This is a genomic window from Photobacterium sp. SKA34 (assembly GCF_000153325.1).
GTDB lineage: Bacteria > Pseudomonadota > Gammaproteobacteria > Enterobacterales > Vibrionaceae > Photobacterium.
In genome coordinates this window covers 1-57,671 of the sequence record NZ_CH724144.1, presented here as the reverse complement: position 1 = coordinate 57,671, position 57,671 = coordinate 1, and the positions used below count along the sequence as shown (strand labels likewise).

Annotated in this window: 48 protein-coding genes and 19 tRNA genes (1 of these 67 running past the window's edge); 32 read left to right on the top strand and 35 right to left on the bottom strand. The window is 40.8% G+C overall.

The genetic code is table 11. The features are described 5' to 3' along the window. From nusB to glyA, 7 genes are all read right to left on the bottom strand, one after another. Window positions 1–18: the beginning of a transcription antitermination factor NusB gene (gene nusB / locus SKA34_RS16535; RefSeq protein WP_006646665.1), read on the bottom strand. It extends 453 nt beyond the left edge of the window; only the first 18 of its 471 coding nucleotides appear in the window; the start codon lies at window positions 16–18; its stop codon lies beyond the left edge, outside the window. Window positions 19–20: 2 nt separating this feature from the next. Next, a complete protein-coding gene (gene ribE, locus SKA34_RS16530) occupies window positions 21–491 on the bottom strand; it encodes a 6,7-dimethyl-8-ribityllumazine synthase (protein ID WP_006646664.1) in 471 nt (156 codons plus the stop codon). A 234-nt stretch (window positions 492–725) separates the two neighbouring features. Next, the gene (gene ribBA / locus SKA34_RS16525) at window positions 726–1,829 is read right to left on the bottom strand and encodes a bifunctional 3,4-dihydroxy-2-butanone-4-phosphate synthase/GTP cyclohydrolase II (RefSeq protein ID WP_006646663.1); all 1,104 of its coding nucleotides are present in this window, start codon (window positions 1,827–1,829) and stop codon (window positions 726–728) included. Window positions 1,830–1,880: 51 nt separating this feature from the next. After that, window positions 1,881–2,537, bottom strand: a complete 657-nt coding sequence (locus SKA34_RS16520; protein ID WP_006646662.1) for a riboflavin synthase — start codon at window positions 2,535–2,537, stop codon at window positions 1,881–1,883. Between the two features lie 29 nt (window positions 2,538–2,566). Then, window positions 2,567–3,691 carry a bifunctional diaminohydroxyphosphoribosylaminopyrimidine deaminase/5-amino-6-(5-phosphoribosylamino)uracil reductase RibD gene (gene ribD, locus SKA34_RS16515; protein ID WP_006646661.1) on the bottom strand — a complete coding sequence of 375 codons (1,125 nt, stop codon included), beginning with the start codon at window positions 3,689–3,691 and terminating at the stop codon, window positions 2,567–2,569. Between the two features lie 10 nt (window positions 3,692–3,701). Beyond that, window positions 3,702–4,151: a transcriptional regulator NrdR gene (nrdR, locus tag SKA34_RS16510; protein WP_006646660.1), complete on the bottom strand. Its 450-nt coding sequence runs from the start codon at window positions 4,149–4,151 to the stop codon at window positions 3,702–3,704. Window positions 4,152–4,366: 215 nt separating this feature from the next. Beyond that, a complete protein-coding gene (glyA, locus tag SKA34_RS16505) occupies window positions 4,367–5,617 on the bottom strand; it encodes a serine hydroxymethyltransferase (RefSeq protein ID WP_006646658.1) in 1,251 nt (416 codons plus the stop codon). A 393-nt stretch (window positions 5,618–6,010) separates the two neighbouring features. Here glyA and SKA34_RS16500 point away from each other — a divergent pair, with 393 nt between their 5' ends. Continuing rightward, on the top strand, window positions 6,011–6,625 hold the full coding sequence (locus tag SKA34_RS16500; protein WP_006646657.1) for a YitT family protein: 615 nt from the start codon (window positions 6,011–6,013) through the stop codon (window positions 6,623–6,625). 62 nt (window positions 6,626–6,687) lie between these two features. Here SKA34_RS16500 and glnB read toward each other — a convergent pair whose 3' ends face one another. The 3 genes from glnB to purL all read right to left on the bottom strand — a co-directional run bounded on the left by glnB (window position 6,688) and on the right by purL (window position 11,627). Beyond that, window positions 6,688–7,026, bottom strand: a complete 339-nt coding sequence (glnB, locus tag SKA34_RS16495; RefSeq protein WP_006646656.1) for a nitrogen regulatory protein P-II — start codon at window positions 7,024–7,026, stop codon at window positions 6,688–6,690. 100 nt (window positions 7,027–7,126) lie between these two features. Continuing rightward, window positions 7,127–7,531, bottom strand: a complete 405-nt coding sequence (locus SKA34_RS16490; protein ID WP_006646655.1) for a hypothetical protein — start codon at window positions 7,529–7,531, stop codon at window positions 7,127–7,129. A 178-nt stretch (window positions 7,532–7,709) separates the two neighbouring features. Next, entirely contained in the window at window positions 7,710–11,627 is a 3,918-nt protein-coding gene (purL, locus tag SKA34_RS16485; protein WP_006646654.1) for a phosphoribosylformylglycinamidine synthase, read from the bottom strand. A 447-nt stretch (window positions 11,628–12,074) separates the two neighbouring features. On the opposite strand from purL, the gene mltF reads away from it, so the two are divergent. Further along, the gene (mltF, locus tag SKA34_RS16480) at window positions 12,075–13,559 is read left to right on the top strand and encodes a membrane-bound lytic murein transglycosylase MltF (RefSeq protein ID WP_006646653.1); all 1,485 of its coding nucleotides are present in this window, start codon (window positions 12,075–12,077) and stop codon (window positions 13,557–13,559) included. 76 nt (window positions 13,560–13,635) lie between these two features. Here mltF and tadA read toward each other — a convergent pair whose 3' ends face one another. Both tadA and SKA34_RS16470 read right to left on the bottom strand, forming a co-directional pair. Further along, window positions 13,636–14,163, bottom strand: a complete 528-nt coding sequence (tadA, locus tag SKA34_RS16475; protein ID WP_006646652.1) for a tRNA adenosine(34) deaminase TadA — start codon at window positions 14,161–14,163, stop codon at window positions 13,636–13,638. 30 nt (window positions 14,164–14,193) lie between these two features. Further along, entirely contained in the window at window positions 14,194–15,084 is an 891-nt protein-coding gene (locus SKA34_RS16470) for a LysR substrate-binding domain-containing protein (protein ID WP_006646651.1), read from the bottom strand. A gap of 199 nt (window positions 15,085–15,283) precedes the next feature. Here SKA34_RS16470 and SKA34_RS16465 point away from each other — a divergent pair, with 199 nt between their 5' ends. Both SKA34_RS16465 and fghA read left to right on the top strand, forming a co-directional pair. Then, on the top strand, window positions 15,284–16,414 hold the full coding sequence (locus tag SKA34_RS16465) for an S-(hydroxymethyl)glutathione dehydrogenase/class III alcohol dehydrogenase (protein ID WP_006646650.1): 1,131 nt from the start codon (window positions 15,284–15,286) through the stop codon (window positions 16,412–16,414). Window positions 16,415–16,497: 83 nt separating this feature from the next. Further along, window positions 16,498–17,346: an S-formylglutathione hydrolase gene (gene fghA, locus SKA34_RS16460; protein WP_006646649.1), complete on the top strand. Its 849-nt coding sequence runs from the start codon at window positions 16,498–16,500 to the stop codon at window positions 17,344–17,346. 121 nt (window positions 17,347–17,467) lie between these two features. Here the strand turns inward: fghA and SKA34_RS16455 are convergent, their stop codons facing one another. From SKA34_RS16455 to guaB, 3 genes are all read right to left on the bottom strand, one after another. Then, window positions 17,468–19,024 (bottom strand): AbgT family transporter, encoded by a 1,557-nt coding sequence (locus tag SKA34_RS16455; protein WP_006646648.1) that lies wholly within the window; start codon window positions 19,022–19,024, stop codon window positions 17,468–17,470. Window positions 19,025–19,459: 435 nt separating this feature from the next. Beyond that, window positions 19,460–21,037 (bottom strand): glutamine-hydrolyzing GMP synthase, encoded by a 1,578-nt coding sequence (guaA, locus tag SKA34_RS16450; protein ID WP_006646647.1) that lies wholly within the window; start codon window positions 21,035–21,037, stop codon window positions 19,460–19,462. A gap of 110 nt (window positions 21,038–21,147) precedes the next feature. Continuing rightward, entirely contained in the window at window positions 21,148–22,611 is a 1,464-nt protein-coding gene (guaB, locus tag SKA34_RS16445; RefSeq protein WP_006646646.1) for an IMP dehydrogenase, read from the bottom strand. 272 nt (window positions 22,612–22,883) lie between these two features. Between guaB and xseA the strand changes: the two genes are divergently transcribed. Further along, window positions 22,884–24,233 carry an exodeoxyribonuclease VII large subunit gene (xseA, locus tag SKA34_RS16440; protein ID WP_006646645.1) on the top strand — a complete coding sequence of 450 codons (1,350 nt, stop codon included), beginning with the start codon at window positions 22,884–22,886 and terminating at the stop codon, window positions 24,231–24,233. Window positions 24,234–24,289: 56 nt separating this feature from the next. On the opposite strand, the gene SKA34_RS16435 is transcribed toward xseA, so the two are convergent. The 4 genes from SKA34_RS16435 to SKA34_RS16420 all read right to left on the bottom strand — a co-directional run bounded on the left by SKA34_RS16435 (window position 24,290) and on the right by SKA34_RS16420 (window position 27,511). Beyond that, window positions 24,290–24,535, bottom strand: a complete 246-nt coding sequence (locus SKA34_RS16435; RefSeq protein WP_006646644.1) for a zinc ribbon domain-containing protein — start codon at window positions 24,533–24,535, stop codon at window positions 24,290–24,292. 408 nt (window positions 24,536–24,943) lie between these two features. Beyond that, a complete protein-coding gene (locus SKA34_RS16430; RefSeq protein WP_006646643.1) occupies window positions 24,944–25,819 on the bottom strand; it encodes a hypothetical protein in 876 nt (291 codons plus the stop codon). Window positions 25,820–25,897: 78 nt separating this feature from the next. Next, complete coding sequence (locus tag SKA34_RS16425; RefSeq protein WP_006646642.1) at window positions 25,898–26,305, bottom strand: META domain-containing protein; 408 nt, start codon at window positions 26,303–26,305, stop codon at window positions 25,898–25,900. Window positions 26,306–26,500: 195 nt separating this feature from the next. Continuing rightward, a complete protein-coding gene (locus SKA34_RS16420) occupies window positions 26,501–27,511 on the bottom strand; it encodes an OmpA family protein (protein WP_006646641.1) in 1,011 nt (336 codons plus the stop codon). A gap of 687 nt (window positions 27,512–28,198) precedes the next feature. Between SKA34_RS16420 and SKA34_RS16415 the strand changes: the two genes are divergently transcribed. Then, entirely contained in the window at window positions 28,199–28,873 is a 675-nt protein-coding gene (locus tag SKA34_RS16415; protein ID WP_006646639.1) for a winged helix-turn-helix domain-containing protein, read from the top strand. Next, window positions 28,860–29,297, top strand: a complete 438-nt coding sequence (locus SKA34_RS16410; RefSeq protein WP_006646638.1) for a hypothetical protein — start codon at window positions 28,860–28,862, stop codon at window positions 29,295–29,297. Before SKA34_RS16415 ends, SKA34_RS16410 begins: the two co-directional genes overlap by 14 nt. A 36-nt stretch (window positions 29,298–29,333) precedes the next feature. Here SKA34_RS16410 and cueR read toward each other — a convergent pair whose 3' ends face one another. Beyond that, the gene (cueR, locus tag SKA34_RS16405; RefSeq protein ID WP_006646637.1) at window positions 29,334–29,729 is read right to left on the bottom strand and encodes a Cu(I)-responsive transcriptional regulator; all 396 of its coding nucleotides are present in this window, start codon (window positions 29,727–29,729) and stop codon (window positions 29,334–29,336) included. 120 nt (window positions 29,730–29,849) lie between these two features. On the opposite strand from cueR, the gene SKA34_RS16400 reads away from it, so the two are divergent. Together SKA34_RS16400 and SKA34_RS16395 are read left to right on the top strand one after the other, a co-directional pair. Then, on the top strand, window positions 29,850–32,780 hold the full coding sequence (locus SKA34_RS16400) for a copper-translocating P-type ATPase (protein ID WP_039860742.1): 2,931 nt from the start codon (window positions 29,850–29,852) through the stop codon (window positions 32,778–32,780). Between the two features lie 179 nt (window positions 32,781–32,959). Beyond that, window positions 32,960–33,847, top strand: coding sequence for a TraB/GumN family protein (locus SKA34_RS16395; RefSeq protein ID WP_006646635.1), 888 nt, complete (start codon window positions 32,960–32,962; stop codon window positions 33,845–33,847). A gap of 120 nt (window positions 33,848–33,967) precedes the next feature. On the opposite strand, the gene SKA34_RS16390 is transcribed toward SKA34_RS16395, so the two are convergent. The 3 genes from SKA34_RS16390 to SKA34_RS16380 form a co-directional block, all read right to left on the bottom strand. After that, window positions 33,968–34,044: transfer RNA gene (locus tag SKA34_RS16390), tRNA-Pro, on the bottom strand. 180 nt (window positions 34,045–34,224) lie between these two features. Then, window positions 34,225–34,301 (bottom strand) — tRNA-Pro (locus tag SKA34_RS16385). 41 nt (window positions 34,302–34,342) lie between these two features. After that, a tRNA-Pro gene (locus SKA34_RS16380) sits at window positions 34,343–34,419 on the bottom strand. A 550-nt stretch (window positions 34,420–34,969) separates the two neighbouring features. Here SKA34_RS16380 and smrA point away from each other — a divergent pair. Continuing rightward, on the top strand, window positions 34,970–35,554 hold the full coding sequence (gene smrA, locus SKA34_RS16375) for a DNA endonuclease SmrA (RefSeq protein ID WP_006646634.1): 585 nt from the start codon (window positions 34,970–34,972) through the stop codon (window positions 35,552–35,554). Window positions 35,555–35,606: 52 nt separating this feature from the next. On the opposite strand, the gene SKA34_RS16370 is transcribed toward smrA, so the two are convergent. The 5 genes from SKA34_RS16370 to SKA34_RS16350 form a co-directional block, all read right to left on the bottom strand. Further along, window positions 35,607–36,221 carry a LysE family translocator gene (locus SKA34_RS16370; RefSeq protein WP_005369984.1) on the bottom strand — a complete coding sequence of 205 codons (615 nt, stop codon included), beginning with the start codon at window positions 36,219–36,221 and terminating at the stop codon, window positions 35,607–35,609. 132 nt (window positions 36,222–36,353) lie between these two features. Beyond that, the gene (locus SKA34_RS16365) at window positions 36,354–37,271 is read right to left on the bottom strand and encodes a LysR family transcriptional regulator (RefSeq protein WP_006646633.1); all 918 of its coding nucleotides are present in this window, start codon (window positions 37,269–37,271) and stop codon (window positions 36,354–36,356) included. A 23-nt stretch (window positions 37,272–37,294) separates the two neighbouring features. Beyond that, window positions 37,295–37,774, bottom strand: a complete 480-nt coding sequence (gene ybaK / locus SKA34_RS16360) for a Cys-tRNA(Pro) deacylase (protein WP_006646632.1) — start codon at window positions 37,772–37,774, stop codon at window positions 37,295–37,297. A gap of 208 nt (window positions 37,775–37,982) precedes the next feature. Then, window positions 37,983–39,656 (bottom strand): bifunctional UDP-sugar hydrolase/5'-nucleotidase UshA, encoded by a 1,674-nt coding sequence (gene ushA / locus SKA34_RS16355; RefSeq protein WP_006646631.1) that lies wholly within the window; start codon window positions 39,654–39,656, stop codon window positions 37,983–37,985. Window positions 39,657–39,967: 311 nt separating this feature from the next. After that, entirely contained in the window at window positions 39,968–41,326 is a 1,359-nt protein-coding gene (locus tag SKA34_RS16350) for a Na+/H+ antiporter NhaC family protein (RefSeq protein ID WP_006646630.1), read from the bottom strand. A 298-nt stretch (window positions 41,327–41,624) separates the two neighbouring features. Between SKA34_RS16350 and SKA34_RS16345 the strand changes: the two genes are divergently transcribed. Further along, window positions 41,625–43,508: a methyl-accepting chemotaxis protein gene (locus SKA34_RS16345; protein WP_006646629.1), complete on the top strand. Its 1,884-nt coding sequence runs from the start codon at window positions 41,625–41,627 to the stop codon at window positions 43,506–43,508. A 91-nt stretch (window positions 43,509–43,599) separates the two neighbouring features. Here the strand turns inward: SKA34_RS16345 and SKA34_RS16340 are convergent, their stop codons facing one another. The 7 genes from SKA34_RS16340 to hemA form a co-directional block, all read right to left on the bottom strand. Continuing rightward, window positions 43,600–44,862, bottom strand: a complete 1,263-nt coding sequence (locus SKA34_RS16340) for a septum formation initiator (protein ID WP_006646628.1) — start codon at window positions 44,860–44,862, stop codon at window positions 43,600–43,602. 310 nt (window positions 44,863–45,172) lie between these two features. Then, entirely contained in the window at window positions 45,173–46,027 is an 855-nt protein-coding gene (gene kdsA, locus SKA34_RS16335) for a 3-deoxy-8-phosphooctulonate synthase (RefSeq protein WP_006646627.1), read from the bottom strand. 15 nt (window positions 46,028–46,042) lie between these two features. Beyond that, window positions 46,043–46,852 carry a SirB1 family protein gene (locus SKA34_RS16330; RefSeq protein WP_039860737.1) on the bottom strand — a complete coding sequence of 270 codons (810 nt, stop codon included), beginning with the start codon at window positions 46,850–46,852 and terminating at the stop codon, window positions 46,043–46,045. Between the two features lie 13 nt (window positions 46,853–46,865). Beyond that, on the bottom strand, window positions 46,866–47,246 hold the full coding sequence (locus SKA34_RS16325; protein WP_006646625.1) for a SirB2 family protein: 381 nt from the start codon (window positions 47,244–47,246) through the stop codon (window positions 46,866–46,868). 2 nt (window positions 47,247–47,248) lie between these two features. Next, window positions 47,249–48,103, bottom strand: coding sequence for a peptide chain release factor N(5)-glutamine methyltransferase (prmC, locus tag SKA34_RS16320; protein ID WP_006646624.1), 855 nt, complete (start codon window positions 48,101–48,103; stop codon window positions 47,249–47,251). Then, entirely contained in the window at window positions 48,103–49,191 is a 1,089-nt protein-coding gene (gene prfA, locus SKA34_RS16315; RefSeq protein ID WP_006646623.1) for a peptide chain release factor 1, read from the bottom strand. Before prfA ends, prmC begins: the two co-directional genes overlap by 1 nt. A 43-nt stretch (window positions 49,192–49,234) precedes the next feature. Beyond that, window positions 49,235–50,497 carry a glutamyl-tRNA reductase gene (gene hemA, locus SKA34_RS16310; RefSeq protein WP_006646622.1) on the bottom strand — a complete coding sequence of 421 codons (1,263 nt, stop codon included), beginning with the start codon at window positions 50,495–50,497 and terminating at the stop codon, window positions 49,235–49,237. Window positions 50,498–50,712: 215 nt separating this feature from the next. On the opposite strand from hemA, the gene lolB reads away from it, so the two are divergent. The 21 genes from lolB (at window position 50,713) to SKA34_RS16205 (ending at window position 57,626) form a co-directional block, all read left to right on the top strand. Next, on the top strand, window positions 50,713–51,303 hold the full coding sequence (lolB, locus tag SKA34_RS16305) for a lipoprotein insertase outer membrane protein LolB (RefSeq protein WP_006646621.1): 591 nt from the start codon (window positions 50,713–50,715) through the stop codon (window positions 51,301–51,303). Window positions 51,304–51,345: 42 nt separating this feature from the next. Continuing rightward, window positions 51,346–52,224, top strand: a complete 879-nt coding sequence (gene ispE, locus SKA34_RS16300; protein WP_006646620.1) for a 4-(cytidine 5'-diphospho)-2-C-methyl-D-erythritol kinase — start codon at window positions 51,346–51,348, stop codon at window positions 52,222–52,224. Window positions 52,225–52,256: 32 nt separating this feature from the next. Continuing rightward, the gene (locus SKA34_RS16295) at window positions 52,257–53,204 is read left to right on the top strand and encodes a ribose-phosphate pyrophosphokinase (protein ID WP_005370023.1); all 948 of its coding nucleotides are present in this window, start codon (window positions 52,257–52,259) and stop codon (window positions 53,202–53,204) included. Between the two features lie 236 nt (window positions 53,205–53,440). Continuing rightward, the gene (gene pth / locus SKA34_RS16290; protein ID WP_006646619.1) at window positions 53,441–54,031 is read left to right on the top strand and encodes an aminoacyl-tRNA hydrolase; all 591 of its coding nucleotides are present in this window, start codon (window positions 53,441–53,443) and stop codon (window positions 54,029–54,031) included. Between the two features lie 97 nt (window positions 54,032–54,128). Beyond that, window positions 54,129–55,220, top strand: a complete 1,092-nt coding sequence (gene ychF / locus SKA34_RS16285) for a redox-regulated ATPase YchF (RefSeq protein WP_006646618.1) — start codon at window positions 54,129–54,131, stop codon at window positions 55,218–55,220. Window positions 55,221–55,532: 312 nt separating this feature from the next. Continuing rightward, window positions 55,533–55,609: transfer RNA gene (locus SKA34_RS16280), tRNA-Met, on the top strand. A gap of 49 nt (window positions 55,610–55,658) precedes the next feature. Next, a tRNA-Leu gene (locus SKA34_RS16275) sits at window positions 55,659–55,743 on the top strand. Between the two features lie 42 nt (window positions 55,744–55,785). Continuing rightward, window positions 55,786–55,860: transfer RNA gene (locus SKA34_RS16270), tRNA-Gln, on the top strand. Between the two features lie 38 nt (window positions 55,861–55,898). Further along, window positions 55,899–55,975 (top strand) — tRNA-Met (locus tag SKA34_RS16265). An 82-nt stretch (window positions 55,976–56,057) separates the two neighbouring features. Continuing rightward, a tRNA-Leu gene (locus tag SKA34_RS16260) sits at window positions 56,058–56,142 on the top strand. Between the two features lie 42 nt (window positions 56,143–56,184). Continuing rightward, window positions 56,185–56,259: transfer RNA gene (locus tag SKA34_RS16255), tRNA-Gln, on the top strand. A gap of 38 nt (window positions 56,260–56,297) precedes the next feature. Next, a tRNA-Met gene (locus SKA34_RS16250) sits at window positions 56,298–56,374 on the top strand. An 82-nt stretch (window positions 56,375–56,456) separates the two neighbouring features. After that, window positions 56,457–56,541: transfer RNA gene (locus SKA34_RS16245), tRNA-Leu, on the top strand. Window positions 56,542–56,583: 42 nt separating this feature from the next. Then, window positions 56,584–56,658: transfer RNA gene (locus SKA34_RS16240), tRNA-Gln, on the top strand. Window positions 56,659–56,691: 33 nt separating this feature from the next. Continuing rightward, window positions 56,692–56,776 (top strand) — tRNA-Leu (locus SKA34_RS16235). 82 nt (window positions 56,777–56,858) lie between these two features. Further along, window positions 56,859–56,943, top strand: a tRNA-Leu gene (locus SKA34_RS16230). 82 nt (window positions 56,944–57,025) lie between these two features. Beyond that, window positions 57,026–57,110, top strand: a tRNA-Leu gene (locus SKA34_RS16225). A 42-nt stretch (window positions 57,111–57,152) separates the two neighbouring features. Then, window positions 57,153–57,227 (top strand) — tRNA-Gln (locus tag SKA34_RS16220). Window positions 57,228–57,265: 38 nt separating this feature from the next. Further along, window positions 57,266–57,342, top strand: a tRNA-Met gene (locus tag SKA34_RS16215). 82 nt (window positions 57,343–57,424) lie between these two features. Further along, window positions 57,425–57,509: transfer RNA gene (locus SKA34_RS16210), tRNA-Leu, on the top strand. Window positions 57,510–57,551: 42 nt separating this feature from the next. Beyond that, window positions 57,552–57,626: transfer RNA gene (locus SKA34_RS16205), tRNA-Gln, on the top strand. Window positions 57,627–57,671 lie beyond the last annotated feature (45 nt).

The window sequence follows — 57,671 nt, the reverse complement described above, 5'->3', positions numbered from 1 at the left end:
TTTCACAGTAACCCCCATTATTAGGATTCGATTTGGGACAGGACATTAACCATTTCGAGCGCGCTTAGTGCAGCCTCTGCCCCTTTATTACCAGCCTTGGTACCGGCACGCTCAATGGCTTGTTCGATAGAATCTACAGTCAAGACACCAAAAGCAACGGGAGTATTATACTCAAGTGCAATTTGTGCTAGACCTTTATTACACTCACCGGCAACATAATCGAAGTGCGGTGTACCGCCACGAATAACTGAGCCTAGAGCAACGATTGCATCATAGCGATCGCTTTTAGCAACCTGTTGAGCAACAAGTGGTAGCTCGTAAGCACCTGGACAACGAACAACAGTAATGTTGTCTTCGCTAACCTGTCCTTGACGTTTCAGCGCATCTAATGCACCTGAAAGTAAGCTTTCGTTAATAAAGCTGTTGAAGCGTGCAATTACGATAGCAACTTTTGCGTTTGGTGCCGCGATGGCGCCTTCAATTACCTTCATGGGCCTTCCTGTGACTATGTCTTTCCGGTTTGAGAAACCGCGGGAGTCTACCACACTTTGCAATATCTCTGCTATGGACAACCGTCGGTTTCAACAGATTTGTTAATATTTGTTGCTTATCTGTCCTTGATACGACCAATAAACAGCATTGAAGGCGGTAGTTAAAAATAATCATTATCTTTAGCTACCGCAGATATCGGTTATTTTATCACTAGCGTCTAACATTTGGTGAATTTAATCACAAATATACTCAACGACTTCTAAACCAAAACCTGATAGTGAATGATAACGTTGCGTACTTGATGACAATAAACGCATTTTACTTACGCCTAAATCAGAGAGAATTTGTGAGCCGACACCAACTTGGCGAGACGGATCTTTCTGTGTCACTTTCACTTTAGGTTGACCCGCTTCTTCTGCAGCAATGTTTTTCACTTTATGAATCATGGCATCGGTTGGTTCTTGCTTACTTAGAATAACCAATACACCATTTTCTTCGCTAATACGCTTCATTGCTGCAGGTAGCGTCCATTGAGTCGCACCTGATTGTAGAATATCTTTAAACGTATCTTGCAAGTGAACACGTACAAGTGTTTCTTCACCCGCTTTAATATCGCCTTTACGCAGCGCATAGTGCACTTCGTTATCAATCTTGTCACGGTAAGTGATCATGTCAAACTCACCGAACTCTGTTGGTAACCGACATTCAGCAACACGCTCAATCGTGGTTTCGTTATTATTACGGTATTCAATCAGATCTGCAATTGTACCTAATTTAAGGCCGTGTTTTTCCGCAAACACTTCAAGCTGTGGGCGACGTGCCATCGTGCCATCTTCATTTAAGATCTCAACAATCACACTTGATGGTTCAAGGCCAGCTAAACGCGCAACATCACAACCCGCTTCAGTGTGACCTGCGCGGGTTAATACGCCACCTTCTTGTGCCATTAGCGGGAAGATATGACCGGGCATAACAATATCAGCTGCAGTTGCATTCGCAGCAACGGCTGCTTGTACTGTGCGAGAACGATCTGCGGCTGAAATACCTGTAGTTACCCCCTCTGCCGCTTCAATAGAAACAGTAAAAGGTGTACCAAACTGTTCGGTATTTTCTTGAACCATTAAAGGCAAGTTTAATTTTTGACAACGGGCTTTGCTCAGTGTCAGACAAATCAGACCACGACCATAAGTCGCCATAAAATTAATAGCTTCAGGTGTGATTTTTTCAGATGCAATAATCAGATCGCCTTCATTTTCACGATCTTCATCATCCATCAGAATAACCATTTTTCCCTGACGAATATCATCAATAATTTCTTTTGCGCTGCTTAAAGCCATAACACTACCCTTAATTCTTATGTATCTTAGCTGACTAGCTAATCATCATATTTAGCCAAGAAAACCCGTTCTCGCTAATAAATCCAATGTGACTTGCGGTTTTTTATCTGCGGCTTTATCACCCAGCATTAAACGCTCTAAATAGCGTGCAATCACATCTACTTCAAGATTTATCATTCGTCCAGGCGTGAATGCATCCATGGTTGTTTCTAGTGCTGTATGCGGAACAATGGTTAACTTAAATTCATCACCATTAATTTCATTCACCGTTAAACTAATACCATCAACCGAAACCGAACCTTTTTCTGAAATATACTTTGCTAAATGCGCAGGTACTTTTACCCAAAACTCAATAGCACGTCCGGTATGGTGACGTTCAATGATTTCAGCAACAGCATCAACATGACCTGACACCATATGACCGCCAAAACGCGTCGTCGGTAACATCGCTTTTTCTAAATTGGCTACCTGACCGGCTTGATAATGAACAAAAGCAGTACGTTTTAAGGTTTCTAATGATAGATCAGCAATATAGCCTTTACCTGTTAATTTAACCACAGTTAAGCACACACCATTTGTCGCAATACTGTCACCCAATTTAACATCGGACAGATCAAGATCACCTGAGTCGACAGTGACAGAGATATCAGCGCCTTTAGGTGTTAAAGCGGTTATGGTTCCAATTGCTTCAATAATACCGGTGAACATGGAAAATCCTTGCTTCTTTATTCTATTGATTAACAGCGTTTAACGGTGGCTGTAATTTTCACATCACAATCAACCATACGTATATCTGTAATATTCAGATCGATAGTTTGATTCATCGCGGTTAATGGCGATAAATTCATTAAACTGCGACTATCTGCTCCCATTAATTTTGGAGCCTGATATAAAATCAAACAATCAACTAATTGTGCTTCAAGTAGCCCACCCGCAAGCCCAGCACCGGCTTCAACCCAAATATGGTTTATGCCATTTTCTGCTAACTTGCGCATGAGTAATGTGAGATCGAGTTGTTGGTTATTTTCTCGGGTAGGAATTATCCACTGAGACACGGAGTCAGGCCAGTCTTCATTGCCGCTCATAGTACGTGCCAAAATCGTTTTTCCCGGAAGGTGAAATACCTGATATGCCGGTGTTAATCGGTTTTGACTGTCAATGATAACGCGAATAGGTTGACGAACATCTGCTTGCGCATATTCATCTTGAATCAGTGTACCCAACTCACTCCAACGTACATTCAGTGATGGATCATCAGCGATAACAGTGGCACTGGTTGATAATATTGCACCAGCTTGCGCACGATGACGTTGAACATCAGCGCGAGCATAAGGCCCAGTGATCCATTTACTTTCACCATTCGCTAACGCTGTTTTACCATCAAGACTTGATGCCAGTTTTAATTCAACATACGGCATCTTGGTTGTCATTTGTTTAATGAACGCTTTATTAATGGCTTGAGCCTCTTCTTTAAGAAGCCCTACTTGCACATCTACACCCGCTTTTTGCAACATTTCAACGCCACGTCCAGCCACTAACGGGTTAGGATCAACCATGGCGCAAATAACTCTACTTATGCCTGATTTAATTAATGCTTCAGCACAAGGTGGCGTGCGTCCGTAATGAGAGCAAGGCTCTAACGTAACATAGGCTGTTGCACCTTTCGCGCGCGTACCTGCTTGTTTTAATGCAAACACCTCCGCATGGGGTTCACCCGCACGATAATGAAAGCCTTCACCAAGGATTTCATCGCCAATAGCAATAACACACCCCACATTCGGGTTTGGTGCTGTCGTAAAACAACCACGTTTAGCTAACTGAATAGCGCGTAGCATTAATCGTGTATCAAGGTTAGTAAACATTACACTCAGCTTAACGTTCTAATTTAGCAATTTCTTCACCAAATTCGCGAATATCTTCAAAACTACGATAAACTGATGCAAAGCGAATATAGGCAACTTTATCGAGCTCTTTTAATGCTTCCATCACTAAGTTTCCGATCATATCTGAAGGTACTTCTCGCTCTCCAGTTGCGCGTAAACGAGATTTAATATTATTAATTGCGCGCTCGATGTCATCCGTACTCACTGGACGTTTTTCTAATGCGCGTTGAATACCACCACGAAGTTTTTCTTCATTAAACGGATCACGATTGCCATTGGTTTTTACCACACGAGGCATTACCAATTCGGCCGTTTCAAAGGTCGTATAACGTTCATTACAAGCTAAACATTGGCGGCGCCGGCGCACTTGGTGGCCATCCGCAACCAATCGTGAATCGATTACTTTGGTGTCATTCGCACCGCAAAAAGGACAATGCATTTAGCCTCCTACATTTAATCGCTTCAGTGTAACTCATTTAAAACCGTTAATGAGAATATTCGCCCTTTTTTTCTTTTCATTATGGTTAAAAAGCTACGAATAGTCGGTTTATTGTTCGCTGAGAATAAAGCGCAAAATATTAAAAAAGGCTTACCTAATGGTAAGCCTTTATCATCATAACTCGACAGTTATATTATTTAATGCATATTAATAGATTAAGCGTAAACAGGTAGACGCTTACAAATATCTAAAACTTTTGCTTTTGTTGATGCAATAACTTCTTCGTTATCAACATTGTCTAAAACATCACACATCCAACCTGCAAGTTGACGTGCATCATCAGCAGTAAAGCCACGGCGAGTAATTGACGGTGTACCTACACGGATACCTGATGTTACAAATGGGCTACGTGGATCATTTGGTACACTGTTCTTATTAACAGTGATGTTTGCTGCACCTAGTGCTGCATCTGCTTCTTTACCTGTGATACCTTTGTCGATCAAATCAACAAGGAATAAATGGTTTTCAGTGCTACCGGAAACAATCTTGTAACCGCGCTCTAGGAATTCACCTACCATTACTTTTGCGTTTTCAACAACACGTGCTTGGTAACCTTTAAATTCAGGCTCCATTGCTTCTTTAAATGCTACTGCTTTTGCCGCAATAACATGCATTAGAGGACCACCTTGACCACCAGGGAATACTGCAGAGTTCAGCTTCTTATAAAGATCTTCACCTTCATTAGAAAGGATAAGACCACCACGAGGACCTGCTAGTGTTTTGTGCGTTGTTGTTGTAACAACATGTGCATGTGGCACAGGGTTAGGATAAACGCCTGCAGCAATCAGACCCGCTACGTGCGCCATATCAACAAAGAAGTATGCACCAACTTTGTCTGCGATTTCACGCATGCGTTTCCAATCAACAATTTGAGAGTAAGCAGAAAAACCACCGATGATCATCTTTGGTTTATGCTCAAGCGCTAACGCTTCAACTTCAGCGTAATCAATTTGACCGCTTTCATCGATACCGTATGGTATCACGTTGTAAAGCTTACCCGAGAAGTTTACTGGTGAACCGTGAGTTAAGTGACCGCCGTGAGCAAGACTCATACCTAATACGGTATCGCCAGCATTCAAAAGTGCCATGTAAACAGCATTATTCGCTTGTGAGCCTGAGTGAGGCTGAACGTTCGCGTATTCTGCACCAAATAGCTGACAAGCACGGTTGATAGCCAGTTGCTCAGCTTTATCAACAAACTCACAACCACCGTAATAACGCTTGCCTGGGTAACCTTCAGCATATTTATTAGTTAGCTGAGATCCTTGCGCTTCCATTACACGTGGGCTTGTATAGTTTTCAGAAGCAATCAACTCGATGTGTTCTTCCTGACGAGCTGTTTCTTCCTGAATGGCTGCAAATAGTTCCGCATCATAATCAGCAATATTCATATCGCGCTTTAGCATCTGTATCTCCTAACTCAGCTAAGTTAAATACCATTTTGAGCAAAAACTGAAAAATCGCAATGCTAGGCGCCACGTAGACGCAAACGTTTTCGTCTTGCTTGTTAATTATCGCCTATCTTACATAAATTGATCTAAATCAGGTAGTCCTAATTGTTCTTTTTCTTAATGATTAACACGGTTTATTTTCAACAGCGCATGAATCATTTTCATCTAAATAAACGACTCAGAGATAAAAATTAAAACAAATTTAGATAGCAAGTATTTTTATAATAAAATCATTTACAACAGTGTAAAAAATATATTACAGAAAGAAAGAGTGCTTTTTACTCGTAAACTTTTATAAATTCTTATTCCCTCTTACCATGGCTCTATTATTTACAAGGAGTTGATCCATTGAGTCGAATTAAACATCCTGTTCATGAAAATATGATCGCTATTTTAACGGGGACATTTATTGTTGCTCAGGGCATATTTTTTCTACAGCAAAGCCAGTTATTAACGGGAGGTACTACAGGACTCGCGTTACTACTCACCCATTTTGTCGATATCTCTTTTGGTAAGCTGTATTTTTTAATGAACTGTCCGTTTTATTTAATGGCATGGTTTAGAATGGGCAAATCTTTTGCTATAAGCAGTATCGTATCTGGCGCATTGGTCTCTATTATGGTAGATAACCTGCACCATGTATTAGCAATCAGTTGGCTTAATCCAATTTACTGCGCTGTGATTGGTGGCTTATTGATGGGGCTTGGTATGCTGATATTATTCCGTCATCACACCAGTCTTGGTGGGTTTAATGTTCTGGTTTTATTTCTACAAGAAAAATTTGGTATTTCAGCAGGAAAAATCCAAATGTCGATTGATATCTCTATCTTAGTTGCATCCTTTTTCTTTGTTAGTACAACCACTTTATTACTGTCAATTCTTGGTGCCATTACCCTAAATATTGTTCTGGCAATGAACTACAAACCAGGACGATATAATCCTGTCGTTCCTGATGTGAATTAGCAATAAAAAAGGGGGGCATTACACTCAATGTAATGCCCCCCTTTTTTGTATTCTTATACCAATTAAATCGCGTCTTCGTCTTCTTCTCCGGTGCGAATACGTACTACACGTTCAATATCAAACATGAAGATTTTACCATCGCCAATCTTACCTGTTTGTGCTGTTTCAACAATAGTATCAATGCATTGCTCTGCTACTTCATCGGTCACAACAATTTCAATTTTAACTTTAGGTAAAAAATCGACCATATATTCTGCGCCACGGTATAACTCTGTATGGCCTTTCTGACGTCCAAATCCTTTCACTTCAGACACCGTCATGCCCGTAATACCCACTTCCGCTAATGCCTCACGAACGTCATCAAGCTTAAATGGCTTAATAATAGCTTCAATTTTTTTCACTCTCATCATCCTTTACTGAGCAGAAGTAATATTTTTACTTACAAGCAATTGATTTAATTGCTCTCATTATCGCAGATCCTACAGCAAAATTTAAACTTATTTAAACTTCATGCAGTAAGTTTCGATCCATCCTACGCAATAATAAAAAAACTGAATACACTAAAACCACACTATTTAGCCCTAAGATCATCTGATTGCGATAAATACTAGGAACAAGTTCGGGGAGTATCGGAATAATACTGATCTTAAGGAACATCGTAGCAGCAGGTATATAGAAATAAAGAGGAAGAAATCCCCATTTTTGACCTTTTAACAAACCAATAATTGCTAACACGCCAGAAAATAAGACAAGTAAAACGATAATATTTGGCACTATAACTATTTGAGAGGTAATAAAAAATTGGTCAAATCGATCGAGTTGACGAAAAATGCTCAGCGCAACGAGCACTGCCAATATTTTGGATGCAATACATAAACGCAAAGTTCTGGGAATACCTTCCCCCATATATAATCCTTTATCGCAATAAAAATTCCATTACATCTTATTTTCCAATTATAACCGTCTATTTTAAATTTTTAATGTGATTATTATCAACTAAAGGATTAAAAAGGTGATTTTTACACAAAAAGAATAAAAAACCGCCATCTCTGGCGGCTTTTTTATTCTTCAACGCTAATATTTATTAACTTAAATTAACACGTGCATTTCTAAACATACGCATCCATGGGCTATTTTCACTCCAGTCATCTGGGTGCCATGAGTTTGCAACGGTTCTAAACACACGCTCAGGGTGCGGCATCATGATGGTTACACGACCATCAGTTGTCGTCACACTGGTAATACCGTTTGGTGAACCATTCGGGTTCGCAGGGTACCGTTCTGTTAGCTTACCGAAGTTATCAATGTATCGTAATGCAACTATATCGGCTTGCTCTAGTGCAGCAAGATGCTCAGCATTACGAACTTCAACACGACCTTCACCATGAGAAACGGCAATTGGCATATGAGAGCCAGCCATTTCATTAAAGAATAACGATGGGCTTTGTTGTACTTCAACCAAACTAAAGCGAGCTTCAAAACGCTCAGATTCATTGCGTACAAAACGCGGCCATAAATCGGCGCCTGGAATTAAGTCACGAAGGTTAGACATCATCTGACAACCGTTACAAACACCTAATGCCAACGTATCATTGCGGTTAAAGAAAGCTTCAAATTGATCACGAGCAATATTGTTAAACAACACTGACTTCGCCCAACCTTCCCCCGCACCTAATACATCACCGTAAGAGAAACCACCACAAGCAACCAGACCATTAAAACCATCGAGCTTAGCGTTGCCAGATAAGATATCACTCATGTGGACATCTTTCGCTTCAAAGCCTGCGCGATCAAAGGCAGCAGCCATTTCAACATGAGAGTTAACCCCTTGCTCACGTAAAATCGCCATTTGCGGTTTAGCACCAAGATTAATCGCAGGGGCAATAAATGGGGCTGCGACGTCTTCATTAATATCAAACGTCAGCTTCACATTTAAACCAGGATCTTGCGTATCTTTCTTGGCTTCAAACTCTTGTAATGCGCCCGCTGGGTTATCACGCATGGCTTGCATTTGGTAGGTTGTTTCAGCCCATACTGCACGAATATCTGTTCGATTTTGCTCAAGCACTAAATCATTGCCATTCCAAATACGAACAACATCTTCTTCAACCACAGTACCAATAACATGACTACATGCTTCAAGACCGTTTGCTGCAAGTACCGACTGAACTAAATCAAGATCGTCAGTACGTACTTGAATAACCGCACCTAACTCTTCGTTAAATAGCGAAGCTAATACGTCATCAACTGCATCTTCACTACCAGTATTAATATCAACTTCAATACCAGTGTGACCCGCAAATGCCATTTCAGCCAAAGTAACGTACAAACCACCATCACCACGGTCATGATAAGCTAATAGTTTTTCATCACGTACCAGTGATTGCATCGCGTAGAAGAAGCCTTTTAATAGCTCAGGACTATCGACATCAGCTGGCTTATCACCCAATTGCTTATAAACCTGTGCCAGTGCTGTTGCACCTAAACGGTTTTTACCACAACCTAAATCCACCAATAACAGGCTAGTTTCGCCTTTATCAGTACGCAGCTGAGGCGTCACAGTTTTGCGTACATCTTCAACGCGACCAAACGCAGTAATGACTAACGAAAGTGGCGATGTTACTTCCTTCTCTTCACCGTCTTGTTGCCATTTAGTCTTCATTGACATTGAGTCTTTACCCACTGGAATCGTCAGACCCAACGCAGGACAAAGCTCTTCGCCTACCGCTTTTACCGCTTCATATAAGCCAGCATCTTCGCCAGGGTGACCTGCTGGTGACATCCAGTTAGCCGAAAGATTGATACGTTTCATATCACCAATATCACTACAAGCAATATTAGTAACAGCTTCACCTACAGCTAAGCGTGCTGATGCACCAAAATCAAGTAATGCAACAGGTGTACGCTCACCCATAGACATTGCTTCACCATGGTAGGTATCGTAACTAGCAGCAGTCACCGCACAGTTAGCAACAGGTACCTGCCATGGGCCAACCATCTGATCGCGTGCAACCAAGCCTGTCACTGTGCGATCGCCAATTGTAATGAGGAAAGTTTTTTCAGCCACAGCAGGCAGACGAAGGATTCGTTGAGTCGCTTCAACTAAGTCAATGCCACTACGGTCAATCGCTTGGCCTTCTACTTTTTGTGACTTCACATCACGGTGCATTTTCGGCGCTTTACCCAATAGAATGTCCATTGGCATATCAATTGGCGTATCGTCAAAATGGCTATCTTCGAGTGTTAAATGACGCTCTTCTGTTGCTTCACCCACAACAGCATAAGGCGCACGTTCACGCTTACAAATCGCATCAAAAGCTGCCATATGTTCTGGTGCAACGGCCATAACATAACGCTCTTGAGATTCGTTACACCAAATCTCTAGTGGGCTCATACCCGGCTCATCGTTAGGAACGTCACGCAATTGGAATTTACCGCCACGTTCGCCATCATCAACAAGCTCAGGTAAAGCGTTTGAAATGCCACCCGCGCCCACATCGTGGATAAAGGCGATTGGGTTAGCGTCACCCATCTGCCAACAACGATCAATCACTTCCTGACAGCGACGTTCCATTTCTGGGTTTTCACGCTGTACAGAGGCAAAATCCAGATCTTCTGCCGATTGACCTGATGCCATTGATGAAGCAGCACCACCGCCAAGACCGATATTCATTGCAGGACCGCCAAGAACAATTAACTTCGCGCCTACTGGAATTTCTTTTTTCTGTACGTGATCAGCACGGATATTCCCCATACCACCCGCGATCATAATTGGCTTATGGTAACCACGTACTTCTTCACCAGCATGTGACGTCACTTTTTCTTCGTAAGTACGGAAATAACCCAGTAGGTTTGGACGGCCAAATTCATTGTTAAATGCCGCGCCACCCAATGGGCCTTCAAGCATAATATCAAGCGCTGTAACAATGCGGTCGGGTTTACCAAAATCGGTTTCCCAAGGTTGTTCAAAACCCGGAACTTTAAGGTTAGATACAGTAAAGCCAACTAAACCTGCTTTAGGTTTACCGCCAATACCAGTTGCCCCTTCATCACGAATTTCACCGCCCGACCCTGTTGATGCACCAGGCCACGGTGAAATAGCAGTTGGGTGGTTATGCGTTTCTACCTTCATTAAGATATGGGTATCTTCATGGTGGTAGTTATATTGACGAGATTCAGGATCGGGGAAGAAACGCCCTACTTTCGAACCTTCCATTACTGCAGCATTATCTTTATATGCCGACAATACGTGCTCATGATTTTGCTCATAAGTATTTTTGATCATCTTGAACAATGATTTGTCTTGATCTACACCATCAATGGTCCAATCTGCATTAAAGATTTTATGTCGACAGTGCTCTGAGTTCGCCTGAGCAAACATCATTAGCTCAATGTCATTAGGGTTACGACCTAGCTTAGTGAAATTCTCAACTAGATAGTCAATTTCATCTTCAGCTAAAGCAAGCCCTAACGTAAGGTTGGCTTGCTCTAATGCCTGGCGACCACCAGCAAGAATATCAACACTTTTCACCGGTGCTGGTTCTGCTTGTTTAAATAAAGCAGCCGCAGCTTCAAAATCGCCAACAATCACTTCCATCATGCGATCGTGGATTAACGCTTTAACTTGCGCTAATTGTGATGCTGATAGATCACAAGTTGATTCGATGTAATATGCGGTACCACGCTCAAGGCGTTTAATTGATTTTAAGCCACAGTTACGGGCAATATCGGTCGACTTTGATGACCAAGGAGAAATTGTCCCCGGACGAGGGGTAACAAGTAGCAACGTGCCACAAGGCTCGTGCTCTACAATCGTTGGACCGTAAGTTAAAAGACTCGCTAGTTTGCTATGCTCATCAGCAGTAAGGGCAGCAGATACATCAGCAAAGTGCATAAACTCAGCATAAATACCTGACACAGGCAGATCGAATTCGCGGCAACGCTCAAGTAGCTTATTAACGCGAAACTCAGACAGTGCGGGTGAACCACGCAAAATTTCCATGTGCAAACGTCTCTCGATTAGCGGTTAAAGAAAAGTAATATTGGCCTAACTCCCAAAAAAACTGGGGTAATTACGTCAATGTCACCTCTAATTTATCCCTGATTATTGACTAAATAGATGATTAATCGATTTCGCACCAGCGCAGTATAAGCGATTTTTTTTTGTGACGTAACACTTGACGCAACCGTTTGCGTGTTTTTTTTTCAAACATCCTGAATTTATCAGTAATTTTGACATTAACCCAATTTTTTGAGCAAAAAACAACCAACAAAACAACAGGAGGCTATTTTTTTGTTTCAATCCGTGAATTAACACACCCAACTACAGGGTTCAGCTTTTCCACTACCGTTCACTTTGATATAAATGACAGCTCATTTTTAAGTTAGGTCAGCTTTGTTGATATATCTTCACTCTCTTACCAACATATACCGTGTACTCATATCATTAATGCTTGCTTTATTATTAAGTGGTTGCCAATGGCAAGAAAAGCCACTTGATCCTTTAGAGCGCATTCGTGAAAGCGGTGTATTACGTGTAGGTACGTTAAATAATCAGCTGTCTTATTATATAGGGGCTGATGGGCCAACAGGACTAGATTATGAATTAGCCCAACGTTTTGCTAAAGAGCTTGGCGTAAAACTGGAAATGCAAACCATGTTTACCCTCTCAGGCTTATTTCCTGCGTTAAAAAATGGCGATGTTGATATTGTTGCGGCAGGATTAACAGTAACACCTCGACGTTTACAAGGTTTTCATCCTGCCCCTGCTTATTACTATGCCAGCCAGGTAGTCGTTTATAAAAAAGGTAAACGCCGTCCTCGCGATCTTGAAGAATTAGCAAATACCGAACGTTCGTTAGCTGTTGTAGCTAGCTCTAGTCATGAGCGTCAATTAGAAGAGATCAAGAAAAAATATCCCAATCTAACATGGCAATCGATCAAAGAAACCGATATCGATGATCTATTACGTAAAGTCGCTAATGGCGAGTTAGATTATACCGTTGCTGATTCTGTTGATGTCGCACTACTACAACGTACACACCCTGAGTTAGCAATCGCACTTGAACTTACGGAAGATGAACCTATTAGCTGGTTTGTAAAAGACAATAATAATGACAGCTTATATGCCCTCTTAATTGAATTTTTTGGTCGAATAAAACAAAGCGGTGAATTAGCACAGCTAGAAGAGAAATATTTCGGCCATGTAGAACAGTTTGATTACGTTGATACTCGTGCATTTTTACGCGCACTCGATGATAAATTACCCAAATGGCAAGGACTATTTAAGAAATATGCTAACGAGTTTGATTGGCGTTTAATTGCAGCTCTTGCTTATCAAGAGTCTCACTGGGATCCACAAGCGATTTCTCCAACAGGCGTACGTGGCATGATGATGCTGACCAATCCAACTGCAAAATCTGTCGGTGTTACCGATCGCCTAAATCCAGAGCAAAGTATTCGTGGAGGTACCGAATATTTGCGAAAAATGGTTGCCCGTGTGCCTGACAGTATTAATGGGCACGAGAAGGTTTGGTTTGCGCTTGCCTCTTACAATATTGGTTTTGGTCATATGATGGATGCTCGTCGTCTAACGAAAGCGCAACATGGTAATCCAGATGCATGGGCTGATGTAAAACAGCGTTTACCCTTATTACAACAACGAAAATATTACACCCAAACTCGCTATGGTTATGCTCGTGGTACAGAAGCGGTTAACTATGTTGAAGGGATCCGCCGTTATTACCAAAGTATTATTGGTTTTGAGCAGACGCATAGCTACAATCATGAGAGCGATGATGTCAAGATTATTAATGGATTACAGACCATCACCGTACCTGATGAACTAAGAAAAGCTTCATCAGCAGAAATAAATACCGTAAGTAGTGCTTCTCAGGCAACAGCAACCTCATCGGCGGTTTCGACCTCAAAATAACTCGCCCAAAATATTAAATTAAAAAAAAAGCTCAGGTTCTTCCTGAGCTTTTACTTTTCCGTTGTTAGGCTATGGACTATAGCAACGGATCATTAGCCATCTGTTGTTTAGCTAATAACTTTGCGGCTTTTTTTTCTGCTCGTCGGCGTTTAAAAAAAGCTTGTAGCTGAGCACGACATTCCTCGACTAATACGCCAGATGTTTGCTCTACATGATGATTGACGCCATCATAGCTAAGCAAATTCATCGTACTTCCAGCCGCACCAGTTTTTAGATCATCTGCACCGTAAACGACCTTTCCAACACGACAGTGCACCATTGCTCCTGCACACATAGGGCAAGGCTCTAAAGTGACATATAATGTAGTATCAATTAAACGGTAATTTTCTAGCACTTTACCCGCTTGTCGCAACGCCATGATTTCCGCATGTGCCGTTGCATCATGTTGACCAATTGATCGGTTCCAGCCTTCACCCACCACTCTACCGTTATAAACAACAACGGCGCCAACTGGCACTTCACCTTCTTCCTCTGCTTTAGCTGCGAGCTCTATTGCACGGCGCATAAAGTGTTCGTCGTTTTGTTCTACTTGCATCGTCATCATTTACATATTCTGTCAATAATACAATTTAGCTTATACGTCGTAATGGCTAATTTGTGGTAATTTCTCAGCTAAAAAATCCACCAGCATTCTTATTTTAGGTGATAGGTGACGGTTATGTGGATACAGCGCCCAAATCCCCTCATCTGGCTCTTGGTAGTTAGTCAAAATAGGAACAATGGCACCCGAGTCTAAATCTTTATCAATATAGTAATCAGGTAGCTGCGCTATACCGATCCCTTTTAATACCGCATCACGTAAACCGTAACCGCTGTTACAATTTAAATTACCAGAGACTCTAACACTTTTCTCTTTACCTGATTCTTGAAAACGCCAATGATCATAGTTTCCGATCAAGCAATTATGGTGACGTAGTTCAGAGAGTGAATGTGGTACACCAAATCTTGCAAGATAATCAGGAGACGCACAAACATACATCGTACGTGAGGTTAAACGTTTTGCCATCATTGAAGAACTTGTCAATCGACCAAGACGGATCGCTAAGTCAAAGCTACCTTCAACTAAATCAACCTGTCTATTGGTCATATCAATAACCACTTCAAGTTCTGGGTATTGCAGCATAAAATCATTGACTAACGGCATGATATATTTCTCACCATAGGTGACAGGAGCCGTTAATTTAATTAAACCTTGCGGTGTGCCACGTAAATTACTTAATGCACGCTCAGCTTCTTCCAAACCGTCCATCACTTGACGACAGTGCTGATAATACACACCACCTTCTTCAGTCAACGAAACTTTACGCGTGGTACGGTAGAACAATTTAGTATTAAGTCGATTCTCTAATGCACTGACTTGTCGGCTCACTTGCGCAGTTGAAATACCTAATCGTTTAGATGCCGCTGTAAAGCTTTCTGTTTCAGCTACAGCAACAAATTCTGTTACACCTTCCCATAGGAACATCTTACTTACCTATATATTGATACCAACAATAAACATTATTACTGTAAGGTAAAAGTTATTTGCACTTTAACCCAATTATCATTCAATCAGAAATAAATACAATAGTCTCCATCGAATCGAGACAGAGAAATTTTCGATTCCACCTAATTACTCTCTACGAATATAAATAACGACGTAGAAAAGATAGAAGAGAATTATAATGACTGATAAATTTATCAAATCAAAAGCTGCAATCGCATGGGGTCCAAACCAGCCACTTTCAGTAGAAGAAGTTGATGTAATGTTACCTCGTGCTGGTGAAGTTCTCGTTCGCATTGTTGCAACAGGCGTATGTCACACTGACGCATTCACACTATCAGGTGATGATCCAGAAGGTATCTTCCCTGCAATTCTTGGTCACGAAGGTGGCGGTATTGTTGAAATGATTGGTGAAGGTGTTACCGATCTTCAAGTGGGTGATCATGTTATTCCACTTTACACCGCGGAATGTGGTAAGTGTAAGTACTGCCTATCTGGCAAAACAAACCTTTGTCAGGCAGTACGTGAAACTCAAGGTAAAGGCTTGATGCCAGACGGCACAACCCGTTTCTATAAAGATGGTCAACCTATCTTCCATTACATGGGTTGTTCAACATTCTCTGAGTACACCGTTCTTCCTGAGATTTCTTTAGCTAAAATTAGCAAAGAAGCACCACTAGAAGAAGTCTGCCTTCTAGGCTGTGGTGTAACAACGGGTATGGGTGCGGTACTTAACACAGCGAAAGTTGAAGAAGGTAGCACTGTGGCTGTATTCGGTCTTGGTGGTATCGGTCTAGCAGCTATCATTGGTGCAACTATGGCGAAAGCTAGCCGCATCATCGCTGTTGATATCAACGAAGAAAAATTCGAATTAGCACGTAAGTTAGGTGCAACTGACTGCATCAACCCAATGAAGTTCGACAAGCCAATCCAAGAAGTGATTGTTGAAATGACTGACGGCGGTGTTGACTACTCTTTCGAGTGTATCGGTAACGTAAACGTAATGCGTTCTGCACTTGAGTGTTGTCACAAAGGTTGGGGCGAATCAGTAATTATCGGTGTGGCTGGCGCTGGTCAAGAGATCTCTACTCGTCCATTCCAACTAGTAACAGGTCGTGTATGGCGTGGTTCTGCATTCGGTGGTGTTAAAGGCCGTTCAGAGCTTCCAGGTATCGTTGATCGTTACATGGCTGGCGAATTCCAACTTGATGACTTTATCTCATTCAATATGGGCTTAGACAAAATCAACGAAGCATTCGATCTACTGCACGAAGGTAAAAGTATCCGTACTATTATTCACTTCGATAAATAAGAATATAATTACATAATAATTAATGCGCAGAGCTCATCTTCTGTATCCTACCTCTGCGCCTAATCTGACTGAGAGAGCATCCCATGCCTTTAGAAAACATTAGCTGTAATAAAACTGCTGGCGGTTGGCATAAACAATATACACACCGCTCAGAAGTACTTAATTGCGATATGCGTTTTGCTATTTTCCTGCCACCACAAACGGCTGCGGGACAAAAAGTACCAGTAATTTACTGGTTATCAGGTTTAACGTGTACTGATGAAAACTTCATGCAAAAAGCGGGCGCTCAACGTATCGCAGCAGAATTAGGTGTTGCTATTGTTGCACCCGATACCAGCCCACGCGGCGAAGGTGTAGAAGATGATCCTACAGGTAGCTACGATTTTGGTTTAGGCGCTGGGTTCTACGTGAACGCTACAGAAGCACCTTGGAATCGCCATTACAACATGTACGATTACATTGTTAATGAGCTACCAGCATTAGTTGAAGCGCACTTCCCTGTATCTAATCAACGTGCAATCAGCGGTCACTCAATGGGTGGACACGGTGCATTAATGATTGCGATGCGTAACCCTGAGCGTTTTACATCAGCATCTGCATTTAGTCCAATTTCTAATCCAATGAACTGTGCATGGGGTCAAAAAGCCTTTACCGGCTACCTAGGCAGTAACACTGAAAATTGGAAGCAATACGATTCAAGCGAGCTAATGCGTAAAGCTGAGCAAAAAATGCCAATGCTGGTTGATCAAGGCACGCACGATAACTTCTATAATGAAGGTCAACTGCGCACTGAAACTTTAATGGCTGCGGCAGAAGCGAATGACTATCCTGTAGAAATTCGTATGCAAGATGGTTACGATCACAGCTACTACTTTATGGCGACATTTATTGAAGATCACTTACGTTTTCACGCAGAACACTTCAATAAGTAAAATCCATACAATCAATAGAGATATTCAAACAATACCTTTAGCTGATAGATAGAAAAAAGCCTCACTATTTTAGCGAGGCTTTTCTTTTATCTGCTGAAATTTAAATGTTCAGTCACTTAAATTATAAGCTGTATGTATACGGTGCTTGTACGCCTAAAGGAATACCCAACGCCCAGTAAACGAGTAAGAAAATTGTCCAACCTACTAACATCGCAATTGAGTATGGCATCATTATTGACGCTAGTGTACCGATACCAGAGCTCTTCACGTAGCGTTGCATGTAAACAACAACCAGTGGGAAGAACACCATCATTGGTGAAATTATGTTAGATACAGAGTCACCAACACGGTATGCCGCTTGCGTTAATTCTGGAGAAATTCCTACCGCCATTAGCATTGGAACCATAATTGGACCAATCAGCGCCCATTTTGCCGATGCAGAACCAACTAACAAGTTAACACTCGCTGTTAATAGAATCATACCTACAATCGTTACCTGACCTGGTAAATTCATTTCTTGCAGTAACTGCGCGCCAGATAGTGCCAATAGCGTTCCCAAGTTAGATTGGGTAAAAGCGACTAGGAACTGAGCGATGAAAAATACCATGACCATAAAGCCTGCCATGCCAGCCATTGTGGTAGACATCGCTTTAATTACATCGCTGCTTTGCTTAAAGGTACCAGCAACTCGACCGTAAATGATCCCTGGGATCACGAACAGGATAAAGATTAACGGTACGATTGATTGCATTACCGGAGCATTGAACGCCGCGATTTCACCCGTTGGAGAACGCAGTGGTGATGATTCCGGCCATACCGCTGCAACTAATAGTGCGATACCAGCAACCATTACCCAACCAGCGTAAGAAAACGCTTTGCTTTCAAGCTCAGTGAAAGAGCCCATATCAGGTGCTTCTTCTGCATCTTCATCAATCGCCGTTTTGCTTAAGCGCGGCTCAATTACTTTATCTGTGATATACCAACCAATGGCAACGATAATTATAGAAGACAAACCAGTAAACATTAGATTCGCTAATGGGTTCACAATGTAATCAGGATCCATGATACGCGCCGCTTCTTGGGTAAAGCCGGCAAGAAGAGGATCAATACCTGATGGAATAAAGTTTGCTGAGAAACCACCTGATACACCAGCGAATGCAGCCGCAATACCCGCTAATGGGTGACGACCCGCGGCATGGAAAATAATACCACCGAGTGGAATAACCAGAACATAACCCGCATCAGCTGCAGTATGTGAAACAATCGCAACTAAAATTAACATAGGAGTTAATAGTTTTGCTGGGGTCACATTCAGCATCTTCTTTAAGCCGGTATTGATAAAGCCAGAAGCTTCAGCAACACCAACACCTAGCATTGCCACCAATACAATACCTAATGGGGCAAAGCCAGTAAAATTCTTCACCATATTGGCAAGGAAACTCGCTAACGCATCACCTGTTAAAAGATTTTTTACTTGTACAACTTGTTGTGTAACAGGGTGAACTAAACCAAAGTCAAACTGAGACATAATCGCAGAAAGTACCCAAACGGCGATTAACCCCCAAAAGAATAACAAAGCAGGATCCGGGATTTTATTACCTGCTCGCTCAATACCATTTAAAAACTTATCCATAGCGCCTGATGGCTTCGGCGCTTGATTTAATGTTTTCTCGTTCATGGCAACTCCGTGCCCCCATATTGGTTACGTCTGCAAAGTGGACTTATTTTAGTAAGTCTCATTGTTTTGCCTTTCAGCTACTACGGCTGAATTTAGGTCGGGTGATTGTAGCTAAATGCAATAGATAAAAAGCCAGATCACCTAACGAATAACAAAACCTCATTATGGAAGATTGTAACCAAGCATTAACCATAAACAACAAAGCAACAACTCAATAAACAATTCAAAACACAAACACCAACAAAAAAAACAATTAACAACCGCTTGGTTATACCTCTAGAAAATCACCTCCAACAAGTAACAGTACGAAAAGTATGTTTTCACTATTTTTCATCCTCACCTGAATGAATTTCTATAAAATACGAGCAATAAAAAACCCTAGTAAGTCACCTTACTAGGGTTTGATATTTGCTAACTATTTTTCAGTAAGAAATATTATTCCCACTCAATCGTTGCTGGCGGCTTACCTGAAATATCGTAAACCACACGAGAAATACCGTCGACTTCGTTAATAATACGGTTAGACACTTTACCTAAGAAATCATAGGGTAAATGTGCCCAATGCGCTGTCATAAAGTCGATTGTTTCTACTGCACGTAGTGATACAACCCAATCATATTTACGCCCATCACCCATCACGCCCACAGAGCGAACAGGTAGGAACACGGTGAATGCTTGTGATACTTTATTGTAAAGATCGGCTTTGTGAAGCTCTTCAATAAAGATAGCATCTGCACGACGAAGCAAATCACAGTACTCTTTCTTCACTTCACCTAAAACGCGTACACCTAGACCAGGTCCTGGGAATGGGTGGCGGTAAAGCATATTGTAAGGTAGGCCTAACTCAAGACCGATCTTACGCACTTCATCTTTAAATAACTCTTTTAATGGCTCAACTAGACCCATTTCCATATCGTCAGGTAGACCACCTACGTTATGGTGAGATTTAATCACGTGTGCTTTACCTGTTTTCGATGCTGCAGATTCAATCACATCAGGGTAAATAGTCCCCTGTGCTAACCACTTCGCATTTTTCAGTTTCTTTGATTCTTCATCAAATACGTCAACGAATACGTGACCAATTTTCTTACGCTTCGCTTCTGGCTCATCAATACCTGCAAGTGCAGATAAGAAACGATCCTCAGCTTGTACATGAACAATGTTTAGACCAAACTTGTCGCCAAACATGTCCATCACTTGTTGACCTTCGTTTAAACGAAGCAGGCCATTATCAACAAATACACACGTTAGCTTGTCGCCAATCGCACGGTGAATAAGCATCGCAACCACAGATGAATCCACACCACCTGAAAGACCAAGGATAACTTCATCATCACCTACTTGCTCTTTAATACGAGCAATAGCATCTTCGATGATATTTGCTGATGTCCATAGTTTTTCACAGCCACAGATATTCATTACGAAGTTCTCAATTAACTTCATACCTTGACGTGTGTGTGTTACTTCTGGGTGGAACTGAACACCGTAGAAACGCTTCTCTTCATTTGCCATTGCTGCAAATGGACAGGTTTCAGTTTCTGCAACTTTGATAAAATCTGACGGGATTTCTACCACTTTATCGCCATGGCTCATCCACACATCCATTAATGGTGTGCCGTCTTCGGCTGTTGCGTCTTGAATACCTTCAAGGAAATGTGTTGGTTCAACAATCTTAACTTGCGCGTAACCAAACTCACGCTCATTAGAGCCAGCAACTTTACCACCCAGTTGCTCTGCCATGGTCTGCATGCCGTAACATACGCCAAATACAGGAACACCCGCCTCGAAAACATATTGTGGCGCACGAGGAGAACCTGCTTCCGTTACACTTTCAGGACCACCAGAAAGAATAATACCGTTAGGTGCGAATTCACGGATATCGGCTTCATCAACATCCCAGCTCCATAGTTCACAGTACACACCAATTTCGCGAATACGACGGGCGATTAGCTGTGTATATTGAGAGCCAAAGTCCAAAATAAGGATACGTTGTTCATGAATATTTGTGGTCATGGTCATTAGTGAATGTTCTCGAATAATTTATATATTGGGAGCAAAGAATCTGCTCCCGATGTTATTTATTACTGACGTAATCGTTAACCCTAAAGATGAGTAGAAAACGATTAACCCATACGGTAATTAGGTGCTTCTTTAGTAATAGTCACATCATGAACGTGTGACTCTTTCATGCCAGCCCCTGAAATACGTACAAATTCAGCTTTAGTACGAAGATCTTCAATCGTTGCTGAGCCCGTCAGGCCCATGCTTGAGCGTAAGCCACCCATTTGTTGGTGAACGATTTCTTTTAGGTAACCTTTATAAGCAACACGGCCTTCAATACCTTCTGGTACCAATTTGTCAGCAGCATTATCAGTTTGGAAATAACGGTCAGAAGAACCTTTTGACATTGCGCCTAGTGAGCCCATGCCACGGTATGACTTGTATGAACGACCTTGGTACAGTTCAACTTCACCCGGCGCTTCTTCAGTACCAGCAAACATAGAACCTACCATCACACATGATGCACCAGCAGCAATCGCTTTACACATATCACCAGAGTAACGAATACCGCCATCCGCTATAACAGGAATACCGTACTGATCAGCAACAGATGCCGCTTCTGAAATTGCGGTAATTTGTGGAACACCAACACCTGTAACAATACGTGTAGTACAGATTGAACCTGGGCCTATACCAACTTTTACAGCACTTACACCTGCTTCAATCAGAGCACGTGCACCTTCAGCTGTAGCGACATTACCACCAACAATAGGAAGATTTGGGAATGCAGCACGAGTTTCACGAATACGTTGAAGTACACCTTCAGAGTGACCGTGTGAAGAATCGATAAGTAATACGTCTACGCCAGCTTCAACCAATGCAGCTACACGCTCTTCATTACCTGCACCTGCACCGACCGCTGCACCTACACGTAGGCGGCCACGCTCATCTTTACAAGCATTAGGTTTACGTTCTGCTTTTTGGAAATCTTTTGCGGTAATCATACCTTTAAGGCGGAATTCATCATCAACAAGTAACACCTTTTCAACACGGTGTTGTTGCATGATAGCTTCAACTTCTTCACGAGATGCGCCTTCTTTAGCCGATGCTAAATCAGCTTTAGATGTCATCACTTCTTCAACAGTCTTCGAAAGATCAGTAACAAATCGAACATCACGACCTGTAATAATTCCAACCAATTCATTGCTGTCAGTTACTACAGGGTAACCAGCAAAACCGTTTTGATCAGTTAATCGCTTAACATCTGCAATCGTTGCAGTAGGCTTAACAGTCACAGGTTCAGAAACAACACCTGCTTCGAACTTTTTCACCATGCGAACTTGATCCGCTTGTTGTTCGATAGACATATTTTTGTGAATGAAACCGATACCACCTTCTTGAGCAAGACCGATAGCTAAGCGACCTTCAGTCACTGTATCCATTGACGCTGACACCATTGGGATATTAAGAGAAATATCTTTTGTCAGTTGAGTGCGCAGATCGGCAGTGTTAGGTAGAACGGTTGAATGGGCAGGAACCAGCAAAACATCATCGAAGGTTAAAGCTTCTTGTTTAATTCGTAACATTGCAATATCTCACACCGAATAGGGGTTTAAAGAAGGATAAAATATTGCGGTCAAATTATACGTATGAAGCAAACGTTTGGCTAGATTTTTTTTGTTTTTTTTCTTGACACATTTTAATTGATAAGTAATATATTTCGGTTAACTATCCGGTGATGCGGTCAAGGAAATACGGCCAAGATCTGTCCATTGATCTGCCTGTATACTTTATGTCTTATTCGGTTTTATTTTGACCGCCTGCCTACTACTTCATTCGATAGCAGGTACCATTCCTAGTGACCACTTTTTCCCCTCAAAGCCAAAAAAATAGTCGTATTTACACGGTTTCTAGCTTAAATGCACAAGTACGTCTCGTACTTGAAAATGAAATGGGTGTGGTGTGGCTTATTGGTGAGTTATCTAATTTCTCGATGCCCGTTTCTGGTCATTGGTATTTCACTCTGAAAGATTCACGTGCCCAAGTTAAATGTGCCATGTTTAAAGGCAGTAATCGACATGTGACGTTTAAACCAGCCAATGGTAATCAAGTATTAGTTAAGGCGCGCTTGTCATTATATGAACCACGTGGTGATTATCAACTGATCATTGAAAGTATGCAGCCAGAAGGCGATGGTCGTCTTCAACAGCAATTTGAACAGCTAAAAATGTCACTTGCTGCTGAAGGTTTATTTGCTCAATCACTCAAACAAACGCTGCCAGAGCAACCTAAACGAGTAGGTATTATTACCTCAAAAACAGGCGCGGCTCTGCACGATATTTTACAAGTATTACAACGTCGCGATCCGAGTTTACCCATTGTAATTTATCCAACCATGGTACAAGGCGAAGGCTCTGCAATTTCTATTGCACAAGCGATTGGTCGAGCCAATGCTAGGCAGGAATGTGATGTGTTAATTGTTGGTCGAGGTGGCGGTTCACTGGAAGATCTTTGGGCATTTAATGAAGAAATTGTCGCGCGAACCATTGCTGCTAGCCAGATCCCCATTGTCAGTGCTGTTGGTCATGAGGTAGATGTCACTATCGCTGATTTTGTTGCCGATGTCCGTGCACCAACACCTTCTGCAGCCGCTGAGTTGATCAGTCGAGATATGACTCACCAAACACAATTGCTCGCTCGTAAAAAACAACAATTACGCCATGCAATCAGGTCATATTTATCACAATCTTTGCGCCAAGCAACCCAACTACAACACCGTTTAGAACGTCAGCATCCACAACTTCGTTTAAATCAACAGCAGCAACATCTTGATGAAATTAGCCAACGCTTAGTTCAAGCGATGCAGAAAAAAATACAAAAGCATCAACAGCATATCGATAGTAATAACTATAAAATATCACTTTACTCTCCCGCTACGTTAATAAGCAACGCACAACGAAATTTAGAGCGGAGTGAACGAAGACTCTATGATGCTTTAGACCGTAAGTTGCTAAATGCAAAGCATAAATTAGCGGTGATTGCAGAAAAACTAGAAACAGTAAGTCCCCTCGCAACACTTGCTCGAGGCTACTCCATTACTCGAAATGAGCAAGGTGATGTAATCAGAAATACATCACAAGTTAAGCATGGTGATAAACTTATCACTACAGTAACGGATGGTGATATTCATTCCAGTGTCATCAAATAACCATAGAGCCTGTTAATAAAAATGGCGCTATTAAGCGCCATTTTTATTCATTTCATTTAGCGTGTTTCAGCACGCATTCCAAATTGTACCTTAACCCGAGATTTAGACTTTAACTCATTGCAATGATTACAAAAATAACTTGCAGAACCACAAGCTTGTAATCTTTCTAACTGCTCATTGCAATCAGGACAAAATACATGCTTCTCAACTTGTTGTTGGCAAAAATCGCAAAAATAGCCGTGATCTTTCCAACTTAATAAGCTGCTACATTGCGGACAAATATTTTCAACGTTATCAGCCATGCTCTTCGACCTCTGTACAAAATTTACATTTTCGAGTGATTATTAAGCGTGGTAATCAGAAATACAATTATCTTGCGTATAGAACTTCACATTCCTCACAAATAATTATCAAAGATAAACTTTTTTCCATTATTCAACATCGTAAACAATCAAATTAGATCAAGGCAATGATCAACATGCTTTGTGGTGATCGTCTTTTAAAACAAACCTGATCAGCTAACAGGTACCAAAAGAACATTTATCAATACACTTCCCGAAAGCATAAGTTACATGTGCTGTATTTGGATTTAAAACGGGATATAAAACCAAGTTATAATATTAAAACACAATGATCATGCATAATATAAATAAGGATCTTTATCTTTAGAAGCATAACTCAGAGACTAAAATCTAAATAAACGTTTAATATTACGCTTTCACACTCTTGGTATACATCACAATCTCTTGGTCTGAATTCACCTTAAAACTAACAGTAACTGATTGATATTCAGATAAAGATAAAATATGAGTTCCACCACAAGGAATCTCAATAACGCCCTCAGAACCTAAATTACACTGCCAATAACGTGAATCTGTCAGATGATCGCCTTCTCGCCTCATAACCACTGTAGTTTTTAATGCTACCCAATCACTAAGTTGCAGATTAATACGCTCAGCCACGAGATTAAGTTCTGCCAATAGATCTGCACTGTTAAGCCCACGCTTACGCAATGTTTTACCTAAACGATACGTGTCAGTACTGAGATCAGGCGTCACTTCACTTTTTTCTTGGGCATAACTATGAAAATCATAATAACCAAGCTCATCTCTACGAGTCGGCTCCTTTCGCCAGAAGTCAGTATGAAGAACTTTATTTAACGCTAAAGAAGATAAATGCCCCGCACTATGTCCACGACTCAAACTCTGTTGATATTCTTTATCAACTGACAATGTCACTGTATTACCAATATCAAAGTCTATTGTTCCTGTAATTATATGAACAACCACAAACACCCACCCATCAGTATCCCGTTTAACCGGAATGTCTTGGGCAATAAAAAGACTGTTTGTTTCTAGGTCAATGGCACCAACGACACAATTGTTAACCTGATACTGTTTATCAGCATGAATAATCTTCCCTTGATCAGCAGGATGATCAGGCCAAATATGGCTAACAGGATGAAAAGGCGTCGACTGGGTAACAATATAATTTTCGTCACCTGAATGACTTATCATTAGTACAGCACTATCAAGCAACCATTGTTGTTGAGTAAATACGACTTGCGTTGGTGCGATAACTGACATCATCTATCCTTAGTTCTAATTATAAAAAAACCCGGCACAATGGCCGGGCTCTACATAAAATTAAATCACATAAGACAATTAACTTGCATTAGTTTTTTCAAACACCAAAAACTTATCGCCAGCATCAACAATGAGACTATTGTTAATGACTTCAATACTTGTCGCACTGCGTAACACGTTTAACATATTATTTTCTTGTTTGACTAACTCAGGCAAACACATTTTCCGCGTGACGAATGGAAGTGAAAAATCACCGATTGGCTCAACTTTACCTTTAAAAAGATTACAACCGGTAAAACCACTTACCTTCATGTTTGATTCAATATTTAACGATGGTCGATGCTTTGTAATACTAGGGATCTCAACTCCACCTTTTAGCTTCCAATCACCGACCATTTGTGCTGATTTTTCTAATTGCTGGTTGGAAAAGCAACCTGTTAATGAAATGGTAATTAATGCTAATAAACATAGCGTTGTTTTTTTCATTATAAGTCCTTACAAATACCTTAATTCATTCTAATTAAATCGCTTACGTGAAACGTACACCGTCCTCCGCATTGAAAGCGACGAATTAAAAGTGATTTAATGAGAATGTGATTTAAAAAATAATGCCGGTGAAAATATCACCGGCATTGATTTATCTTAGTAATAAAATACTAGATAGGTATGGATCAGTCTTAATTACTTAAGGATGATCTGAACTGAACGCTGTACGTAGTTAGTCTTAGTAGAAGTGTCAGTTTTAAGTGGGTTGTTGTAGCCTACAGAAGAAACAGTTAGACGAGATGCGTCGATACCGTTAGCTTCTAGGTAGTTAGCAACGTTTGCAGCACGCTCTGCAGAAACTTTTTCGTTGATCTTAGCTGAACCAACTTTGTCTGCACGACCGATGATTTGAGCGTTAACTTCTGGGTTAGCTTGCATAGTTGCAATAACTTCACCTAGGTTGTAACGGCCGTAGTCGTTTAACTTAGTTTGACCATTTTGGTATGGTAGAACGTAAGAAGAACGAGTTGGTACTTGTGCTTCAACAGCAACTTCTTTAACTACTTCAACATTGTTAGTAACAACCATTGGAGTTGCTGGTTGACCGAACTTGTAAGTCATACCCCAGTACGCTTGAGTTAGATCAGCGTGACCGTGTGAAGTACGTAGGTCTTGGTAGTAATCAGCACCAATTTGAGTAGATAGTGCGTGAGTGATTTGGTAAGACAGACCTAGACCAGCTGTTGGTGAGAAGCTGTCTGACTTCATGTGAAGTGTGTTGTTTGCAAAGTTCTTGTTATCAGCATAGATGTATGTAGCACCTAACTTACCGAATGCAGATAATTTTTGAGTTAGAGGTAGGTTACCTTTCACACCTAAAGTTGCTAGGTGCATATCAGCATTACCTAGGTCATGCATGTAGTCGTAGCTACCGTAGATACCGAAGTACTGGTTAAAATCATAACCAGCATCAAGTTTAACACTTGGTGCTTCACCGTTTGCAGAGCCAGGGAACTTAGAAATATCGCTATTAGATACGTAGCCCATACCTAGTGCGCCACCAACCCAGAAACCAGATTGATCGTAAGAAGGAGCCGTTTGTGCAGGCGCTGTAGTGCTAGTAGTTGCATCAGCTGCCATTGCAGATGTAGCAACACCTAGAGATAAAGCTGCTAGTACAGATAGAGATAGAGATTTTAATTTCATGTTTAACTCCATTGAGTAATGCTTAAACTTTTTAAGTCTGCTTCTATAGTGCGTACTATTTTTTTAATGTGTATCGCAAAGCAGTTATTGTCAGGAACGGAATGCATTCTGTGACGAATACGATGTTATGGCAAATAATAAAAAATGATGTTCACAATTATTTTGCGTTTTTCACTAACGCAAAAAAATGACTTCTGAAAAATATTTTTTTCAGAAAAAAGAAGATAAAGGAAAACACAAAAAATTTTATCGAAAAAAAACCGCTCTAAAAAAAGATAAAAATCAAACATAAAAAAATGTAAATCAATAAAAAACAAACAATTACAGCGTCACTCTTTATCTCCCCCCCTCCCCAAAAGAACTACTTTTTATAGGTGTATTGAATTATCAAAAGACTGACAAATATTAATTCATCTGCACAATGTGGCATCTTCTACTTTTATTATCTCTTCCATAAATAAAATTTTTTGTTAGCATCATCGCTGACAAGAAATATACCTAATTGTTTTTTTGTTTTTCTTTCATCCAATACATGTTGCTTAAGTTTTCAATTTAGACAAAGTAATCGCTAAAAACTGCGTAGTTAATCCCGCTACGCCAAGATACATTTAGCACTATAAATAATAACAATGATAAATACGTAAGAAGGCAACTATTGTCTTTTGCAGATAGTGAATAGGTAAATCAATGATTATATATAAGCAGGGTAAAGATAGCTTTGAACCCCAAAAAAGCGCTTATTCTACACCTGATACTACAACCAAACTCAGTGCTAGTGAGACAAAAATACTACAATACTTAATTGATAATAATGGTGAGATTATTAGCCGTGACAAATTACTTGAGATCGGTTGGCCTGATAAAGTTGTTGTAACTAACTCACTAAATGTTGCTATCGCTAATTTACGTAAAGCTTTTAAAACAAAAAATGAAATTATCATTACGATAAAAGGGGCTGGGTTTACGATTGCTAAAAATACTTTTATACAGCATAAAATCCAACCAGAAATCGTATCAGACAATGACCATGTAACGACTAGCCAAAATACAACCGCATCTTTAAATAAAGAAGAAAGCGTAACTACATCATTAGATAATAACGATGAGCAAGAAACTGACATTACTGTAAACCAACCGTTATCAAAATTAGCAAAAATTGGTTGTGGTATATCAATGATTGCGTTGTTAGCATGGATAGGCCTTTGGGCCAGTAGTTGGCAAACACCACCCTGTGTATCCGTTAATAATCAGCAGATCTGTGGTAACATAGAGCTTCTTAACTTAAATAAATTGCCTAAAAACCTGCCATCGAAAGGCACTGTATATATAGATTCAGCAGGTAAACTGTATGAAAAAAATTAAATACATCATCATGGCATTAGTTGCCTTGGTGTTATTTCCAATTATTAACGGTATGGGTTGTGACTTTAACTATAAATTAGCCACTCCAGGCCATGAACAGTTCGGTAGTTGTAAATTTGGTCAATACACCTTAATAGACTATCCCAACCCTAAGCAAGATAATGGCTATACCGTATTAAAAGGACTGTATTTTTACGCTTTTGGCAATGCGGCAGTATTAGTCACCAGTAATGAAGATCACACAAAGAAAATTACTGATGCTGCGATAGAAAGCTTAAACTTTGCGAATAAACGTTTTTGGTACCAGCTTTCGATACAAAGACTGAATAAAGATGAATTTGTGATTTTCACAAAGCATCCAAAACCAAAGCTACAAGTGATCCCTTACGATGGCACACTTGCAATGACTGACAGCAATTCATAATAGAATTAATAACAGGGGTTAATTTTTAGCGCCTGTTTATTCTTGTTGTACTAAACCTTCCAATATCGGACAGGTTGAATTTTTATCTCCAGGACATTGCTTCGTTAATGCTTCAAGTGTTTTCCTCATCTGTAGTAATTCATTGATCTTAATATCTATATCTTTTAACTTTTCTTCCGCCTTTTCTTTTACATCACGGCTCTGACGACTTGAGTCCATTGATAACGTCAGTAAATCACGGCATTCATCAAGAGAGAATCCTATCATTCGAGAACGTTTGATCAACAGTAACTCTGAAATATGGTTTTGATTATAATAACGATAGCAATTAGCACCTCTAGGAGCGGGGCTTATCACACCTTTCGCTTCATAAAACCGAATAGTTTTTGCTGTTAGCCCTGTTTTTTCAGCGACTTCACTTATATTAATCATCTTTATCCTTTCACTTTTTATCTATTCTTTAAAATACACTAAACATACCTTGACCTTACAGTAACTAGAAGGTTTATTCTTGCTTCATTCTTTAAATATAGTAAGGCGTAAGGGCTCAAAATGAATGCTATTACTCTCCCACTCACTAACGTCCATTGCATGAGCTGCGTAAATAAAATACGTTTAGCTTTAGCAACATTGCCCAACTGCCAAATTATCGATATAGATACAAAGCAACTTACTGTAAATAGTGAAAGCCCACTAAAAATATTGTCTGAAAAGATCAATGCATTAGGCTATCAAGTCGGTTTCCACTATCAACTTGCATTATCTGGTTTATCATGTGGTCGATGCGTCGCTAAAGTTGAAGCCGCACTAGCAAACCGTAATGATATTTTCAGCTCTAATATAACGAAAGAAACAGCTGATATAACGGGCTCTCTAAGTAAACAAACACTTACCGATATTATTACGTCACTGGGTTATCAAGTAATACCGGCTGCACCAGAATTAGAAGAAAACACGCTAATATTTACTCTCTCTGGACTTTCATGTGGAAAGTGCGTTGCCAAATTGACAGAGAAACTAAAAGCAAATGATCAGATTCAAATCCTTGATTTAGATAAAACACATGCAGAAGTTAGAACAATGCTTACTGCAGAAGATGTTATTTCCATTATTACAGAGGCTGGCTACCAAGCAACGCAAGCAGTTTTAGATGAAAAATCAGCTAAACCAGCAATTATCAATGAACAAAAGAGCGATGATGGTAAAGCACTACATACTCTTCCCTCATCTGAAAGTTCTCAGGTTCAACAGTTACTATTATCAGGTATGACATGTGCCTGTTGTGTGGCCTCTGTTGAAAAAGCGATTAGGCAAGTCACAGGTGTTGATACTGTCAGTGTAAACCTTGCAGAGCGAACAGCACTTATCTCAGGCACCCCTGATATAAAAGCCGTTATTGCCGCTATTACTGAAGCGGGTTATGGTGCGGAAATCAGTGAAGATGAACAAACTCGACGACATCGTCAACAACAACAAAATACCCAAACATTCAAAACACACTTAAGAAATGCATTTATTGCACTTGGCTTAGGGGTTCCTATGATGGCTTGGGGGGTCTTTGGCGGTAGTATGATGATCGACTCAACCACCAGCCAATTAGCATGGGGATTTGTTGGCTTAATCACCCTATTATTGCTCGTCACAGTTGGTAAAGATTTCTATATCAATAGTTGGAAAGCATTTAAACATCATCGCGCCACTATGGATACGTTAGTCGCGCTGGGGACAGGTGCTGCTTGGCTATTTTCAATGCTTGTAGTGCTAAAACCAGATATGTTCCCAGCGTCTGCTCGACATGTTTACTTTGAAGCAACAGCCATGATTATAGGTTTGATTACATTAGGCCATGCCCTTGAAGCTCGAGCGCGTAGTCAAACATCGAAAGCATTAGAGCGTTTAATCGATCTACAGCCGCAAACTGCTATCGTGGTTGAAAATGGTATAGAAAGTGAGCGTCCACTTAATGAGATAGAAAGTGGGATGACGTTACGTCTTCGCCCTGGTACAAAAGTAGCTGTTGATGGTGTCGTCATTGAGGGTAATACCTATATAGATGAATCGATGCTAACGGGTGAGCCTCTTGCTGTTCACAAACAGAATGGTGACAAAGTAAGAGCAGGGACTATCAACCAACAAGGAGCATTACTCTTTAAAGCTGAGCATATTGGTAGCGATACAATGCTAGCTCGAATTATCCAACTCGTTCGTCAAGCTCAAAGCAGCAAACCCGCACTTGCACGCTTAGCTGATACTATTTCAAGTATCTTTGTGCCAAGCGTCATGATTATCGCTATTATTACTGCGATGGTGTGGTACTACTTCGGTCCAGCACCGTCATCGGTTTATATGTTAGTCGCTGCAACGACCGTACTTATCATTGCTTGTCCTTGTGCCTTAGGTCTCGCTACACCAATGTCAGTGACTGTAGGAGTTGGACGCGCAGCAGAGCTAGGGATTTTAATTCGTGATGCTGACGCTATGCAGCAAGCAGCTAACATCAATACTGTTGTGTTAGATAAAACAGGTACGCTCACTGAAGGAAAGCCACAAGTGGTAAGTATTCAGAGCTATACCGTTCTTACTGAAGAGCAACTACTACAATTAACCGCAAGTTTAGAACAAGGTTCGGAGCATCCTTTAGCGAACGCTATTATTGAATCAGCGAAGCAAAAAAATCTGACTCTCAGTCGAGTAACAGAATTTAAAGCCATTGCGGGTATGGGTGTGGCAGGCACTATTGATACAAACAGCGTGATGCTGGGAAATAAAAAATTAATGACCCAATATAACGTTGATATCAATCAAGCCCAAACTGACTTTGATAATATCGCCTCTCAAGGTGCAACCCCTGTTTACTTAGCGAAAAATAACCAACTTATCGGAATTATTGGTATTAGCGATCCTCTACGCAGTGACTCATTAAGTGCAGTTAAACGAATGCAAAAAATGGGACTGACCGTTGTGATGCTAACGGGTGACAGTTATAAAACAGCACAAGTGATTGCGAGTAAATTAGGCATTACGGATGTAGTTGCTGATGTGCTGCCCGATGGCAAAGCGGCACAAATAAAACAACTTCAACAACAAGGTAATCGAGTAGCGATGGTCGGTGATGGTATCAACGATGCTCCCGCTCTTGCATTGGCAGAAGTCGGTATTGCAATGGGAAGTGGTACTGATGTTGCAATAGAAAGTGCGCAGTTTACATTAATGCGTCACTCTCTTCATGGAGTGGTTGATGCCTTAGAGTTATCTAAAGCAACCTTGCGAAATATGAAAGAAAACCTATTTCGTGCATTTATTTACAATAGCTTAGGCATTCCAATTGCAGCCGGTGTATTGTACCCACTCACTGGTGCATTACTCAGCCCAGTCATTGCAGGGGCTGCCATGGCGTTATCATCCATAACGGTCGTTACCAATGCCAATCGCCTTCGCTTATTTAAACCTAGCTACCAAGCTAAATCAGCACAGGAGAACTAATATGTGCTTGTTATTAGGCATTGCTGCTATTGCATTAATTATCTGGTGGTTCTGGCTTCATCCTAGTCTTCGCTAACCAAACTAACATCAAAGGCTACTTCGGTAGCCTTTTTTATTACTAATTAGGAATATTTTGTTATAACTAAGAAAACGTATAATTTCTTATTTCAAGGCGATGAATGTTTAAATCCTTACTTTCCAAAATGCTCGTACTGCTACCATTTATTTCTCATCATGCATTCGCAGAACCCATTGTTTGGAAAATTTATGACACGCAGCGCCAATTCTATGTATTAGGTTCGATACATGCGGGTGAAAAAGACATGTTTCCATTACCAAAGGCTTTTTTAACGCAATGGAAAGATGCTGATGCATTAATTGTTGAAGCCAATATACTCACTCAATCAACATCGGCAGTAGAACAATACCAGCCACCATTAACCCAAGAAAAACTCAATTCCAAACAACTCAAAACACTTCAAACTATCACAACATCGCTACAGCTTCCTTATGAGCACCTTATTACTCAGCCACCGTGGTTAACAGCAACTTATCTCCAACTTGCACTCGCTAAGCAACAAAATCTATCAACCGATCAAGGTATCGATTATGTTTTATTAAAAAGAGCGCAACAGCAAAATCTACCAATTAAGGCATTTGAAACGGTTGAGCATCAATTAAACCTACTTCAAAACTTACCTGAAAATGGCACTAACATGTTGTTAGAAACCATCAACAATTGGCAGCAAACAGAGCAAGCACTGAAATGTTTAGTTAATGTATGGAAACAAGGCGATAGCAAAAAATTTACCGAATTATTCAACGATACCCAATTTGATCCAGAAACCAACGATGCCTTAATTTTTTCTCGGAATCGTCAATGGACAAAAATACTCAGTGAATCAAAAGATTATCAATCAGGACGGTTTATGGTTGTTGTCGGCGCGTTTCATTTAATCGGAGAGCAAGGGCTTCCTGCTTTGATGGAGAAAGAAGGATTTACTGTAGAAAGGATCACTAAAGGCGTTACAGCACAGTGTGATGAATGGGAAAAGCTAACGTCATAAATACCAACACATGACTTTGGAACAGCACTTTAATATAGACTAATTAGCATTATTTAACCTGCATGGTTTATAAACATCAGATGTAAAAAAGCCCCGTTTTTCAACGAGGCTTTTTATCAGTGGTCGGTGAAGAGGGATTCGAACCCCCGACCCTCTGGTCCCAAACCAGATGCGCTACCAAACTGCGCTATTCACCGACTGCAAATAATGGTTTTATCAAACCACTACTTTTAATTGTGATCGGTGAAGAGCTGAGTCTATATAGAGAAGGAATCTCCGACCTTCTGGTCCGCTATTTCCAAAAATAGGATGCTTACCAAGCTACGTCATTCACCGACTGTAAATAATGGCTTTATTAAACCACTATTTTTTAATAGTGGTCGGTGAAGAGGGATTCGAACCCCCGACCCTCTGGTCCCAAACCAGATGCGCTACCAAACTGCGCTATTCACCGACTGTAAATAATGGTTTTATCAAACCACTACTTTTTAATAGTGGTCGGTGAAGAGGGATTCGAACCCCCGACCCTCTGGTCCCAAACCAGATGCGCTACCAAACTGCGCTATTCACCGACAAATTCAACAACGCTCTGCGTCGTCGAGGTCGCTTATAATACTCGCCAAATTGATTTTAGCAACCCCTATACGGTATTTTTTTTTGTAACGAATTTTTTTGCTCATCAAGCAACCAAATTTGTGCATTCTCGGTAACTTAAGTGCTCTCAAACGCACAAATAACCACAACAATGAAACAGCTTTTTTACTCCTGTTCTAGATCATAACAACAGACAATACACACTGCTTATATAAACCAACATCATATCTAAACGCTAGGGATCTATAAGGACTTTTGGTTAGAGCTTTTATTTGGAAATAGTATAGGATTTGCTTCTATGCCCGCTATTTTTCATCGTTTAGCTTAATGCTATTTTTTTAGTTACTTCATCTATAAAACAGTCACAGCAACTTCCCCTAGCTAGTAACGTTTCGCAATTTATATATTACATGGGGCTTTATACCTACTAAGCTCTCTTTTTCATCTTCTTACCTTTCATCATCAACTAGGCAAGATTTTATTACACTTGTATAATCAATAGCATCGGTTACTTAAAGTGAAAGTCCTATGCCAGATAATAATGAATTAGACCTTTTTAAAGAAATGATGGCCGATGTTGCGCCAATCAAACAAGATACTGTGACCATTTCACAAAAACATCAGGTATCAGAGTCTCAACTAGCTCGTCGAATTGCAGCTCAAAGCCTCGCTGAAAGTGATTCTGAATACTTATCATTAGATAATGCCAAAATGGTAAAACCTGATGATATGATTGAATTTAAACGAGATGGTGTACAAGAAGCTGTCTTTAGAAAAATGCGCCAAGGTAAGTACGATATTCACGGTCGTTTAGATCTTCATAAAAAGTCATTACAACAAGCGCGTGATGAAATATTAGCATTTCTAAAGCAATCACAACGTTTAGATATTCGCACCGTTATGATAGTTCATGGTAAAGGTGAGCGTGCTAATCCACCTGCATTAATGAAAAGCTATGTCACAACATGGTTAGAACAAATATCTGATGTGCTTTGCTTTCACTCAGCGCAACGACAACATGGTGGCACTGGTGCGCTATATGTCATGCTAAAGAAAAGTCCTGAGAAAAAAGCTGAAACACGTGAGCGCCATCTAAATCGTCGCAGTGAATAATTTAAAGACAATAAAGAGCGGTTTTGCCGCTCTTTTCTTTTAGGCTTTAAAATCACACAAGCCAAAGTACACGACAAGCAAGCCCAATAAGCACAACACCAGATAGACGATCAATCAATACAGCGCGGGATCTTAACGTTTGTAATACTCGAGGGTATGACAAGACACAAGCAACTAAGGTGTACCATAAGCCATCGACTAATAGTGGTGTCGCCACAATAACAATTTTACTTCCGGTTTCTGTTCCCAACGCAACGAATTGACTAAATAGAGCCAAAAAATATAACGCTAACTTAGGGTTTAATAATGAGATCATTAAACCATCTCTTGCCGCATGAAGAAGGGAAGAAGGCTTTCCTGCTGCGAGTTTTTCTGCAACTCCGCCTTTAGATCGCAACGCATTTACGCCAAGGTAGGCTAAGTAGCCAGCTCCAGCATAACTAATCATGTTAAAGACTGTTGGTGATTGCTTTAAAACAACCGCAAGCCCTAATAATGTTAATAATGCGTATAAACCTACCCCACAAGCATGAGACCAAGCCGTTACTAAGCCATGTTTACGCCCACCTGTTAAGCTATGTTTAGCAACAACAGCAAGGCTAGGCCCTGGTGACATCGCTCCTAAAATACAAATTAATAATAATGATAGCCAAATGCTGATGGTCATGATGTTCTCCTTACATTGGTAGAAAAAATACCAAGTAAGCGTTATAAGAAGAAATCAAAAGAAATCATTACAGTCATGATAAAAAATCATTACTTTCTGTGTCGTAAAAACATATTACTGTTCATGCTGATTCTATTGCCCCATTGAATACAAAGAGTTCTTCATTAACGTTAGTACATGCTCTCGTAACCATTGGTGGGATAATTCGTTGTTATATTTAGGATGCCATAGCAACCAATACTGATTCAGCACACTTGGAAATGGTAATGGCTTATAAACAATATTATAGAAATCTTGCATCGTAACAGCTATATGTTCTGGAATAACAAGAAACATCTCTGTACGAGATACAATACTTAAAGCAGATCCGAAAAATGGCACTGTTGTTTGAATATGTCGCCGACAACCTAAAGTACGTAATTCCACATCAACGAAACTGTCTTTATCTCCGCCACCGCTAACAGAAATATGATTGTAGGCAATAAAGTCTTTTACCGTTAAATCTAGCTTTGTATTTGCTAATGGATGAGTCGCACTCATAACACATACCGCACGATCAGAGCCAATCTGTATTCCTGATAATCCGGCAGGTATATTTGGAACCATAGTCGATACTAATTGAATATCAAGATCGGCTAATTGGTCGGTGTAACTTGGTGACCACAATTGATAGCTCACATCAAGCAAAGGTGCGTGTAATGTTAATAACTCAACGATGTCAGGAAAGATATATTGAGCGACATAATCAGAAGATGACAAGACTATTTTTCCGCGCCAGTTATGCGGCGAGAATTGTTCTGGTTCAAACACCAAATCGCAATCGGTAAGCAGTAACGTAATTTTATTTTGTAATGATAGCGCACGAGGGGTCGGTAATAAGCGGTTTCCCTCACGCACAAACAGAGGATCAGAAAAAATTTCACGCAACTGTGTCAGTTGCCGACTTACTGCAGACTGCGTAATGTGCAAACGCTCTGCCGTACGTGTTACATGACACTCATCCAGTAAGACATGCAATGTTCTAAGTAAGTTTAAATTCGGTACTGACACACGATAACTCTCTATTCTTGTTATTAGTCTTCCTTGCCAATCGGTGCAAATTTACCGCCAGTTAAGCTAACTAAATCTTTTGCCGCTAGTTCTATTTCTAAGCCGCGACGACCAGCACTAACACAAATAGTATCAAACGTTTCTGCGCTACTATCCACAAAGGTTGGCAACCGTTTTTTTTGTCCTAACGGGCTTATACCACCCACTATGTACCCAGTTACTTTTTCAGCAAGCTTTGGATCGGCCATTTCAGCCTTCTTACCGCCCGCAGCTTTGGCTGCTGCTTTTAAATCTAGCATGCCAGATACAGGAACTACGGCAACCGCTAAATTTTTAGGGTCACCATTTAATGCAAATAGTAAGGTTTTAAATACGCGATTAGGATCTAACCCTAAGACTTCTGCCGCTTCATGACCAAAATTATTATTGGCAGGATCATGTTCATATTGATGTACTTGATACGAAATTTTTTGTTTCTTTGCTAATTGAATCGCTGGAGTCATTATTTTCACTCTATTTATTATTCAAACAGCTGTGGTTAATTCCCCCTATTGTTCAAAACAACTAAAGAAATTAAGAATATCTGTTTACCTGTAATGATTATATCGTGAGTTGACAGTTTTCGGCTATATCAATCAGAAGAAGGATTTTAAATACAAAAAAACGCATCAAATAAAAATATAAGATGCGCTTTCGAGCAATTAATATTGCTTATTTATAAACAATTTCACCTTTCGGCGTGAATTTATTTACATCAATGGGTGAGTTCGTTTCCAAGTATTGTTTTAATACTTCCGCGTCAACAAACCCCGTATTTACATGACCTGCATGATCATTGATCTTTGGATAGCCGTCACCACCAGCTGCATTATAGCTTGGTACGGTGAAACGGTAAGTCTTTTTCAGATCTAGCGGTTTACCAGCAAACTTCACATCACTTACTTTGCCATTTGCAACTGTCATTGAAATACCATAAAACTGTGCATAAGCACCTGAATCAATCGGCTTAGTGGCAACAACATTCAGATAATCCAAAACTTCTTTCCCTGACATATCAGTGTACGTCACGATATTGCCAAAAGGTTGCACGGTTAGCACATCTTTATAAGTAATGTCGCCGCCTTCAATCGAATCACGCACACCACCAGAGTTCATCACAGCAAAATCCGCTTTAGCACGTTGCATATGTGACGCAGCAATAAGACGACCTAAGTTTGTTTGCTCAAATCGAACCACATTACGATCGCCTTCTAGCTTGCCATTCGACTTGGCAATCTTAATGTTTAACTGCTCTTGTCCATGCTCTTGATAAGGCTTAAGGAAGTTATATACTTCTTGGTTTTTTACAATTTCATCTTGAATAAAGACACGCTTGCTTGAGCCATCATCTAGCTTAACTTTTTTCTTCAAGTTAACTGGGATCAAATCGTAACTAACCAGTGACAGTTCACCGTTCTGAAATTCAAAGTCAGCACGACCTACATACTTACCCCACTCGTGGGCTTGGACAATCCACGTACCATTTTGCTGATCAGGTACACACTCATCACCCGGTTTAAAATCTTTCTTCGCAACATTTGGGCCTTCCATACAAACAGGCTCTTGCGAATGACCGCCTACGATCATATCAAGATCGCCATCCTCTAAATAACGTGCAAGTGCCACATCACCCGGTGCATTAATACCACGGTGACCATCTTCGTAGTGACCCATGTGCGTTGCCGCAATGATCACATCAGGCTTTTCTGTTTTTTCTAGCTCAGCGATAACTTTCTTGGCTTCTGATTTTGGATCGCGAAATTCTACATTGCCGATAAATTCAGGATTACCAATTTTAGCGGTGTCTTCTGTCGTCAAACCGATGACTGCAATCTTGATCCCTTGCTTTTCAAAAATTTGGTAAGGCTGAAATAAACGCTCACCCGTTGTCTTATCGTAAATATTAGCCGACAACATTGGGAAATTAGCCCACTCTTCTTGCTTACGTAGCACATCTAATGGGTTATCAAATTCATGATTCCCTAATGCCATTGCATCATAGCCAAGCAGATTCATTCCTTTAAAATCGGGCTCTGCATCTTGTAGATCAGATTCAGGAACACCCGTATTAATGTCACCGCCAGAAAGTAATAAGCTAGTACCACCTTGTTCTTCTACTTCAGCACGGATTTCATCAATCAATGTTTTACGAGCAGCCATACCGTATTCACCATTCTGGTTGTGCCAGAAGCGACCATGGTTATCGTTAGTATGAAGAATAGTGATTCTATAAGTAGTATCAGCATCCCATGCTGATGAGGCTTTTTCCGCTGTCGTTGCACAACCTGAAAGAACGGCAACAAGAGTGGCGCTTAATGCTGTTTTAGCAAATTGGCGTTGCTTCATGGTATCCACCTTAACTGTATTTTTAATGGCGATTTCAAACGAAGATAATATTTCGTAAAAACGGTACAAATTAATTAGTCACATTTTCACCACAAAAACACGTTATTAAGAGCAAAACAATGTGACCAACAGCGCCAGTGTATCGAAATAAAAACGTATGACTTTTCCATTTTAAGTTTTTGTTAACAGGATCACTTTTCGTCTTTCAAAACTCTTGTTTATGTCACACCAAAGCACAAAAAAGCCCAGTAAATACTGGGCTTTTATCAAACAGTTATGTTCAACGCTACTTTATAGTGAGTGAGATCACATTATACTTTCGCCAGTTTTCGACTAGGATGTTTCAATATAATCGCAACAATGGCAGAAAAAGCTAAAAAGAAACAATAATAAGAGTGTGCAACAACATCTAATGGTGATAGCTCAAAAACAGAACCAAGGAGTAATGCTTGCGCTCCGTATGGCAAAACACCCTGAATCACGCACGAGAAAATATCGAGCAAACTTGCAGAACGACGCGGCGTAACCCCATTTTCATCAGCCAGTTCACGTGCAACCCCGCCTGACACAATAATCGCAACAGTATTATTTGCCGTACATATGTTAGTCAAGCCCACAAGACTGGCAATACCAAATTCACTCGCACGTAAATTTTCAGACGAATGATGCTTTTTGCTAAACACATTAATCACACGGCTGATAGTTTGAGTTAAGAAAGCAAGTCCACCTTGCTGGCGCATTAATTCACTAATACCACCAATCAACATAGAGAGCAGGAAGATTTCCTGCATATTGCCAAAGCCACCATAAATATCTTTGCCAAAACTTGTAAAACTATAGTCAGCAATAGATGTTAGCCCAACACCACCAGCCAGAAGAATACCGATAGACAGTACAACAAACACATTAACGCCAGATACTGCGAGTACCAAGATAGTGATATAAGGAATGACTTTTAACCATTCAATAGGGGTTGTTTCAGGTAATTGCGTAACCGAGCTATTAAACGCAAATAATAAAATTGCCGCAATTGCAGCAGGTAATGCGATTTTAATATTTTCACGGAATTTATCTTTCATCTGACAGCCTTGTGATCGCGTTGCAGCGATTGTGGTGTCAGAAATAATAGAAAGGTTATCACCAAACATTGCACCGCTAAGAACAACACCTGCGGTTAATGCTACATCCATACCAGACGCGTGTGCAATGCCTAATGCGACGGGGGCTACTGCAGCAATCGTCCCCATTGATGTTCCCATTGCGGTAGCAATAAAGGCAGAGATCACAAAGATACCGGGTAAAATCATGCTAGCAGGAATAAGTGATAAGCCAAGGTTAACCGTTGCATCTACCCCACCCGACGCTTTAGCAACAGAAGCAAAAGCACCAGCCAATAGATAAATCATACACATTGCAATAATATCGCTATGACCTACACCACGGATAAATTGCTCTATCGCTTTATTCAGTTTTTCTTTACTTAATAAAATCGCAATAACAACAGCTGGCAAAGCTGCGACAGGTGAAGGTAATTGATAAAAAGCGAAATCAACCCCTTGCATTGTAAGGTAAGTACCAACACCGATGAATAAAGCTAAAAAAATACCCAACGGTAATAGTGCTAATGCAGAAGGTGAAATGGTTTGATTTTTTTTATCTGTGTTTGGCATGGCGACGACTAAATTTATATTTATACATTCATTCTAAGATTAAAGGGATGCGCTCACAGTGTCAACATCTAGACGTCTAAACATCCAAAAGATATGTAACTAAATTACATACTCACTCAGTCCACTTTATTTTTGTGTTTTATGACAAGAAAAACGCTTATCTTGTAGTAAAAGTACAAAAAATCGAATGTTCATCACTCAATTAAGCAACACTAATAACAATTATATTATTTAAGGTGCGTCAAAGATAAACAACCGCTAAAATCTGCTAACATTTACTGGATTTTAGGGATATATAATGCAGTTAACATTAAAACAAAAACTTATTGTCGCTAGTTTATCGGCAGTTTTAGTGATGGCGACTGCACTCACTTGGCTCGCTGCTAATCAAATTGATACTCAGGCTAAACGTGATCTTTATGCTCGAGCAAGTAGCCTAACCGAGGCTGTTAGCAGCAGTGTTGGTGACTGGGTAAACATCCGTACCAATATTATTAACTCAGTAACAATTAGCAATCCAGACATTGCTATGATCCCCTCTTTAAAACAAGCCCGTTTAGCAGGTCAATTTGAAGATATTTACTTCGGCAGCACCGTAGGTATCGCCACCAGCTCTTTTGCTGAACGAGATCTATCTCAGGTAGATCCACGCACACGTCCTTGGTACCAACAAGCACAAAAAGCGAATGAGACCATCATATCGTCAGCGTATATGGACACCTTAACTAAAGCAAAAATGGTTACTATCGCCAAACCTGTTTATAGTAATTCCACCTTTATCGGTGTTATTGGTGCTGATATTTTGATCACCCAATTAATCGACGACATCGTCAATTTGAATGTTGGTCAAAATGCATTTGCTATGTTGATCAATAAAAAAGATGCCACGTTTATTGCTCATCCCGATCAGCAGCTATTGCTACAACCTATTTCACGTTATAGCAATGCGCTTTCTATCAATTATATTGAGCAGCAAATTCATAATAATGCACTGACTAACCTGACCATTAACGATCAGCCTAAGCTACTTTATTTTGCTAACATCCCTCATACTGACTGGATATTAGCCATAAACATGGATAAAAAAACCGAGGAAGCCAGCCATAAAGCATTGCTTTATAAGCTCCTTCTTACCGCTGCTGTTATTGCACTGTTAGTGATTACTACAGTGGCATGGTTAGTTAACTTCTTGTTCCGAGATTTAGATCGCGTATCCAACGCACTGGCAGAAATCGCCAGTGGCGAAGGCGATTTGACTCAACGTATTGAGCCAAAGAGCAATGATGAAGTGGGTCAACTCGCCAATAACTTCAACCAGTTCGTTGGCAACATGCATCAAATGGTGGCACGTTTAAACCACGTATCTCAATCACTCAGTCAGCAATCGCATTTAACAGCAACCCAAGCAGAAGAGCGTAGTACCCGTATTCAGCATCAACAAGATGAAATCAATATGGTCGCAACAGCTATTAACGAAATGGCAGCGGCAACCAAAGAAATTGCATCTAACGCTGAAAATACAGCACGAACAGCAGAAGAAACCGTGATGGCATCTAATCATGGTGCAACTCAGGTAAATCAAAGCCAACAATCTATTTCTAGTTTGGCGCAAGAAGTTGAAACGGCAACAACCGTGATCAGCGATCTTAATAGCCATGCTCAAAGTATCAACACAATTCTTTCGACTATCCAAGGCATTGCAGAACAAACTAACTTGCTGGCATTAAATGCTGCGATTGAAGCTGCACGTGCTGGTGAGCAAGGCCGTGGATTTGCGGTTGTTGCAGATGAAGTACGAGTATTAAGTCAACGTACCCATGCCTCGACCCAAGAAATTCAACAAATGATTGAAACACTTCAACAAACAACAGGACAAGCAGTTGGGATAATGGAAGATAGCCGTCACCTATCTGAAACCAGTGTTGATGATGCAAGCTCTGCTTCTGCTAGCTTGGCGCAAATTACCAATGCTGTTAATAACATCAATGATATGGCAACCCAAATAGCCTCTGCTGCCGAAGAGCAATCATCAGTAACATCAGAGATCACACGTAATACAGAAGGGATCCGTGATGTCTCAAACGAGCTAGCAGTTGAGGCTAATGAAGCCGCAAAACAAGCCGCTGAATTATCAGAGCTCTCTTATGAATTACAGCAAGAAATTAATCGTTTTAAATTATAATGCCTGATACAGCTAAATAAACAAAAAGGCTTGCGTATAACGCAAGCCTTTCTTTTTACAAATCATTTATAACTAGCTATAAAGTAAATGTTTACACTAAGCTAAAAATGATCGCCGCTACTGCTAAACATCCCATCAATAAAATAAACCAAGTACTGATCTTACCTCGGTACATTTTCAGACTTTCAATTCGATATACCGCAAGCATTGGCATAATAAAAAGTATCATCGCAATAATAGGTCCAGATAACGCTTCCATCATCCCTAAAATACTTGGGTTCATAACAGCTGCAAACCAAATAGAGAAGAACATGATCACTACACCAATCTTGTCGATGGTTTTTAATGACAGTGATGTTTGTTTCGCGACAATGCCATTGAAGCTTTCACGTGCGCCCATAAAGTGCCCTAAAAACGATGATGTAATCGCAATAAAAGCAATTAAAGGGCCTAGCAACATAATAAAATGACTGTCTTTAACGTTCGCTAAATAAGATAACACTGACACATTATCCATTTTTGCATGCTGCAACTGCTCAGGGGATAAACTTAACACGCAAGAGAACACAAAGAACAAAACAAAAGTAATCAACATCATTGAGGTACGCTTTAAGATTGTTTCTGATTTTCGATGTGCATGATCGCCATACTGACGACGTTGAGCATTTACAAAGCCAGAAACGACAGGTGTATAACTAAAAGCAAAAACAACAACCGGTATTGATAACCATAATGATGAGCTAAATTCATTGATGTTTTGAGAGAAATTAAGATTAGGTACATGCCAGCTTGGGATCAAGTAAATAGAAATGCCCGCCAGAATAAATGCCAGTGGGTAGACAATCACTTCAAACGCTTTAAGCATCGCTTTTTCACCCGCAAGCATCACAGTGATCATCAAAAAAACTAATCCGCCTGATAACAACACCCGTGACGGCGCTTGCCAACCTAATTGATGGACAATAAAACTATCAACGGTATTGGTTAGGCCGACACCATAAATGAGTAAAATAGGAAAGATAGAAAGAAAATACAGTGCTGAAATTAAGCGCCCGTAACGGGAACCAAAATGCTCTTCAACTACATCGGTAAAATCAGCGTCAGAAGAAGATGATGATAAAACAAAACGCGCTAATCCACGATGAGCCCAAAATGTCATAGGTCCAGCTAATAATGCCATTATAACCAGTGACCAGAATCCACCTGAGCCAATATTTATTGGTAAAAATAAAATACCCGCACCAACAGATGTACCAAATAAGCTCAACATCCAACGAGTGTCATGTTGGGTCCATTTCGAAGAATGTACGGTGATCTCTTTTTCGGGGTGCTCTTGGATTGTTGTTAATGACACAAATGACTCTCTAACCAAATAAAATCGGCCACAAGTATGAAACGACAAACTTTAATTTTCAAAAATAGTGAGACAAACATCATACCAGATAGCTAATGCCCAATAAGTATGAGAACTGCAACACCAACAAATAACGATATATAAGTTCAAATAAATACAAAATATAAAGAATTAAATATCGTTTTTATATATTTATCGATTTTTCATATATTGAACACTTATCATACAAAACAATCATTCAGTTCGTTATAGGCAATAAAAAAGCCCAGTGATTAATAATCACTGGGCTTTAGAATCTAAATGAAAAGACTTAGTTCACTTCAATTGGAGCAAAGCTCTTAATTAAATCATCAAGCTGTTTAATTTGTGCAAGGAATGGCTCTAGCTTATCCAATGGGAAAGCTGATGGGCCATCACATCGAGCAAGATCCGGCGTTGGATGCGCTTCCATAAACAAACCAGCAATGCCTGTTGCAATACCAGATCGTGCAAGATCTACTGTTTGCTCACGACGGCCACCTGATGCAGCACCTTGTGGGTCACGACACTGAAGCGCATGAGTCACGTCAAAGATAATCGGGCTTCCTTGTGATGCTTTTTTCATTACATCAAAACCTAACATATCAACCACGAGGTTATCGTAACCATGAAGCACACCGCGCTCACATAAGATCACATTGTGATTATCACATTCAGCGAATTTCTCAACAATGTTACCAACTTGACCAGGGCTCATGAATTGTGGTTTTTTCACATTAATCACAGCGCCTGTTTTTGCCATAGCTTCAACAAGATCAGTTTGACGAGCTAGAAACGCTGGAAGCTGAATCACATCAACCACGTCAGCAACAGGTTGTGCCTGATCTTTCTCGTGAATATCAGTGATGATTTTCACACCAAACGTGTCTTTTAACTCTTGAAAGATTTTTAAGCCTTCTTCCATACCTGGACCACGGTATGAATGAACAGATGAACGGTTAGCTTTATCAAAAGAGGCTTTAAATACGAAAGGAATACCTAATTTCTCAGTTACCTTCACGTAATGCTCACACATTTGCATCGCTAAGTCGCGAGACTCAAGCACATTCATGCCACCAAATAAAACAAATGGCTTATCATTTGCGACATCAATATCGCCTATGCGAACAGTTTTTTGTTCCATCATATTTGTTGTTCTCTTCTAGTGTAGAATTAGAGGCTCATCAAAGAGCGTCTCTACTTGAGTTTTGAGTAAATCAGCGGCTGGATCTTCAGGGCATTGCTCAATAAAGTATGAGTAATCCATCGCTGCTGCGTGATTACAATCAAGCTGCTGATAAATATAGCCTCGGTCACGGATCTCATGCGGATCACCTGGGCTAAATAACAGTGCAAGATCACTACAACGCAAAGCATCAGTAAAGTGTTCTTCACGAAGAAGTGCACTTTTCATTACCGTTAACCAACGCGTTAAAATTTCATGATTCTGCTGCGTTTTAAGATATTCAGGTTTAAGTTCTGTAAATGGGCCACGGTGACCAATCAACCAGCTACGTAATGTATGCGTGCTAACAAATTCACCATCAAACGGGTTAATATACTGAACATCGCTTTCAGACCACGTCGCTTTTAATAAAAACTGGGTCGGAAAGCCTACGCTTTCAATCGGCAGATCAAGGTGCTGAGATAAATAAAGAAATAAAGCACCAAGGCTTACAGGAATCCCCTTTCGACGCTCCAGTACTTTATCTAAAAATGCATTATCTGACGAAAAGTATTGCTGGTGATCGCCTTGAAACCCCCACTCTCGATAAAACAGGCGTAAAAGCCCCTCTAACCGTAAACGAGGATTAACTTCTTCCATTAATGTTTGCTCAGCTTCCTGCGCTAATTGAGATAACTTTAATTCCGCCCACTGAGTTGGAAATTCAGGCACGACGTCCTTCATCATATCAATAGCACCATAAACTAATGGCCGCGAATTTAATTCGTCTTCATTAAACAGCATCATGATCTAACCTAACTTAACCTAAAATTGGCGTTTTCGTTACCGCCAATTGCGCAGCTAGAAATACCCAGCCCAATGCGCCTAAAAAGGCAAATGTCTTAAATACTTTATTTTTACCCATGTGCAGCGTGACATAACCAAGGGCGATGTAAGCGAGTACACAAGTTAGCTTTTCAGTTAACCAGCCATTACCAGCCGTAAAAGGCATAAACCCTGTAATGAAAATTAATGCCACACCACTAGCTAAAAGAGCAGTATCGACAATATGGGGAGTTATCTTGAAAAACTTTTTATTTAACAATGATGAGTTTGCCATCATCATGATGTAGCGAGTCACAAACAGTAAAACACTAAGTGCGATTGCAACTAAATGCAGATGTTTCATTGCCATATACATAATTATAATTCTCCTTGCCAGCAGCCCATCGTAACACGATCGAGCCCTGCATAGTCTTGACTGGTAGATACTTGTTGATAACCCAGCTGCTCTAAAATAGTTCTTACAGCCAAACCTTGCTCGAAGCCATGCTCCATTAACAACCAACCACCTACTGTTAAGTGTTTACGTCCTTGCGCGCTAATAATACGGATATCAGCTAAGCCATTATCATCAGCAACTAATGCACTCTTTGGTTCAAAACGGACATCACCTTGAACTAAATGGGGATCGGCGTGATCAATATAAGGCGGGTTACTCACAATTAGCTCAAACACATCATTGTGTTGTAATGGTGAATACCAGCTTCCCGCTAAAAATCGGGTATTTAATATTGATAAACGTTGGCTATTTTCATGTGCAAGTTCAGCCGCTTCTTGACGTAAATCAATGCCTGTAACCTGAAGACTTGGATACTCAGAAGCAATCGCCAGTGCAATCGCACCGGTTCCTGTTCCTAAATCCAATACTTTGGAAGTAGCGCTTGTGATTTTATCTAATGCAAGTTCAACCAAGCGCTCAGTATCAGGACGTGGGATCAAGGTTGAAGGTGAGACTTTTAATGGCAGTGACCAAAATTCACGCTCACCAACAATATATGCGATAGGTTCACCATTTAGGCGGCGTGCTAGTACCTGCTGAAAAATATTATATTGCTCATCATCTAGTTGCTTTTCAGGCCACGTTAATAAATAACTACGTGGCTTATCAAGTACATGACATAACAACACAGCACTATCAAGTTGCGGACTCTCAGAGCCCGCACTTGCTAGTTGTTCCGTGGTTTGCTTTAGCAAATATTTAATGCTTTGAGGCATTAGTTTTGCTCAGACATCGCAGCTAGCTGATCCGCTTGGTATTCAGTAAATACAGGTTGGATCAATGCATCTAAATCACCTTCCATCACTTCATTTAAGCGGTAAAGTGTCAGTGTAATACGGTGATCAGAAACACGACCTTGTGGGTAGTTATAAGTACGAATACGGTCAGAGCGATCGCCTGAACCTAGTAGGTTACGACGTGTACTCGCTTCTTCAGCATTACGTTTCTCTTCTTCGGCTTTGATAATACGAGCAGCAAGTACCGACATAGCTTTTGCTTTATTCTTATGCTGTGAACGCTCATCCTGACACTCAACAACAATACCTGTTGGTAAGTGAGTAATACGAATTGCAGAATCGGTGGTGTTAACGTGCTGACCACCCGCACCAGATGAACGGAAGGTATCAATACGTAGATCGCCAGCATTGATTTCTGGAATTTCCGCTTCTGGAATTTCAGGTAATACCGCAACAGTACAAGCTGAAGTATGAACACGACCTTGAGATTCTGTTGCAGGGACACGCTGAACGCGGTGACCGCCTGACTCAAATTTCAAAATACCGTAAGCACCATCGCCGTTGACTTTAGCGATCATCTCTTTATAACCACCTTGTTCAGAACGGTTTTCATTGATGATCTCAATACGCCAGCCACGACGTTCTGCATATTTGCTATACATACGGAAAAGATCACCAGCAAAGATACCCGCTTCATCACCACCGGCACCTGCACGGATTTCAACAAAACAGTTACGATCATCATTAGGATCTTTAGGAATCAATAGCACCTGAAGTTCATCAGCTAAGCGTTCAATTTCTGCTTTAGCTTCTTTGATCTCTTCTTGTGCCATTTCACGCATTTCTGCATCGTCTTCCTGCGCCATTTCTTCCGCAGCCACTAAATCTTCTTTTGCTTGTTGGTAAGCTTGAAAACACTTAGTCACTTCTTCTAGCTGAGAGTATTCTTTTGAAAGCGCACGAAAGCGGTTTTGATCCGCAAGAACACTTGGATCACCAAGGAGATGTTGAACTTCTTCGTAACGTTCAACAAGAGTTTCTAATTTAACTAAAATTGATTGCTTCATAATCTTCTAAAAGTGCTGAGCGAAAGCCAAAGGCGATCAACTACTAATCGTTATAGGAATCCAGACCAAGTGCTTCACGAATCACAGCTAATTTGTCAGATTCGCCATTTTTTGCGACCTGCTGCATAGCCTTGGTTGGTGCATGGATAAGCTTATTGGTAAGTTTATTACTGAGCTCTGCTAACGCCTTCTCAGGCTCGGTACCATTAGCAATGGCTTGGAGACTACGCTGTAGTAGCTCCTGTTTAATTTGTTCGGCAAATTGACGATAATCTCGAATACTATCAACCGCTTCAAGTGAACGTAACCACTGCATAAACACAGCGCTTTCTTCACTTACAATCGCTTCAGCTTGAATCGCTGCGACCTTACGCTGCTCACGGTTCTTCTCTACAATCGAATGAAGATCATCAACAGAATATAAATAAGCATCGTTCAATTCGCCAACTTGTTGTTCTATATCTCTAGGCACAGCAATATCCACCAACAGCATAGGTTGATGACGACGTCGCTTTAATGCCATTTCAACCATCCCTTTACCTACAATCGGTAATGGGCTTGCGGTTGAACTAATAACAATATCAGCGCGATGGAGGTAATCAGGAATTTCTTCAAGACTGATCACTTCAGCACCAAACTCTTGTGCAATACCTTCCGCTCTCTCACGCGTACGGTTAGCAACAATCAAACTATTACAACCTTGTTCAACGACATGGCGAGAAACAAGTTCAATCGTTTCGCCTGCGCCAACCAGTAAAATAGTAGCACCGGATAAAGACTCAAAAATTTGTCGCGCTAAAGAACACGCCGCATAAGCTACAGAGACAGCATTACCGCCAATGTCAGTTTCAGTACGTACGCGTTTCGCTACTTTAAAGGTTTTTTGAAACAGCTTTTCTAAGGTGCCACCTACTGCTTCATTGTCTTTTGACTCCGAATAAGACTGCTTCACCTGTCCTAGGATTTGCGGCTCGCCCAATACTAACGAATCTAGGCCACAAGCAACACGCATTAAATGACGTGCTGCCGCTTGCTCTTCATGAAAGTACAGGCTTGGCATCAGTTCTTCGGCTGTGATCTGATGAAATTTGGTCAACCAGTCAATGATCACACCCGGCCCTGACTGTGAAATATCACAGTAAACTTCAGTACGGTTACAAGTAGATACTATAACCCCACTTAATACCTCAGGGTGGTTTTTCAGCTGCTGCAACGCCAAAGAAAGCTTTTCAGGAGAAAAAGCCACTTTTTCGCGTAAATCAACAGAAGCTGTTTTATGGTTGATTCCTAATGCAAGCAAGGTCATGGAGACGGTGTACCCACTTCGCCAGTGAAAAAAATCTAAGGAGGGGATTTTACTTGATGCCCTGACTTAATAAAAGGTAGCTGACGTAATCAATCAATAATGACTGCATTTTTATTGCCTTATTTGCTTAATTTACCCCTTATTTTTGCTTAATATTTGGCTTTAATTAAAATAATCGTTATTGTTTTTGCTCATTCTTATTACGAGCTTTCATCATGAGATTACGTAATTTAGCCTTTATTGCTATTACATTTGCCTTATTATCTGGCTGTGCACAAACGCCAAAAAGCACACAAAAAGTAGATTGGGAAACCCATCAAACCCAATTAAAGCGCCTCACCGATTATCAAGCGAAAGGTGTATTTGGTTATTTAAGTCCTGAGCAACGCATATCTCTCACCTTTAACTGGAAAAATCATGGTGATGGATACCAGTTAATCTTAACAAAAATGTATAAAACTGTCCTTAATCTCAATGCAGAACCGGGTAACGTCACGCTAATCGATCCTGATGGTAAAACCTATCATGGCACTGATGCTGCACAATTAGTGAAGCAATTAACAGGAATCGAATTACCCTTATCACAAATGCGCGATTGGCTGATTGGTTTACCGACAGCTGCTGATACATATCAGCTAAACAACAATGATCAAGTCGCTTTTCTTGCCAAAGAGATTAACGGTCAAGTATGGGAAATGCACTACAACACGTATAATGATCAAAGCCCTGCATTACCCACGCAAATGGTACTAAACCAAGGTAAACTCAAAATTAAAATAAAAATCTCTAACTGGTTAGCGAATTAAACAGCAAAGCATTTACGATTACTCAAAATAGACGAGCATTGCATGAGTCAATACATCCCTTTTGGTGTCGCGAGCCAATGGCCAGCGCCAGCAAAACTGAATTTATTTTTATACATCACTGGCCAACGTCCAAATGGCTACCATGATTTACAGACGCTATTTCAATTTGTCGATTATGGCGATACTTTAACCATCACGCCACGTCGTGATAACCAAATTAATTTGACGCCTGTAATTGAAGGGGTTAAAACCGAAGACAACCTTATTTATCGCGCTGCACATGCACTTCGTCAAGCGGCAAATTGTGACTTAGGTGTCGATATTCATATTGATAAGACCCTTCCCATGGGAGGTGGTCTTGGGGGTGGTTCCTCCAATGCAGCAACAACATTAGTCGCCCTCAATTATCTTTGGCAAACTCAGCTATCGGTTGATAAATTAGCAGATATTGGTCTTAAATTAGGTGCTGATGTTCCTGTCTTTGTGCGTGGAAGTAGTGCATTCGCCGAAGGTATTGGTGAAAAGCTGCAACCAGCAGAACCTCAAGAAAAATGGTTTTTAATCGCAAAGCCTGATATTAGTATTGCAACTGTCGATATTTTCACCCATCCTGAACTCCCGCGTAATTCTAAAAAACGTAGCCTCGATACACTGTTACGTGGAGTTTACGAAAACGATTGCGAAAAAATTGTAAGAAGTCTTAATCCTGAGGTTGATCAGGCGCTTTCGTGGCTGTTAGAATACGCGCCGTCAAGATTGACTGGCACTGGCGCTTGTGTGTTTTCTGAATTTAACACTCAACAAGAAGCCAACGCAATCCTGAACATTTTACCTGACTGGCTCCACGGATTTGTCGCAAAAGGTGTCAACACGTCTCCTCTAATGACAGCCTTAACCGCACATTCTACGGATTGTCAGTAATTACAACTTGGACGCAACCTGAGGTTTACACCGTGCCTGATATGAAGCTGTTTGCTGGTAACGCAACACCAGAACTAGCCCAACGCATCGCTGATCGTCTTTATATTTCCTTGGGAGATGCTACGGTTAACCGTTTCTCCGATGGTGAAGTATGTGTACAAATTAATGAGAACGTACGTGGTAGCGACGTGTTCATTATCCAATCAACTTGTGCACCAACGAACGACAACCTAATGGAACTGGTTGTTATGATCGATGCACTACGCCGCGCTTCAGCGGGCCGTATTACTGCTGTAATTCCATACTTTGGTTATGCTCGCCAAGATCGCCGCGTTCGCTCTGCTCGTGTGCCAATTACTGCTAAAGTTGTTGCTGATTTCCTTTCTAACGTAGGTGTTGACCGTGTTTTAACTGTTGACCTACACGCAGAACAAATCCAAGGTTTCTTCGACGTACCTGTTGATAACGTATTTGGTAGCCCTGTACTACTTGAAGATATGCTAGCAAAAGATCTACAAGATCCAGTGGTTGTTTCTCCTGATATCGGTGGTGTTGTACGTGCTCGTGCAATCGCTAAACTGCTTGATGACACAGATATTGCTATCATTGATAAGCGTCGCCCTCGTGCAAACGTTTCTCAGGTTATGCATCTAATCGGTGATGTTGAAGGCCGTGACTGTATTATCGTTGATGATATGATCGATACAGGTGGTACATTGTGTAAAGCTGCTGAGGCACTAAAAGAACGTGGTGCTAAACGTGTATTTGCTTACGCAACTCACCCAGTATTTTCAGGTAGTGCACTAGAGAATATCCGTGAATCTGTTATCGATGAAATTATCGTTACAGACTCAATTACGCTAACAAAAGAAATTGAAGCAACGGGTAAAGTATCAGTATTAACACTGTCAGGTATGCTAGCTGAAGCTATTCGTCGCATTAGCAACGAAGAATCAATTTCAGCAATGTTTGAGCACTAATTTGCTCACTCGGTTAAATTGCCTTAATTTAACCAGATAAGATATTTACGCCTCGCTACTGCGAGGCGTTTTCTTTTGTCTAGCCTGCAAAAACAGTGACGATGAAGAGCCATATCAATTTTAGTTAATTTAATATAGTATATGGCGCGTTTTGAGCCCGACACCCAGTAACTCATTGTCACTATAATTTAAGATGCAACCCGCTAAGTTACTGGTAAATGACAAGAGAGATAAACGTGAGTAATAATATTCGTTTGCTTGTTGGCCTCGCTAACCCGGGTCAAGAATACGCTAACACCCGCCATAATGCCGGTGCATGGGTCGTTGAAGAATTAGCGCGCGTCCACAATGTAACCCTTCGTCCTGACCCCAAGTATTTTGGTTTAACAGGAAGAATTACAGTCAATGGACAAGATCTTCGCCTATTGATCCCATCGACTTTTATGAACCTATCAGGAAAGTCGGTTGCTGCGTTAGCTAACTTCTTCCAAATCAAACCCGAAGAAATTTTAGTTGCTCACGATGAATTAGATTTACCACCCGGTGTTGCGAAATTTAAAAAAAGTGGTGGTCATGGCGGACATAATGGTCTTCGCGATATCATTAATAAAATGGGCAATAATAAAGATTTCTATCGTCTGAGGATCGCTATCGGTCATCCAGGCGATAAAAACAGAGTCGCAGGCTACGTACTTGGAAAAGCACCAGCTAAAGAGCAAGAATTGATTGATGCAGCAGTAGATGAATCTGTTCGCTGTATTGATATCTTACTTAAAGACGGCTTAACAAAGGCGCAAAATCGCCTACATACATTCAAAGCAGAATAGCCACACATTTTAGCGTACTATTTTGCCGCTATAGATACAGTCGTTCGTACTATAGTTGAGTTGTTACACAGAATAATCACCAAAAGGGTTTTAAACCATGGGTTTTAAATGCGGTATCGTAGGTCTACCAAACGTTGGTAAGTCAACTCTATTCAACGCCTTAACAAAAGCGGGCATTGAAGCAGCAAACTTCCCGTTCTGTACTATTGAACCAAACACAGGTGTAGTTCCTGTTCCTGATCCACGTATGGATGCATTGGCAGTTTTCGTTAATCCAGAACGTATTCTACCGACGACAATGGAGTTTGTTGATATCGCGGGTCTTGTTGCTGGTGCATCAAAAGGTGAAGGCCTTGGTAATAAGTTCCTAGCTAATATCCGTGAAACAGATGCCATTGGTCACGTAGTACGTTGTTTTGAAAACGACAACATTGTCCACGTAGCTGGTCGTATCGACCCTCTAGAAGATATTGACATTATCAATCTTGAGCTTGCGATGGCTGATTTAGATACGTGTGAGCGTGCTATTTTCCGTCTAGCTAAGCGTGCTAAAGGTGGTGATAACGATGCTAAGTTTGAAATCAAAGTTCTTGAGAAAATGCAACCAATCTTAACTGATGGTGGTATGGCTCGTTCAATGGAGCTTAGCAAAGAAGAGTTAGCTGCGGTTGACTATCTTCACTTCTTAACGCTTAAGCCAACGATGTACATTGCGAACGTAAATGATGACGGTTTTGAAAATAACCAGTTCCTTGACAAAGTAATTGCACGTGCCGCTGAAGAAAATGCGGTTGTTGTTCCTGTATGTGCAGCAATGGAATCAGAGATCGCTGAACTGGATGACGAAGATCGTGAAGAATTCCTTGCTGATATGGGTATCGAAGAACCAGGTCTTAACCGCGTGATCCGTTCAGGTTATGAGCTACTATCTCTTCAGACTTACTTTACTGCTGGTGTTAAAGAAGTACGAGCATGGACAATCCCTGTAGGTGCAACAGCGCCAAAAGCAGCAGGTGTTATCCACACTGACTTCGAAAAAGGCTTTATTCGCGCAGAAGTTATTGGCTATGACGATTACATCAATTGCGGTGGTGAGTCAGGTGCAAAAGAAGCTGGTAAATGGCGTCTAGAAGGTAAAGAATACATTGTTAAAGACGGTGATGTTGTTCACTTCCGTTTTAACGTGTAATTTTTAGCCTAGTCGCTAGTCTCACAAATTCTATAAGCCGGCTTTTTAGCTGGCTTATTTTTATCTAAATAGAAATTACACTTATTTGTTAGCAATATAAATAACTTGATAATGTTCACATTTATTGAAGTTTTAAGCTGACAATCGTAATTTCAGTTTGTCATTCGCACACATCGCCCAAATATACGCCTAACAAACGAATTTTGGCGATATATTTAAAAAAACTATTGACGGTTTTCGCTGGTATGAGCATAATGCGCCCCGTTCCCGATACAGCGGCTCATTAAGAATCACTGTGAAAAATCGGAAAATGGCTACGTAGCTCAGTTGGTTAGAGCACATCACTCATAATGATGGGGTCACAGGTTCGAATCCCGTCGTAGCCACCATTCAATTTTCACGTTAAAATTGAATGTCAGTTATAGAAACTGATAACATGCGGAAGTGGCGGAATTGGTAGACGCACCAGATTTAGGTTCTGGCGCCGCAAGGTGTGAGAGTTCAAGTCTCTCCTTCCGCACCATTCTCTCAATAGGGTTGAGAGATGCTTTTAAAAAGCACTTGTAGGTCTATCGCCAAGCGGTAAGGCAGCGGCTTTTGATGCCGCCATTCCCTGGTTCGAATCCAGGTAGACCTGCCACTATTTAAGAGTATTGATGAATATCAGTATTCTGTGTTGGCTACGTAGCTCAGTTGGTTAGAGCACATCACTCATAATGATGGGGTCACAGGTTCGAATCCCGTCGTAGCCACCATTTATTCTTTAAATCAGCTTTTTACCAATTACTGATTTAAATTGTACAACTAGAGACAACAGTTACTTGTAACTGACAATATGCGGAAGTGGCGGAATTGGTAGACGCACCAGATTTAGGTTCTGGCGCCGCAAGGTGTGAGAGTTCAAGTCTCTCCTTCCGCACCATTCTCTCTAGTTTGTGAAAAGTCTTGTGTAAACAAGCGCTGTAGGTCTATCGCCAAGCGGTAAGGCAGCGGCTTTTGATGCCGCCATTCCCTGGTTCGAATCCAGGTAGACCTGCCATTATTTAAGAGTATTGATGAATATCAGTATTCTGTGTTGGCTACGTAGCTCAGTTGGTTAGAGCACATCACTCATAATGATGGGGTCACAGGTTCGAATCCCGTCGTAGCCACCATTTATTCTTTAAATCAGCTTTTTACCAATTACTGATTTAAATTATACAACTAGAGACAACAGTTACTTGTAACTGACAATATGCGGAAGTGGCGGAATTGGTAGACGCACCAGATTTAGGTTCTGGCGCCGCAAGGTGTGAGAGTTCAAGTCTCTCCTTCCGCACCATTCTCTCTAGTTTGTGAAAAGTCTTGTGTAAACAAGTGCTGTAGGTCTATCGCCAAGCGGTAAGGCAGCGGCTTTTGATGCCGCCATTCCCTGGTTCGAATCCAGGTAGACCTGCCATTATTTAGATTGATTGTCTCGACAGTTAATCATGCGGAAGTGGCGGAATTGGTAGACGCACCAGATTTAGGTTCTGGCGCCGCAAGGTGTGAGAGTTCAAGTCTCTCCTTCCGCACCATTATTCTTTAGATCAGTTTTTACCAATTACTGATTTGAAAAATACAACTAGAGAAACAACAGTTATTCGTAACTGACAATATGCGGAAGTGGCGGAATTGGTAGACGCACCAGATTTAGGTTCTGGCGCCGCAAGGTGTGAGAGTTCAAGTCTCTCCTTCCGCACCATTATTCTTTAGATCAGTTTTTACCAATTACTGATTTGAAAAATACAACTAGAGAAACAACAGTTATTCGTAACTGACAATATGCGGAAGTGGCGGAATTGGTAGACGCACCAGATTTAGGTTCTGGCGCCGCAAGGTGTGAGAGTTCAAGTCTCTCCTTCCGCACCATTCTCTCTAGTTTGTGAAAAGTCTTGTGTAAACAAGCGCTGTAGGTCTATCGCCAAGCGGTAAGGCAGCGGCTTTTGATGCCGCCATTCCCTGGTTCGAATCCAGGTAGACCTGCCATTATTTAAGAGTATTGATGAATATCAGTATTCTGTGTTGGCTACGTAGCTCAGTTGGTTAGAGCACATCACTCATAATGATGGGGTCACAGGTTCGAATCCCGTCGTAGCCACCATTTATTCTTTAAATCAGCTTTTTACCAATTACTGATTTAAATTATACAACTAGAGACAACAGTTACTTGTAACTGACAATATGCGGAAGTGGCGGAATTGGTAGACGCACCAGATTTAGGTTCTGGCGCCGCAAGGTGTGAGAGTTCAAGTCTCTCCTTCCGCACCATTCTCTCTAGTTTGTGAAAAGTCTTGTGTAAACAAGTGCTGTAGGTCTATCGCCAAGCGGTAAGGCAGCGGCTTTTGATGCCGCCATTCCCTGGTTCGAATCCAGGTAGACCTGCCATTATTTAGATTGATTGTCTCGACAGTTAATCATGCGGAAGTGGCG

Coding starts and splice junctions, on each gene's coding strand:
- ribBA (WP_006646663.1), bottom strand. CDS start 1,829: ATGGCTTTAAGCAGCGCAAAAGAAATTATTGATGATATTCGTCAGGGA.
- glyA (WP_006646658.1), bottom strand. CDS start 5,617: ATGCTAAAGCGCGATATGAATATTGCTGATTATGATGCGGAACTATTT.
- SKA34_RS16520 (WP_006646662.1), bottom strand. CDS start 2,537: ATGTTCACCGGTATTATTGAAGCAATTGGAACCATAACCGCTTTAACA.
- ispE (WP_006646620.1), top strand. CDS start 51,346: ATGAGTCAATACATCCCTTTTGGTGTCGCGAGCCAATGGCCAGCGCCA.
- tadA (WP_006646652.1), bottom strand. CDS start 14,163: ATGATGACGATGCAAGTAGAACAAAACGACGAACACTTTATGCGCCGT.
- guaA (WP_006646647.1), bottom strand. CDS start 21,037: ATGACCACAAATATTCATGAACAACGTATCCTTATTTTGGACTTTGGC.
- SKA34_RS16465 (WP_006646650.1), top strand. CDS start 15,284: ATGACTGATAAATTTATCAAATCAAAAGCTGCAATCGCATGGGGTCCA.
- mltF (WP_006646653.1), top strand. CDS start 12,075: ATGCTTGCTTTATTATTAAGTGGTTGCCAATGGCAAGAAAAGCCACTT.
- ychF (WP_006646618.1), top strand. CDS start 54,129: ATGGGTTTTAAATGCGGTATCGTAGGTCTACCAAACGTTGGTAAGTCA.
- prmC (WP_006646624.1), bottom strand. CDS start 48,103: ATGCCTCAAAGCATTAAATATTTGCTAAAGCAAACCACGGAACAACTA.
- ushA (WP_006646631.1), bottom strand. CDS start 39,656: ATGAAGCAACGCCAATTTGCTAAAACAGCATTAAGCGCCACTCTTGTT.
- hemA (WP_006646622.1), bottom strand. CDS start 50,497: ATGACCTTGCTTGCATTAGGAATCAACCATAAAACAGCTTCTGTTGAT.
- cueR (WP_006646637.1), bottom strand. CDS start 29,729: ATGATTAATATAAGTGAAGTCGCTGAAAAAACAGGGCTAACAGCAAAA.
- prfA (WP_006646623.1), bottom strand. CDS start 49,191: ATGAAGCAATCAATTTTAGTTAAATTAGAAACTCTTGTTGAACGTTAC.
- SKA34_RS16420 (WP_006646641.1), bottom strand. CDS start 27,511: ATGAAATTAAAATCTCTATCTCTATCTGTACTAGCAGCTTTATCTCTA.
- SKA34_RS16330 (WP_039860737.1), bottom strand. CDS start 46,852: ATGATGCTGTTTAATGAAGACGAATTAAATTCGCGGCCATTAGTTTAT.
- SKA34_RS16325 (WP_006646625.1), bottom strand. CDS start 47,246: ATGTATATGGCAATGAAACATCTGCATTTAGTTGCAATCGCACTTAGT.
- SKA34_RS16490 (WP_006646655.1), bottom strand. CDS start 7,531: ATGGGGGAAGGTATTCCCAGAACTTTGCGTTTATGTATTGCATCCAAA.
- SKA34_RS16410 (WP_006646638.1), top strand. CDS start 28,860: ATGAAAAAAATTAAATACATCATCATGGCATTAGTTGCCTTGGTGTTA.
- ribE (WP_006646664.1), bottom strand. CDS start 491: ATGAAGGTAATTGAAGGCGCCATCGCGGCACCAAACGCAAAAGTTGCT.
- ribD (WP_006646661.1), bottom strand. CDS start 3,691: ATGTTTACTAACCTTGATACACGATTAATGCTACGCGCTATTCAGTTA.
- nrdR (WP_006646660.1), bottom strand. CDS start 4,151: ATGCATTGTCCTTTTTGCGGTGCGAATGACACCAAAGTAATCGATTCA.
- SKA34_RS16455 (WP_006646648.1), bottom strand. CDS start 19,024: ATGAACGAGAAAACATTAAATCAAGCGCCGAAGCCATCAGGCGCTATG.
- SKA34_RS16395 (WP_006646635.1), top strand. CDS start 32,960: ATGTTTAAATCCTTACTTTCCAAAATGCTCGTACTGCTACCATTTATT.
- SKA34_RS16350 (WP_006646630.1), bottom strand. CDS start 41,326: ATGCCAAACACAGATAAAAAAAATCAAACCATTTCACCTTCTGCATTA.
- fghA (WP_006646649.1), top strand. CDS start 16,498: ATGCCTTTAGAAAACATTAGCTGTAATAAAACTGCTGGCGGTTGGCAT.
- SKA34_RS16370 (WP_005369984.1), bottom strand. CDS start 36,221: ATGACCATCAGCATTTGGCTATCATTATTATTAATTTGTATTTTAGGA.
- guaB (WP_006646646.1), bottom strand. CDS start 22,611: ATGTTACGAATTAAACAAGAAGCTTTAACCTTCGATGATGTTTTGCTG.
- SKA34_RS16430 (WP_006646643.1), bottom strand. CDS start 25,819: ATGTCAGTTATCGCACCAACGCAAGTCGTATTTACTCAACAACAATGG.
- SKA34_RS16470 (WP_006646651.1), bottom strand. CDS start 15,084: ATGTTCCTATGGGAAGGTGTAACAGAATTTGTTGCTGTAGCTGAAACA.
- SKA34_RS16435 (WP_006646644.1), bottom strand. CDS start 24,535: ATGGCTGATAACGTTGAAAATATTTGTCCGCAATGTAGCAGCTTATTA.
- kdsA (WP_006646627.1), bottom strand. CDS start 46,027: ATGATGGAACAAAAAACTGTTCGCATAGGCGATATTGATGTCGCAAAT.
- SKA34_RS16400 (WP_039860742.1), top strand. CDS start 29,850: ATGAATGCTATTACTCTCCCACTCACTAACGTCCATTGCATGAGCTGC.
- purL (WP_006646654.1), bottom strand. CDS start 11,627: ATGGAAATTTTGCGTGGTTCACCCGCACTGTCTGAGTTTCGCGTTAAT.
- SKA34_RS16425 (WP_006646642.1), bottom strand. CDS start 26,305: ATGAAAAAAACAACGCTATGTTTATTAGCATTAATTACCATTTCATTA.
- SKA34_RS16415 (WP_006646639.1), top strand. CDS start 28,199: ATGATTATATATAAGCAGGGTAAAGATAGCTTTGAACCCCAAAAAAGC.
- SKA34_RS16345 (WP_006646629.1), top strand. CDS start 41,625: ATGCAGTTAACATTAAAACAAAAACTTATTGTCGCTAGTTTATCGGCA.
- smrA (WP_006646634.1), top strand. CDS start 34,970: ATGCCAGATAATAATGAATTAGACCTTTTTAAAGAAATGATGGCCGAT.
- ybaK (WP_006646632.1), bottom strand. CDS start 37,774: ATGACTCCAGCGATTCAATTAGCAAAGAAACAAAAAATTTCGTATCAA.
- lolB (WP_006646621.1), top strand. CDS start 50,713: ATGAGATTACGTAATTTAGCCTTTATTGCTATTACATTTGCCTTATTA.